This window comes from Chryseobacterium culicis, from assembly GCF_900108365.1.
Lineage (GTDB): Bacteria > Bacteroidota > Bacteroidia > Flavobacteriales > Weeksellaceae > Chryseobacterium > Chryseobacterium culicis.
In genome coordinates this window covers 1-57,671 of the sequence record NZ_FNWQ01000002.1, presented here as the reverse complement: position 1 = coordinate 57,671, position 57,671 = coordinate 1, and the positions used below count along the sequence as shown (strand labels likewise).

Annotated in this window: 45 protein-coding genes (1 of these 45 running past the window's edge); 25 read left to right on the top strand and 20 right to left on the bottom strand. The window is 32.2% G+C overall.

The window, feature by feature from the left end:
* On the bottom strand, window positions 1-575 hold the 5' portion of the coding sequence (locus tag BLW74_RS06575) for a cation:proton antiporter (protein ID WP_228424800.1). The gene continues 574 nt to the left of window position 1, outside the view; only the first 575 of its 1,149 coding nucleotides appear in the window; the start codon lies at window positions 573-575; its stop codon lies off the left edge, out of view.
* 754 nt (window positions 576-1,329) lie between these two features.
* Window positions 1,330-1,509 (bottom strand): hypothetical protein, encoded by a 180-nt coding sequence (locus tag BLW74_RS06565; RefSeq protein WP_089690817.1) that lies wholly within the window; start codon window positions 1,507-1,509, stop codon window positions 1,330-1,332.
* Between the two features lie 249 nt (window positions 1,510-1,758).
* Here BLW74_RS06565 and BLW74_RS06560 point away from each other — a divergent pair, with 249 nt between their 5' ends.
* A complete protein-coding gene (locus BLW74_RS06560; RefSeq protein ID WP_089690815.1) occupies window positions 1,759-2,103 on the top strand; it encodes a cupin domain-containing protein in 345 nt (114 codons plus the stop codon).
* A 1,202-nt stretch (window positions 2,104-3,305) separates the two neighbouring features.
* Entirely contained in the window at window positions 3,306-5,573 is a 2,268-nt protein-coding gene (locus BLW74_RS06550) for an nSTAND3 domain-containing NTPase (RefSeq protein WP_089690813.1), read from the top strand.
* Window positions 5,574-5,727: 154 nt separating this feature from the next.
* Here BLW74_RS06550 and BLW74_RS06545 read toward each other — a convergent pair whose 3' ends face one another.
* From BLW74_RS06545 to BLW74_RS06530, 4 genes are read right to left on the bottom strand one after another with little or no spacing between them, the layout of a single operon-like run.
* Complete coding sequence (locus BLW74_RS06545; RefSeq protein ID WP_089690811.1) at window positions 5,728-5,961, bottom strand: hypothetical protein; 234 nt, start codon at window positions 5,959-5,961, stop codon at window positions 5,728-5,730.
* Complete coding sequence (locus tag BLW74_RS06540) at window positions 5,948-7,195, bottom strand: Shedu immune nuclease family protein (RefSeq protein ID WP_089690809.1); 1,248 nt, start codon at window positions 7,193-7,195, stop codon at window positions 5,948-5,950. Before BLW74_RS06540 ends, BLW74_RS06545 begins: the two co-directional genes overlap by 14 nt.
* Window positions 7,196-7,200: 5 nt before the next feature.
* Window positions 7,201-9,219, bottom strand: coding sequence for a UvrD-helicase domain-containing protein (locus tag BLW74_RS06535; RefSeq protein ID WP_089690806.1), 2,019 nt, complete (start codon window positions 9,217-9,219; stop codon window positions 7,201-7,203).
* Complete coding sequence (locus BLW74_RS06530) at window positions 9,203-10,990, bottom strand: ATP-dependent nuclease (protein WP_089690804.1); 1,788 nt, start codon at window positions 10,988-10,990, stop codon at window positions 9,203-9,205. Before BLW74_RS06530 ends, BLW74_RS06535 begins: the two co-directional genes overlap by 17 nt.
* Before the next feature lie 446 nt (window positions 10,991-11,436).
* Between BLW74_RS06530 and BLW74_RS06525 the strand changes: the two genes are divergently transcribed.
* The 3 genes from BLW74_RS06525 to BLW74_RS06515 all read left to right on the top strand — a co-directional run bounded on the left by BLW74_RS06525 (window position 11,437) and on the right by BLW74_RS06515 (window position 16,374).
* Window positions 11,437-15,168, top strand: a complete 3,732-nt coding sequence (locus tag BLW74_RS06525) for an nSTAND3 domain-containing NTPase (protein ID WP_089690802.1) — start codon at window positions 11,437-11,439, stop codon at window positions 15,166-15,168.
* Between the two features lie 39 nt (window positions 15,169-15,207).
* A complete protein-coding gene (locus tag BLW74_RS06520) occupies window positions 15,208-15,687 on the top strand; it encodes a hypothetical protein (protein ID WP_089690800.1) in 480 nt (159 codons plus the stop codon).
* Between the two features lie 75 nt (window positions 15,688-15,762).
* Window positions 15,763-16,374, top strand: coding sequence for an HNH endonuclease (locus tag BLW74_RS06515; RefSeq protein WP_089690798.1), 612 nt, complete (start codon window positions 15,763-15,765; stop codon window positions 16,372-16,374).
* A gap of 11 nt (window positions 16,375-16,385) precedes the next feature.
* Here BLW74_RS06515 and BLW74_RS06510 read toward each other — a convergent pair whose 3' ends face one another.
* From BLW74_RS06510 to BLW74_RS06500, 3 genes are all read right to left on the bottom strand, one after another.
* The gene (locus BLW74_RS06510) at window positions 16,386-16,682 is read right to left on the bottom strand and encodes a helix-turn-helix domain-containing protein (RefSeq protein ID WP_089690796.1); all 297 of its coding nucleotides are present in this window, start codon (window positions 16,680-16,682) and stop codon (window positions 16,386-16,388) included.
* A 163-nt stretch (window positions 16,683-16,845) separates the two neighbouring features.
* The gene (locus BLW74_RS06505) at window positions 16,846-17,694 is read right to left on the bottom strand and encodes an RteC domain-containing protein (RefSeq protein ID WP_089690794.1); all 849 of its coding nucleotides are present in this window, start codon (window positions 17,692-17,694) and stop codon (window positions 16,846-16,848) included.
* 38 nt (window positions 17,695-17,732) lie between these two features.
* A complete protein-coding gene (locus tag BLW74_RS06500) occupies window positions 17,733-19,403 on the bottom strand; it encodes a helix-turn-helix domain-containing protein (protein ID WP_089690792.1) in 1,671 nt (556 codons plus the stop codon).
* Between the two features lie 295 nt (window positions 19,404-19,698).
* Here BLW74_RS06500 and BLW74_RS06495 point away from each other — a divergent pair, with 295 nt between their 5' ends.
* Genes BLW74_RS06495 through BLW74_RS06485 form a run of 4 tightly spaced genes read left to right on the top strand, consistent with a single transcriptional unit; the run spans window position 19,699 to window position 21,917 of the window.
* The gene (locus tag BLW74_RS06495) at window positions 19,699-19,926 is read left to right on the top strand and encodes a hypothetical protein (RefSeq protein ID WP_089690790.1); all 228 of its coding nucleotides are present in this window, start codon (window positions 19,699-19,701) and stop codon (window positions 19,924-19,926) included.
* Between the two features lie 7 nt (window positions 19,927-19,933).
* Window positions 19,934-20,101, top strand: coding sequence for a hypothetical protein (locus BLW74_RS22360; RefSeq protein WP_167358391.1), 168 nt, complete (start codon window positions 19,934-19,936; stop codon window positions 20,099-20,101).
* 7 nt (window positions 20,102-20,108) lie between these two features.
* Window positions 20,109-21,590, top strand: coding sequence for a MauE/DoxX family redox-associated membrane protein (locus BLW74_RS06490; protein ID WP_139265709.1), 1,482 nt, complete (start codon window positions 20,109-20,111; stop codon window positions 21,588-21,590).
* Window positions 21,591-21,638: 48 nt separating this feature from the next.
* On the top strand, window positions 21,639-21,917 hold the full coding sequence (locus BLW74_RS06485; protein WP_089690785.1) for a DUF6520 family protein: 279 nt from the start codon (window positions 21,639-21,641) through the stop codon (window positions 21,915-21,917).
* Window positions 21,918-21,946: 29 nt separating this feature from the next.
* On the opposite strand, the gene BLW74_RS06480 is transcribed toward BLW74_RS06485, so the two are convergent.
* Genes BLW74_RS06480 through BLW74_RS06470 form a run of 3 tightly spaced genes read right to left on the bottom strand, consistent with a single transcriptional unit; the run spans window position 21,947 to window position 28,798 of the window.
* Window positions 21,947-24,385 (bottom strand): alpha/beta hydrolase family protein, encoded by a 2,439-nt coding sequence (locus tag BLW74_RS06480; RefSeq protein ID WP_089690783.1) that lies wholly within the window; start codon window positions 24,383-24,385, stop codon window positions 21,947-21,949.
* Window positions 24,385-25,773, bottom strand: coding sequence for a RagB/SusD family nutrient uptake outer membrane protein (locus BLW74_RS06475; RefSeq protein WP_089690781.1), 1,389 nt, complete (start codon window positions 25,771-25,773; stop codon window positions 24,385-24,387). Before BLW74_RS06475 ends, BLW74_RS06480 begins: the two co-directional genes overlap by 1 nt.
* Window positions 25,774-25,783: 10 nt before the next feature.
* Window positions 25,784-28,798 (bottom strand): SusC/RagA family TonB-linked outer membrane protein, encoded by a 3,015-nt coding sequence (locus tag BLW74_RS06470; RefSeq protein WP_089690779.1) that lies wholly within the window; start codon window positions 28,796-28,798, stop codon window positions 25,784-25,786.
* A 635-nt stretch (window positions 28,799-29,433) separates the two neighbouring features.
* Between BLW74_RS06470 and BLW74_RS06465 the strand changes: the two genes are divergently transcribed.
* Window positions 29,434-29,748: a hypothetical protein gene (locus tag BLW74_RS06465; RefSeq protein WP_089690777.1), complete on the top strand. Its 315-nt coding sequence runs from the start codon at window positions 29,434-29,436 to the stop codon at window positions 29,746-29,748.
* Window positions 29,749-29,789: 41 nt separating this feature from the next.
* Here BLW74_RS06465 and BLW74_RS22355 read toward each other — a convergent pair whose 3' ends face one another.
* Window positions 29,790-29,960 (bottom strand): hypothetical protein, encoded by a 171-nt coding sequence (locus BLW74_RS22355; RefSeq protein ID WP_167358390.1) that lies wholly within the window; start codon window positions 29,958-29,960, stop codon window positions 29,790-29,792.
* Between the two features lie 172 nt (window positions 29,961-30,132).
* Here BLW74_RS22355 and BLW74_RS06460 point away from each other — a divergent pair, with 172 nt between their 5' ends.
* The 5 genes from BLW74_RS06460 to BLW74_RS06440 all read left to right on the top strand — a co-directional run bounded on the left by BLW74_RS06460 (window position 30,133) and on the right by BLW74_RS06440 (window position 38,176).
* The gene (locus tag BLW74_RS06460; RefSeq protein WP_089690775.1) at window positions 30,133-31,680 is read left to right on the top strand and encodes a type I restriction-modification system subunit M; all 1,548 of its coding nucleotides are present in this window, start codon (window positions 30,133-30,135) and stop codon (window positions 31,678-31,680) included.
* Complete coding sequence (locus BLW74_RS06455) at window positions 31,677-32,876, top strand: restriction endonuclease subunit S (RefSeq protein WP_089690773.1); 1,200 nt, start codon at window positions 31,677-31,679, stop codon at window positions 32,874-32,876. The genes BLW74_RS06460 and BLW74_RS06455 overlap by 4 nt, the downstream gene beginning before the upstream one ends.
* 9 nt (window positions 32,877-32,885) lie before the next feature.
* The gene (locus BLW74_RS06450; RefSeq protein WP_089690771.1) at window positions 32,886-34,109 is read left to right on the top strand and encodes an AAA family ATPase; all 1,224 of its coding nucleotides are present in this window, start codon (window positions 32,886-32,888) and stop codon (window positions 34,107-34,109) included.
* Window positions 34,096-37,203, top strand: a complete 3,108-nt coding sequence (locus BLW74_RS06445) for a type I restriction endonuclease subunit R (RefSeq protein ID WP_089690769.1) — start codon at window positions 34,096-34,098, stop codon at window positions 37,201-37,203. The genes BLW74_RS06450 and BLW74_RS06445 overlap by 14 nt, the downstream gene beginning before the upstream one ends.
* A 103-nt stretch (window positions 37,204-37,306) precedes the next feature.
* Window positions 37,307-38,176, top strand: a complete 870-nt coding sequence (locus tag BLW74_RS06440) for a hypothetical protein (protein WP_089690766.1) — start codon at window positions 37,307-37,309, stop codon at window positions 38,174-38,176.
* A gap of 58 nt (window positions 38,177-38,234) precedes the next feature.
* Here BLW74_RS06440 and BLW74_RS06435 read toward each other — a convergent pair whose 3' ends face one another.
* A complete protein-coding gene (locus tag BLW74_RS06435) occupies window positions 38,235-38,771 on the bottom strand; it encodes a hypothetical protein (RefSeq protein ID WP_089690764.1) in 537 nt (178 codons plus the stop codon).
* A gap of 217 nt (window positions 38,772-38,988) precedes the next feature.
* Here BLW74_RS06435 and BLW74_RS06430 point away from each other — a divergent pair, with 217 nt between their 5' ends.
* The 3 genes from BLW74_RS06430 to BLW74_RS06420 all read left to right on the top strand — a co-directional run bounded on the left by BLW74_RS06430 (window position 38,989) and on the right by BLW74_RS06420 (window position 40,375).
* Window positions 38,989-39,276, top strand: coding sequence for a hypothetical protein (locus tag BLW74_RS06430; protein WP_089690761.1), 288 nt, complete (start codon window positions 38,989-38,991; stop codon window positions 39,274-39,276).
* A gap of 24 nt (window positions 39,277-39,300) precedes the next feature.
* On the top strand, window positions 39,301-39,726 hold the full coding sequence (locus tag BLW74_RS06425; protein WP_089690759.1) for a hypothetical protein: 426 nt from the start codon (window positions 39,301-39,303) through the stop codon (window positions 39,724-39,726).
* 130 nt (window positions 39,727-39,856) lie between these two features.
* Window positions 39,857-40,375: a hypothetical protein gene (locus BLW74_RS06420; protein ID WP_089690758.1), complete on the top strand. Its 519-nt coding sequence runs from the start codon at window positions 39,857-39,859 to the stop codon at window positions 40,373-40,375.
* 170 nt (window positions 40,376-40,545) lie between these two features.
* On the opposite strand, the gene BLW74_RS06415 is transcribed toward BLW74_RS06420, so the two are convergent.
* The 3 genes from BLW74_RS06415 to dinB are packed head-to-tail and all read right to left on the bottom strand — an operon-like array spanning window position 40,546 to window position 45,396.
* Window positions 40,546-41,154: an alpha-ketoglutarate-dependent dioxygenase AlkB family protein gene (locus BLW74_RS06415; protein ID WP_089690756.1), complete on the bottom strand. Its 609-nt coding sequence runs from the start codon at window positions 41,152-41,154 to the stop codon at window positions 40,546-40,548.
* A gap of 21 nt (window positions 41,155-41,175) precedes the next feature.
* Window positions 41,176-44,229, bottom strand: coding sequence for a DNA polymerase III subunit alpha (locus BLW74_RS06410; RefSeq protein WP_089690754.1), 3,054 nt, complete (start codon window positions 44,227-44,229; stop codon window positions 41,176-41,178).
* Between the two features lie 18 nt (window positions 44,230-44,247).
* On the bottom strand, window positions 44,248-45,396 hold the full coding sequence (gene dinB / locus BLW74_RS06405; RefSeq protein WP_089690751.1) for a DNA polymerase IV: 1,149 nt from the start codon (window positions 45,394-45,396) through the stop codon (window positions 44,248-44,250).
* 61 nt (window positions 45,397-45,457) lie between these two features.
* Here dinB and BLW74_RS06400 point away from each other — a divergent pair, with 61 nt between their 5' ends.
* From BLW74_RS06400 to BLW74_RS06385, 3 genes are all read left to right on the top strand, one after another.
* Window positions 45,458-46,234 (top strand): XRE family transcriptional regulator, encoded by a 777-nt coding sequence (locus tag BLW74_RS06400; protein ID WP_089690749.1) that lies wholly within the window; start codon window positions 45,458-45,460, stop codon window positions 46,232-46,234.
* 525 nt (window positions 46,235-46,759) lie between these two features.
* Entirely contained in the window at window positions 46,760-48,163 is a 1,404-nt protein-coding gene (locus BLW74_RS06390; RefSeq protein WP_089690745.1) for a DUF3945 domain-containing protein, read from the top strand.
* A 26-nt stretch (window positions 48,164-48,189) separates the two neighbouring features.
* Window positions 48,190-50,265: a type IA DNA topoisomerase gene (locus BLW74_RS06385; RefSeq protein WP_089690744.1), complete on the top strand. Its 2,076-nt coding sequence runs from the start codon at window positions 48,190-48,192 to the stop codon at window positions 50,263-50,265.
* Between the two features lie 48 nt (window positions 50,266-50,313).
* On the opposite strand, the gene mobC is transcribed toward BLW74_RS06385, so the two are convergent.
* Window positions 50,314-52,311, bottom strand: coding sequence for a conjugal transfer protein MobC (mobC, locus tag BLW74_RS06380; RefSeq protein WP_089690742.1), 1,998 nt, complete (start codon window positions 52,309-52,311; stop codon window positions 50,314-50,316).
* A 176-nt stretch (window positions 52,312-52,487) separates the two neighbouring features.
* Here mobC and BLW74_RS06375 point away from each other — a divergent pair, with 176 nt between their 5' ends.
* On the top strand, window positions 52,488-53,495 hold the full coding sequence (locus tag BLW74_RS06375; protein ID WP_089690740.1) for a PDDEXK nuclease domain-containing protein: 1,008 nt from the start codon (window positions 52,488-52,490) through the stop codon (window positions 53,493-53,495).
* 14 nt (window positions 53,496-53,509) lie between these two features.
* Here BLW74_RS06375 and mobB read toward each other — a convergent pair whose 3' ends face one another.
* Window positions 53,510-54,793: a conjugal transfer protein MobB gene (gene mobB, locus BLW74_RS06370; RefSeq protein ID WP_089690739.1), complete on the bottom strand. Its 1,284-nt coding sequence runs from the start codon at window positions 54,791-54,793 to the stop codon at window positions 53,510-53,512.
* Complete coding sequence (gene mobA / locus BLW74_RS06365) at window positions 54,783-55,232, bottom strand: conjugal transfer protein MobA (protein WP_089690737.1); 450 nt, start codon at window positions 55,230-55,232, stop codon at window positions 54,783-54,785. The genes mobB and mobA overlap by 11 nt, the downstream gene beginning before the upstream one ends.
* A 584-nt stretch (window positions 55,233-55,816) precedes the next feature.
* On the opposite strand from mobA, the gene BLW74_RS06360 reads away from it, so the two are divergent.
* From BLW74_RS06360 to BLW74_RS06350, 3 genes are read left to right on the top strand one after another with little or no spacing between them, the layout of a single operon-like run.
* A complete protein-coding gene (locus BLW74_RS06360) occupies window positions 55,817-56,584 on the top strand; it encodes a ParA family protein (RefSeq protein WP_089690735.1) in 768 nt (255 codons plus the stop codon).
* Between the two features lie 10 nt (window positions 56,585-56,594).
* Complete coding sequence (locus tag BLW74_RS06355; protein WP_089692567.1) at window positions 56,595-56,996, top strand: DUF3408 domain-containing protein; 402 nt, start codon at window positions 56,595-56,597, stop codon at window positions 56,994-56,996.
* 3 nt (window positions 56,997-56,999) lie between these two features.
* The gene (locus tag BLW74_RS06350; protein ID WP_089690733.1) at window positions 57,000-57,581 is read left to right on the top strand and encodes a hypothetical protein; all 582 of its coding nucleotides are present in this window, start codon (window positions 57,000-57,002) and stop codon (window positions 57,579-57,581) included.
* Window positions 57,582-57,671: the final 90 nt, after the last annotated feature.

Below are 57,671 nucleotides of genomic sequence, written 5' to 3'. Positions count from 1 at the left end.
ATTTTTCGGAATATCAGAAAAATGCCGAGACATATGGCAATGGGAAGCATCATATTTAATATACTGAACTCTTTACTATTCCAGAATTTCAACACCGTAAGCACCGGCGCCAGAAGAAGATCCTGCAGCAGCAAAATATTGAGAATAATAATTCCAAAGGCAGTATGCAGCGTTCCGTGCTTCTTCAAAAACTCCACAACTACCGCAGTACTATTGAACATAAACAGAATGGCGATTAGGAGCACACTTTCCATCTTCAGATTTAACAGCTCACCCACAAAATACGCAAATATACCACTTAAGAGTATTTTCATCCCCTGAGCCAATAATGGCTTAATGATGAGACTCTTTTTGTTGGGAATATTGATTTCAACTCCGATAAAAAACATCAGCAGCAATATGCCTATTTCACCGATTGTTTCTATTTCTTCCGGTTTGTTGAATAGCTTTACCGCATAAGGTCCCAATAACACCCCGGCAACAATATAGGCAATAAGATAGGGCTGATTGAATTTCTTCAATAAAAACATCAGTCCCAAGATGGTCATACACAAAATACATACAGTCCAAAGCATAATTATAATGTTTAGATTTATATCATTTCGTTATTTAATACCAGCCATGATCCGTTGTCTTATCATCGAATCATGCTGAATTTCCTCAAAGGCTGACTGGCTGAAGAATATTACACTTAACATCATCCTTCTGGCCATCAGTCAATTCAGGGATATTGCTTTTAATCTGGAAAAAATTAAGATGGGTATCATCATTATTAAACAGGGTTTCTTTAGAAAAAAGACCCACATGTTCTGTACCGAACTCTGGTAAAAAATTTTCATTGATTATCATAACAAATTAATAATAATAAACTCTAACTTATTACACGATATGGTCATTGGCCATTTTCAAACCTGAATACAAAATCCAGACCAAGGCCGTAAAGATAATCACATAAAAAAAGGAGACGTTAAACAATTAACGTCTCCCTAAGCGGAGAGTGAGGGATTCGAACCTATGCTTTAAAACCTCTACCCTATCTATATTTTGATCTTTTTGAATAACAACTGCCATGATTCTGCCATAGTTTCAGTTATTATAAAACTTAATTTTTCAATAATTTAATCTTTACAAAAATAAAACTTTTTCACAATATCACAAATATCCTTTCAGGGACCTCAGCGGTGCATTTTTCGAAAAATTTTGTAGAAGATTTAAATAAACTTGCAGAAATATGTACATTAATACAATTTTAAAAAAGTAGATTATATCTGCAAGCCCCTTCATTAAAAAATTACCAGTTCTGAACAGTTGGACTGATAACAATATCATTTATAGAAACATTCCCATTTTGCTGTAAAGCAAAAAGTACAGCTCTTGCAAGTACATTGTTCCTTCCGCTTCCATACTGTGAATACACTGTTCTATCACAGAACAGCCGTCCAGTAAAAGGCTAGATTGAGGCACAGGGCCGTCAATCAATGTAGTGGGCATTTTTATAATTTTATTCATTTTTAATATTTCAGCAAATATAAGAACGAAAAGCCTTTCAAATTATCCTATTTAGCTCAAAATGTTTTTCTTACAGTATCAATTTGAAATTGGCTTTTAAAGAATTAAATATTGGTCTTAATAGAAAAGTACAAATGATTATATGGAGATAATTTTGCCCAAATAACTTTTATTATGAAAAAATTAGTCTCATTATTTCTAATCACCACCGCTTGAATAGTCTATGGTCATAAAGACAAGAAACATGATATGATTTTTATAACGAAAAATCATTTAAGTTCTAAATCACCCAAAGTTTCTTATTTAGATAAATCTGATTTAATTTATGGTAATCCTGAACACCGTAGCTGGATTTTAGATGAAGCAAAGAATGGGGCAAAATTTGGAATTTGGGAGTCGCAGACAGGAAAATGGAAGTTTTCTATCAATCATTGGGAATACTGTAGGATTTTAGAAGGTAAGTCTATCATTACCGATCAGAAAACAGGAAAGAGTTTTACTGTAAAAGCAGGAGATAGCTTTGTACTTCAGCCAGGGTTTTCAGGCATTTGGGAAGCTTTAGAAAAAACAAAAAAGGAATTTATTGCCCAATGAGATACCATAAATTCCAAAATCTTGTTTTCTTCTATAAAAACACCACCAATATTGATTATAAAACAGGAAGTCTTTCTTTAGGTTTAAATCATGCATTCTAAAAAAAAAGCAACAAAAAAATATTAGAAAAAATGAATTTTACTAATAGGAATGTTTCAGTAGAACAGACAATTATTATTTGAGCTAAAAATGGGATGTTGGTAAGCGATAATGAAGCTAAAATTATATTGGAATTACTATATTTAATAGCAAAAAATCAGAAGAAAGAAAAATCCAAAACCTTAAGGAGATTTCGAACACTTAATGATTGTAGATTACAAGCCTTTTATGGCACTTTCAGACTGTTTAACTCAAACAGACTAAGTATTTTGCGCTTAAAATATCAAACACAAAAAGTCAGGTTATAAGAATTTGATAAAGAGATATTTATGGCTGTAAAAAAGAGACAACTATTTTTTAGTTGTCTCCTTAAGTGACGTAGCGGTGCATTTTCCGAACACTTTTGTAGAAGATTTGGATAAACTTTGTGAATTTTCAAGGTTGATTATTTAGAAAGAAAAAATTTTAAATGACATTATTAAGTGTAATTAAAGTTGCGAATTAGCAATGTTTACGGTAAGAGGTTTATAAAAAATAAGTAGGTACCATTTTATACTTACATGGATTTTAACACATTTTTTGATAAAAAATCTAAAAATCTTTTTAAACTTATACTATCCACAATTTATACTGAGAGAGAAGTGTTTTAAGTTTATAACCGAAGCATCATTTTCCATACTTATTTCCTCCTCTAATTTATTTTTGTTCGGTTAATGAGATTAATATTTGAATTTAAATCTTTCCGTAATTGTTCAATCTATGTTTTAGAATATTTTTGGTTCATATACTAATATTTACATGCTGTAAAAATCGTGTTAAATGGATGGAGATGTTTAGAGTTTTCTTTTTTCTTGTTTGCAGTATTGCACAATTTGTCTTAAATTGAAAGCATCTTTATTAATTCAAGTAATTGAATTAAAATAATCAAACACGTAAAAATCTAAAGAAAGGTTTCAGCCTTAAAACGTTTATGATAACCTGATTAATTTAATTGAAAATAAATTTTACAGTAGAAGCAGATTTAACTTCGTGAACTTTATTGAAAACGTTTCTATGCAATGTACTCATTTGAATATTGATTTCATTTTTAACACACTACAAAAATGCCGGAATATAATTTTTTAAATTTATCACCTTCTGAGTTTGAGGATCTAACCAGAGACTTATTACAAAAACACCTTCAAGTAACGTTTGAATCATTTACATCTGGTCGTGATAACGGAATTGATTTAAGATATTCTCCGGAAGAAGCCAACGAAATTGTAGTACAATGTAAACGTTATAAAGATTTTAAATCATTAATTGCAAATTTAAAAAAGGAAGTTAGCAAAGTACGAATTATTAATCCTAAAAGATATATAATATCAACAAGCGTAGGACTAACACCAAATCAAAAAGATGAAATATTAAGTTTATTTTCTCCATTTATCATAAATACAAATGATATATTGGGTTGCAATGACCTTAATAACCTGTTGTCAATTTACAATGAAATAGAAACTCAACATTTCAAATTATGGTTGTCAAGCGCAAAGATATTAGAACGCATTCTTCATAGTAAAATACATAATCAATCTAATTTCGAAGAGGAAACAATTAAAGAAACGATAAATCTATATGTTGATAATAAAAGCTATTATAAAGCAATTGATATTATTAAAGATAAAAGGTATATAATCATTTCAGGTATTCCTGGAATTGGAAAAACGACCTTAGCAAGAATTTTGTCGTATTATTATCTAGCTAATGGTTTTGAAGAATTTATTTTTTTATCAGACTCTATAAATGAAGCATATCAAAGCTATAAAGAAGGAGTGAAGCAAATTTTTCTATTTGATGATTTTTTAGGCACTAATTTCATTGAAAATAAACTACTTACTAATGAGGAGCAAAGAATAGTCAAGTTTATTGAAAGAGTATCAAAATCAAAAGATAAGATAATAATATTTACGACTCGTGAATATATATTAGCACAAGCCAAACAAAAATATGATTCTTTCAACAATCCGTCACTTGAAGTTGCTAAGTGCATAATTGATTTATCTGAATATACGAAAATTGTAAAAGCTAAAATTTTATATAACCATATTTATTTTTCTAATTTACCTGTTGAATACATTGAAAATTTGCTATCAAATGCTACTTATAAAGCTATTATTGAACATTCTAGTTTCAATCCACGAATTATTCAAACTATCACTAAGGACGAGATATGGAAAAATTTAGAATCTTCAGAATTTTCTATGCATTTTATTGAATTTATTAAAAACCCTGAAGGCGTCTGGAAACATGTATACGAAAACCAAATTTCACCATTGTCCCAATGTATCTTAGCAAATTTACTTTCCGCAGGTACTCCAATTTCTTTAAAGGTTATACAATCAATAACACAAAATTTTGCTAAGAATCACTTTCAAAAGTATGGAATTACTTATAATGATATTGACTTTAAAAAATCCATAAGTGAACTCGAAAATACATTTATCAGAACAATGAGAGATACAGACAATCAAATTTTGGTTAAATATCAAAATCCATCTGTTCAAGATTTCTTGGTTTGTTATTTTAGAGATTTACCAGGCTACGTCTCAGATATAATTTCTTCAGCATCATACTTTAATCAACTATTTAAAGTTTTTTCATACTCCAAAAGCGATTATAATTACAGAAATAATAAAATTTTATTAGACGACACTCAAATAACTCTTGTTTTAAACAAACTGAATAATGAATTCGATGATTTAAATTCTACAACATCATCACGATATTCAGAAACTCATTTTTCAGATTATACTAAATTGAGTGAAATTATTAAACATTTTAATATTGAAAACTTTTCTCATTTAAAAAAACTAGTTATATCTAAGTTTAAAGAATTACTAAAACCAAAAGTTTTTGAACTTGACAGTTATGATATTAAAGCATTTATTGATTTAATTGAAGAACTTCAATATGAAATAGAATTTGACGTCACCAGTATCTTATATCATATTTCGGAAAGTATACTAGATATAAATGATTTTGAAGAATTTGAAAGACTTGAAATGACTTTTGGGGATAAATACTTAGATATTGTTTCTAATGATGAAAGGCATAGGCAAAGAATTAATACACTTTTAGAAATCGAGGTTGATCATGTTGAAGATGATTATCTTGAAGATAAACTCTACGAAATCGTTAAAATTGCAGAAAAATATAATATTCCTTATTTGAATCATAAGCAAAGAATTGAAGCAAAAATTGAAAGCAAAAAAGAATCTGAAGGTGAATATGATTGGAATTTGGAAAATAGTTTTATTGAACGTTCTGAAAGTGAGATTGAAAATAAAGCAATTAAAAATATTTTTGACAGTTTAAAATCTCAAGAATAAATATAGCCTAAGATTTAAGATACCTAAACTTTAAATAAAGATTTACTATTCTCAATAAACTATTCTCAATAAACTACTCTTTAGAGAAATCGTTGTAATCAGATTTTACATGAAGTGTAAAAAAATGACAAATACATTTTTTGATCTCTTTGCTTTAAAAGGAAAAATTACTGGAATAAAGTTTTATTTGGCCAAATGTAAGTTTTTTCGATAAGGGGTCCTTTTGGAAAATATCTCCTTCAAATTCGCAATAAATATCTTCATTTATGTCATCAAAAAAATTGCTAATCCAGGTTTCAAGAGTTTTTAGTGTTTGATAGTTATAGCCTCGTTGTGCTGCAAAGGCATTGGTATCTTTTGAAAATATAAATAACTTATGTAGTTCCATCTTTTAGTTCCATCTTTTGAATTTGTTCAATCGTAAATTGTAGTCGTTCTATTAAATTGTCATAAGTAATTATATCAACAATATTTTTATATTTCCTTTTTACTACCTCAAAATCATTTTTTTGCTGAGAAGATAAATTATTCTCCCTACCCATAATAATTAATCCATTTGGGTTCGCTATTTTAATATCAAAACCTTCGGGCAATTGGTTTTTGTATCTTTTACTTAAAAAAAGTTCTCCTTCCAGACTCCAGCGGTTCAGGTAATAGATGTATTTTTCAATTTGCATGACTGTTCCTGAAAGTTCTCTAAGAGGAATATAGTTTTCCCGGTAGACCCCTTTAGTCATAATAGCATTTTCAAAAGGTTTCTTTATTTCAATAACATCAATGTACCCGTTAGAATCTATTAAAAGAAGGTCAAGCTGTTTGTCTTTTATTCCATCTGCTAACCTCGCTTGGATCGGAACCGATTTAAAAGCGAAAATGTATTTTGGATAAAGCAATAAAATAATTTGCAATATTTCTTCCTGCCATTGATGTTCACTATACTGGCTTTCATCTTTCAACATTTCTCGCAATTTTTCAAGAATCGTTTGGTATTTTACAAGTTCTACATTGCGGAAAACTTCGGTCAAATCTGTACCATGCTTAGACAATTTTGTATTCAGATACTTCTGGTATATCTTTTCGGCATCCTTGACTCCGTCCAAATAATTTCTTAACAAGGAGGAGAGTCGGGCTTCAACATATTTACGCCTTTCATAAGAATTTGGAAAATGTTTTAAGAGTTTTTCAAATTCTTCTACGGGTACAGCGCTTGGATTATCCCCTCCCAAATAAAAGTTCTGAAGGGATATGTTTTTAATTACCTGGAAAACAGAAACGTCTGAATCTGCAACAAAAAAATTTGTCTTTAACGGAACATTCTTATCTATGTATATATCAAAGTTGTCGATAAGAACGCCCCTTCTTACTTTATAATAATCTCCCGTAAGTTCTGCAAATATGAAGAATATGGTTACTTCCATTTCGGGATCAACGTAATCATCTATTTCTGTTGTCTCCTCAAATTCGGTGCTATTCAGAATATCCACTTCTGTATAACGAAAGGTCTTTTTAAGTTTTACAAACCCTTTGGCTTTAATAGCATCTGTTATCCAATTAACAGAACCTGCATATTCAGGAGTGTAGCACAAAACCAGCCTAGTATCTTTTTTTAAAAAATTAATCATACCTGTTATCTATCATTTTGTACATTTATTATCTCCCATTCTTCTTTATTAATACCAGGGAGATATTTATCAAATCTATCTTTGTGAACAGCAATACATAGTAGATCTGTCGGTCTTGAAAATCCAACATATGCCATTTTTATTGAACTCCTATGATATACTCTTCTATCATCAAAGCTATTTCCCAAGAATTGATTTGTTAGTCTTTCAGATTCATAGTTACCTTGAAAATACGATTCTAAATATAAAGTAGCACAATGTGTTTGCCCCTTTACAGCGTGAACACTTGCAATTTCAATTTCAAGTCCTTCTTCTTTGTAATGATTCGAAATTTCTAATGTTTCTGTACTAACTTCAAATACCCCTGTAGTATCATTATTGATAAATGGTAGGCTTGTTGAAAGTGCAACTTCAGAAAATATTGCAAAGAAATTTGGGATGTATGCTCTAACCCCATCAAATACCTCACTTGTGTTTCCCTTAATTACCCCAATTGACCAGTTATAAATATTTAGATTTAGCTCTTCATATTTTTGATAATCTTTTTCTCTAATAAAATTAATTAATTTTTTCTTTGTGTATGGTCGCCCATCTGAAGTATTTATATTTTCTAAGCGCAAAATTTTGAGAAAAGCATTTAAAATATTCTTCCTTAAAGGTCCTAAAGTCTGCCTGCTCTTGTCATAAAATAGTAAGTAGCTTTTCAAACAATCATAATCTTGTTTAGGCTTGCTCTTTTCCTTTTTAAATCCTTTGTGATAGTCTTCCAATCGCAACTTACCAGCATCTTGACGACTAGCATCGTCATCTTTCCAGTCTGTGTTCCAACAAATGACCTTAACCGATTTTTCAGAGTTGGTAAAACTGCCCTGCTCTTTGTATGTTCTTACAATTTGTGCAAATTGAGGGATAAGGTTACCAATTGTTGCATTTTCAAATATCAAGATATGCGGCTTTATGACACATTCATTTAAACCAACAATATTAAAGTTAGCATCATTGTACAAGGCAAACTTTTTCACAACATCGGCGATTGGTTTACTAAGTCTTTGGCTACCGTTTAGTCGTAAAACGTCTGCCCTATCTTCCCAAATATCAGTTGCTTTAACCGAATTATATATAGCTTGATTTTTATCTCCAATTCGTTGGATTATTGAAATACTATTTCCTTCATCATAGAACACTTTTTCTAACAGATTATATTGATGTATATCCATGTCTTGCATTTCATCTACAAAAACAAGAGAGAAACGTTTTTGTAAAATAACTTTTATCAATGGAATCTTGCTGAGATAAACATCAGCTAAAAAATAAGCATCATCAAAATGTAAAGTGCCCTCCTTTTTCATAATTGAGGATTTAAACTTTACAAGCCATTCTCTTATTCTGTTTTTGTCAACATTTGAAAAGTCTTGCCAGTTTTTGCCTCTTTTCGGTTTTGTAATTGGTAATTCCTCCCCATTGATTGAACTGACTAATTTAATTTGAGCATTTTGATATACCAACCTAAATGAGAATTGGCAATTATTTCCAATTAGAAAATATTTTGCATTTTTTTGTTCTTGAGTTGTGAAACCTCTCAAATTAAATTTCAGATTTTTAGTTATTGTCTCTTCATAAATTTCATTATCTATCCTATTCGGTTTTTTCTTAAAGGTTGAAATGTAAAATGGAATGGCTAGAAACTCATCTACAAAACTTTGAATTGTTCCAATAAAATTTGGATAAGAAAAAAGTTTGGGACAATGCTTTTGTACTTTTCCTTTTATTTCATCTATGGCTGCGTTTGTATGAGATATTATAAGAATTCCTGAACCATCGGGAAAAGGAAGCTTTCGTTCTATAATAAGCAATTTTGCTAAAAGTGCTGTTGTTTTTCCGCTACCGGGAACGGCTTGTAAATCTATGGTACTAAGATTTCTGATAAACGCTTTTCGTTCATCATCAAATTCTTTTCCTTCAGGCAAAAGTATTCTTTCAGCATACTGAATATCGTCGTCGGTTATGTCAATTCCCTGTAGCATACTTAATGGCGTTTACAAGATAGTTTATGGCATCAATTTCCCCAATTTGAATTTCCCTTTCAGGTTTAATCAAATCTTCATCAATAGCATTTGCAATTTGATAAGCAATTTCAGTCTTTTTTAAACCTTTATTTATCAATTTTTTCGCAAGGGCTTTTTCAAAATCAGTCCAATCGGTACCTGTATGAATTGCTTTAACTACCGTTTGAAACAGTGTTGTTAAACTTGTTGATTTAAACAACGAATATTCTAATGTCCAGTTTGGAGCTACAAAGTATTGTACACTTTGCTCTGCTTGTCCAATTATACTTTCTATTTTTTGTTGTGTTTCCTGTTGAACAGTATCCATATCCCTTTTTATGTAATCATTTCCGTCTTTTTCATATTCGTTTACATCAGAATCAGTAATTACGGCCACAGGAATTGTCATAAATGGTTCTACATTACGAAGATAAATTTTCGAATAGTGTTCAAAGCCTATATGTCCAATGTTTACAATCGAAATACCCTTTTCTGTTAGATTAATTCCTATAGCTTTTGCTATACTTGGCAAGAGAATTTCTTCCGCCCAACCCTCTACTAAAATAACACCTTTTGCAAAAAATAAATTTGCCTTTGTAGTGTCAAGGAATTTTTCTAAAAACTTATAATTGTCTCCACTTAATTTGGTGTAAGGATCACCCATTGGAAAAGCATTGCCATTATTGCAAATTATTAAATTTTCCAGTTTTAGTTTGGATGCTAAATTTGGACTATGGGTTGTTAGAATTAATTGAATTGCTCCTTGTTTTTGAAGTGCCTCTATCACCTGCATCTGGGCTTGTGGATGAAGATGTGCTTCCAATTCCTCGACTAATCCTAAACGTAAGCCACTCCAATTTGATTTGTTCAAATGAAGTAATTCGGCTGCCATAAATAATCGGTTCAGCGTACCCAAACCTGGGTTGAGTTCATCTTTCAAAAACAAGGTTAGTTTTTCCAGAATGCTTTTTATGTCATTGGAAGTCGCATTAAACGCTGCTTCAAAATTATCGCCATAGAAGCCTTTAATATAGCTGTCAATCTTATCTTTTATTTGCTTTCCATCCTGTGGCTTGTTAATTTGTTCTTCGCCTGCTTCATTTGTGGTTTTGACTTCAAACTCGCCCTGAAAATAATCTTCTAAACTGGTCTTCAAACTGGAAAAAATATGTACCAACTCATTTGTATTTTCTCTCCCTTTAAATGCTTCATCACCTAAAAGAATTTGTGACAATCTTGAATTACGCTTGGCAACCAATTCATTTTCCGCATCTCGCAACGGCTTCAAATACGTTGTTTTTAGGTATTCTTTTGCTTCTGCCGTTAGCAGATAACCATCTTCATCAACACCAGCCCTTATATCGGCGGGCAATATTTTTCCATCTTGTTTTGTGACATCATAACTTAATCTTAAAAAGGGCGTTGAATTTTCTCCACTGCCTACCCAGCCCAGCCATTCTGTGAAATTTTTAGCTTCATCGGGTACTAAGCTTTCGAAAGTCAATTCTATTCTGAAATGGTTTGTACCATTATAAAAATCTTTATCCTCAACTCGTATATAGTCATAACTATGCGTTTTAAGTACAAGTTTTATGGCATCAATAATGGCCGTTTTACCACTATCATTTTCACCAATAATCACATTTAAACCCTTAGTAAGATTTAAATCCAGATTTGGAATTTCAGGATTTATATCCCCTTGTGAACCGAATTTTCTGAAATTCCACAGTTTTAAATTAGATAAGTACACGGTTATAGTATTAGTATAGTTTATATAATCCCTAAGATATAAATTAAATCCTTATGTCCCTCTCCACCAGAAACCTCTTATCAAAGCTATATTCCTCTATTTGAAGATTTAATATATCCTTTTATTTTAGCACATTTATAGTTGAGTTAACATCGATAACTTCTAAAAAGCTATACTTTCACCCATTTTCCAATAGGTCTCAAATCCCAAATAATAATTAATTTTTGATAATCTTTTAAAGATACAATTATTACAAATTTAAAAAATACGGTTTGCCATAATCTTCAGATTTTCTTTATTGATATTAAAATATCTTAATGATCTCTCTTAGGTTGCCTCACAAAAATATTTCTCTGCAAGCCAAACTATAGTATATTATTATCAAAATTTTTACGTTTGATTTTTAAATTTGCTAAATTCCCTCGCAATTATCAAATTTAAACCTAATGAGCAGGCTACAGTCGATCGAGAATGCATTAAAAGAAATCAACGAAACGGCATTTCAGGAACTTTGTGATAGTTTTCTTCTAAGAAAAAATCAAAAATATAGAGCTTTTTCGAGAACAGGAAGCCAGCAAGGTAAACAAAAAACAATAAAAGGAACACCCGATACATTAACACTTCTCCCACATGGAAAATATCTTTTTGTAGAATATTCCACAAATATTTCAGAAGGAGTCAACAAATTGATAAAAGATATTTCGAATTGTATCGATCATTCCAAAACTACAATTAGTCCTGAAAAAATAGAAGAAATTATTTTATGTGTAAACTTTAAACTGAAGACTAATGAAATTGAAAAGTTACACAAAGTTCTTGAACACACAAATATCAACCTTACGATTAACACTTTAGATTCCTTAGCCATGGAACTCCACTTGCAGCACAGAGATTTGGCTAGCCACTACCTTGGTATTACTTTAGATACTGGACAGATCGTATCAATGGATGTATTCATAAATGAATACAATAAAGCTTCTAAAAGTATTGCAACTCCTTTAGATAACCCATTCTTACATCGAGAATCAGAGCTGTACTCACTTAAAACCGATTTATTAAAGCATGACTTTATTATTTTAACTGGAGCTCCGGGCGTTGGTAAAACGAAATTAGTTTTAGAATGCATCAAGAATTTTGTTACTGAAAATAAGTCATATCAGTCTTTCTGTATTTCTTATAAGCATCATTCATTATTGGACGATTTAAATCAATATTTTAATGATGACAAAGATTACATACTTTTTGTAGATGATGCAAACCGAATTGATGCTTTCAACCAAATCTTAGGCTTTAACAGAGGAATAAGAAAGGGGAATTTAAAAATTATTTGCACAGTTCGCGATTACGCTTATGAAAGTCTTAAACTTCTATGTACTGACTTTTTACCTCACAAATTATATCTACAAAAATTAAGTGATGAACAAATCACAGGTATTATTAAAACTGAACCTTTTAATATTACGAACCATGATTATTTATACAATATCGTTAACATTGCTAATGGAAACCCAAGAATTGCAATAATGGCAACACAGTTGGCAGTTGCTAAGAAAGATATTAATGTGTTAAATGACATTTCTGGGTTGTTTGAAATGTATTTTAGCACGTTTATAAAAGACAATGGAGAGTTCTCGAATGATTTCAACATTAAATGTTTAGGTCTAATAGCTTTTTTTCACACAATCCCTTTTCATGATAGAGAAATAACAGAATCAATCCTCAACCATTTTGATATTGGTTATTCAGATTTTTTTCATGCCATAGAAAAACTTGACAGATTAGAACTCGTCGAAATCCAACATAATCATGTCAAAATAGCAGAACAAAATCTAGCAATCTATTTTTTTTATAGAACATTTATAAAAGACAAGCTATTATCTTTTGATATTCTTATTTACAACTACTTTGAATCTCATCAAAAAAGGTTTGATGAAAATGTAATATCTGCTAGGAATATGTTTAATCATAATGATATAAAGCAGAAATTGTATGATTCACTTGTAAAATACTGGAATAAAGTTAAAAACACTGAAGAGGAAAAAGCGATTAATTTTTTGTCCTCTTTTTGGTTTTTTCTTCAAAATCAGACCCTTGAATATATATACCTAACACTTCAACCTCTGCCTAATCTTGAACTGGATCAATATAATGTAAGCTATGAACCAAATGATTTTGTATACAATCAAAATAAAATAATAAAGCTTCTTGGTCATTTTTTTCTTAATACCGATTATCTTAAAGAATCTTTAGAATTAGGTTTCGAGTATGCTAAAAAGAAACCACAACACCTTCCAGAGTTTATTCACAAAATAGTAGAAGTAATTGGTTTTGATAGAGAGGATGAATCAATTGATTTTTTAAGGCAAATTATCCTTTTTGAACTCCTGATTGAAAAATTACAAAAAAATGAAACCATTTTTGCTGCAGCATTTTTTGAGTTGTCAAAAACATTCTTAAAAATTGAGTTTACATCTCACGGATTTCAAAAGGATATTGTTACAACTCGTATCTATAGTACACCTAATGATAAAAAAATACAAGACCTAAGAGAAAATATATGGATTACATTTAATCAATATTTCAGTTGCTATCCTAAGCAGGCCTTAAACTTACTATTAAGCTTTGGAGAGCCTTATCCAGGGATTTCTAAGGAATTAATGACTTTTGATATGCCTTTTGTCCTTCAAATTATTGAGCAACATTTGCAATCAGAATCATTTGTCGATTGTAGATATGTTCAAAATCAAGTTAGATTATGGAAAAAACATAAAATCAAGAATGATGCATTCAGTAGACTATTGAATAAATACACTAATGATATTTACAAAGCATATCTAAAATTAGACTGGGACAGAATTAGAGACAAAGAAAGATATGATTACGAAGATTATCGCGAATATGATCGATTAAAAGAAAAAGAAATTCGATCTTCATTTGTGTTTTGTAATGTAGCAGAAGTAACTAAGTTTTATAATACTTTCAAATATTTAAAAAATCAGGCAGCGAATGACTACGAATATAATAATTCTTTGGATCTTGTGATTGATGAAAACTACAAGCATAATAAAGAAATCGGCCTTGCTGTTTTAAAGGAAGTTATTAAAGACGATAACTCAGTAAATTACATACCAATAAAGATTTTTCAAAATAATCTTAAAAATGAAATTGAGAGCGTTTCCCTTTGGAATATAATTATCGACGAGAAATATCAACATCAAGCATCTTGGGAAGTATCTTACTTCTATTACTTAGATGATTCATTGATTAACAATTCATACATTAAAAAACTTATTAATAGTATTAGAAAGATAAATGAAAGAACTTATATCTACTTTGAATACTTGCACAAGTTTTTGAGAATAGACTCTACAATTTTCCATAAACTCATTAACATTATAACAGAAAGAAACGAGTTAGAAAAGATCGAAATTATAGTTAAAACAGACTTTCTTGAAGAAAGTCTGGAGTTACTAAATAATGATTTAGAATTAGTTAAAAAGCTATTTATTCAGCAAAGTAAAATTCATAGGCTTTATGATTATAATGGTAAAATATTTTTGAACATACTGCAAAAAGACACAAGCTTTCTTGCCGATTACACTGACTACTTTTATAAAGATGCTGATAACAAGAATTCAGGAAACAATAAAAAATTAAAGCTTATTTGGCAGATTAAAGATATTGAGTCCTCATTATCTAAGACCTTAGACCATTTCGCTTCTAAAGAAAGTTATCTTATTGCAGTTGGAACACATGATTGCAATGTGTTTTTTGAGAATATAGATATTCTGTATCGTGAAAGAGCTGCTACTTTTTTGAGAAAGTATTGTATTGATAACTATGAAAATCCCGACCGTATGAATCTGTTGATTAATATTGTCAGACATTCATTCAAAGAATTATTTGAGCACATAATCTTATTATTTCTAACCTTTACACAAGATGTAAAGTTATTTGAACAGATTTACTGGATAGGTAATGGAGGAACCGTAGTAAGAGGTGATGTCAGTTTTGGGGAGATTAACGCTGCTGAATGGAGAAATATATTATCTATTGTAGGCAAATCATCTCTAGGTATTTCTCTACTTCCTATTAAACGTCATATAAATGATAAAATCGATCACCATCTTGAATACGCAGAGTGGGAAAGAAAAAGAAGTTTTTTGGGGCGATATTAATAAGGAAATTATTCTAGATAAGAATTATTACTTTTGATTATGGCAGATTTAATGAAAGAATTCATAGTAAAAACGGTTGAAGATATAAAATTATTAGCACCTAAACCTTATTGGGCAGTCAATGAAAACAGTTCATCTATAAAAGCTTCAGACTTACTTCCGGAAGAAGGTATTTTTAAAATACATTTTGTAAGAACCGAGGAATTGATTAAAAATTCTAATTTTAGAGAGGTAGATATGACATCGTTGTTCCTTCCTGAGAATATTAAAAGTAATAATAATCAAAGAATATATAGAATCACACAACATTGGATCAATAAAGAATATCTTGATCCACCAAAAATACATTTCAACGCATTTGAGAAAAAAATTGAATTCGAAGACGGCCGTCATCGAGTTAAAACTTCTTATTTATTAGGATATGAAGTAATTCCTGTTGCTATACATTTCGAAGATGTTGACGCTGTTGGAAATCTAATTAAACTGTCCGACAGTGATGTTCTCAAACAGGGTATATAAAGAGAATAGGTCAAGTCTCAAAAGTATTAAAGAGATTATAGAAGGAATGGTAATAGATCAGCATATTTATTTAGAATGAATTGTAGGAGATGCAAAAATGGACTGCTTAAACATTATTATGAAACAGAGTTTCATGATATTTTTCAATGTAAAGAATGCCAATATCAAGAAATTGTTAGGTTTGATGAATGTTGTCGTGATCCGTTCAAAATTGTTGTAAATGACAATTCATTTTCTCCAAATTTTAGGCTTTATGATCAGTGTAAAAATTGTGGCGGAACCAAGAGAAATTTTCCTTTAAAATATACAAAAGACATCGAAATTCGTGGAGAATTTGACATGGATTATTATGATCAATGGAAAAATAATATAAGCCATGATAAGAATCTTGCCTATGAATCAGTGTCATATTCAAATTACTTATCTTCTCCCCGAGGAAAATATCATGAATATTTAGAATCACAAGAATGGAAAGTAAAAAGAAAACAGGTTTTTGATCGAGATAATAATCTTTGCCAAAGATGTAAAAAAGAATCAGCTTTACATGTTCATCATTTAACTTATGACAATATTTTTAAGGAAAAATTAGAAGATTTAATGTCGGTATGTCCGGAATGTCATTCTCAGATACACTATGAAGAGCTTATTTCAAAAATTGAAAATCTAAAAAATAATCGTAAAATTTAAAAACTCATTCGTCATTTGACTTTCCTTGAAGATTTAAAGCTGTTTCTAATTAATTGATGGACATCTGAAAGCTTATAGTAAAGCTTACCGCTGATGGTGTAGTATGATAACCTTTCTTCTGAACGGTATCGCTGGAGAGTCCTGGAACTGATTTTTAATAACTGTAGAACATCTTGATTATCTAATAATTGTTCTCCGTCAATACTCCGTAATCCATTTTGATTTTCTTTTACTTTTTCACTTAAGATATCGAATCTTGTCATAATTCTGTCCATCCATGAAAGAAATTCTGCTTTATCAATATTCATGATTTTTGTTTTATGGTTATAGCAAAGTTTAAAAAAAAATATAAGAATCTCTCGGTAGTTCTTCGTACTACCGAAAGATTTTCTCTGAGAGATAATAAATAGAGAGATTGTCTTTCTAAAAAAAATTTACTATGAAAAAATAAGTATCATTTTTATAACTTTTTTAATCGCCTTCTAACAGCTTATTACTTAAATTTTCGTTTAAAAGTTGCAAAAATTTAGTTTTATTTGTTTTTCGATTCCTGATCTCATGTAGAGTTTTGTAGAAATTTCCAAGATCAATATTTAGAGTTTTCTCGGTATACCGAACAATTTCAGAAAACTCAATGTTTCCACCATTAAAAGCATGCGAACTGTATAAAGCATAAAGAAGTTCAATCAATGAGGACTTTGAAGAAGACCATGATAAAAATAGTTTTTCTTCTGTTTCTTTAAAAGTATATCCATCAATATTTTTGATTGCTTCCAACAGATATTTTTCAAGTAAATCGTTGGCTATGATTTGTGACACGATATGATCATGAGAAGTCGCAAACTTTTCATCGTAGTCGTAAAGTCCTGCTTCAAGCTTTGTTTTAAGATCGAACTGATTCCTCACAAAGTACTTATCGTCAAGAAAAGTTGCTTTACGACGATAATATTCATAAAAATCAGTGTATTGATCATAAAAAGTTTTGAGCGTCAGAAGTTCACATTCAAAATATTCTTTAAGTACGGCTTTTCCGGCATTTGGAATAGCAACTTCTATTGAAAGTAATTTAGAATAATAAATGAACTTAGAAATAAATTGAGGTTTAATTATTTTAAAGAAATAAATTTCTTCTGCAAGGGCTTCAAATTTATACCCTGCTAATAAAGTTTTAATTTCCCTCACAGGAATATCAATTTCCATTAATGCTCTTTCGCACAAGTCGACTTTCTCATATTGAAACTGGGATTCGATCAGATTTAGTTTTTTTTCTAAAGAACTTAATTTTATTTTACATTCTTTAATAAATAAGTTGTTATCCATATTTTTTATTAAAAAATACGAATTAAATAGGAAGCTGGCTACTCTATACGATTCATCTGGATTTTTTCCACAAATTCAACTGGATTAACTCCTACAACTTCTATAAATATTTTAGAAAAATTAGATCTATTCGTAAATCCACATTCTTTCGCTAGGGTTTCTATTGAATACTTCCTCCATTCGTTATTTGATGTGAGCATTTGTTTAGCATACCCCACTCTTAAAAGATTAATATATGTATTGAAATTTGAACCTTTGTATTCATTAATAATACCAGATAAGTAGGTTGTATTTGTTTTTAATCTTTTAGCAAGTTGATTTTGTGTTAACCCCTTTTCTAAATAAAATTTATTTTCTTCCATGATTTCTAATTTATTCAAAATATCATTTACAACTTTATCCGTGAGCTTAGATAGCTTCTGTGGTAATTTATCTTTCTCATTAAGGCATAGTGGATCAGTTGATTGATCTTTTTTATTTCCACTATTTGGTTTTTTTTGTTTGAGTTGGTAATATTTAGCCCCTGAAAATAAAATACATGTCGTTATTGTAGCTCCGGCTATAATATAACCAAACAATGAGGATGATTCTAATTTTTCTTTTGAACGAATCAAATCCTCTGTGTCGTATCCCTTATAAATTTTTCCTGATAAATATTTAAAATCTGTGGATAGTATTTTATCAAAACTTAAAAGTTGTTTAGTGTAATAGAGTTCATCTTCAGCATTTTTTGTATCTCTACAATAATCTATAAGTAATTCATAAGCCTCCCTGACTCTCGGTAAAACAAATCTGTGTTCTACAAATATGGAATCTATTTTCTTCAAATTGGCATATCCTTCTTCTACTTGATTATTTCTCAGAAAAATTTTCCCTTTTAAAAAGTAAATTAGTGAAGTATTTGTAAAGTCCCTTTTTTTCTCTATTCCTATTAAAGCAATATTAAAATCGGACAATGCCATTTTATCATTTTTTTTAATAAAATTTAAGACTCCTCTTAGTTTATAAAAATAGCTTCTTTCTATATCAAAATTCAAGTCATTTGCAGATTCTCTCATCCCTTCTTCAATAAGTTCTGATGCATCATCTAATTTATTTTGATAGAATAAGCAGATAGCCATTTGATTGACGCTGTTTAAATAACCTTTTTTGGTATTGTATTTTAAATTAGGTAGGTTATCATTAAGTTTATAAACCTGATAATATGATCTACATTTTGAAAAAATTTGAAATGCTTCTTCATAATATCCTAAATAACTCTTTACCAATCCAATATGATATAAATTCTTATAATGTAAATATGAATTATTGGAATTTTTCAGATATCCCCATGCTCTAAGATATTCATCAAGGGCTTTTTGATATTTTCTGTAAGTAAAATAATAAACACTTCCTTTTGTCAAATATGCATTTCCAATAACATCAAGATTTTTTGATTGCTGAGCGGCCCATATTATACTGTCTGCATATAGAAGTTTTTTATTTTCTGAAAAGCTTGTTGCGTCTCGATAAGCCTGAGATAATTCCTTGAAATTACTTTCAGCTTTAGCCTGCTTAATATATAAGGCAACAAATTCCAATCCTCTCTCATCATTCTCTGCAAAATTATCATAAGCTGCTCTTAATTTCTCGAAATCAGTTGCCTTGAAAAAAACACAAAAAAACAGAAGAATGATTGACATTCTATTCAAGCCAAAAATAGTTTTCATAGTAAATTATTATTATCTGGTAATTATGACATAAAATTAAGCAAAATGAACAGAGCTTAAAGTAATTTCCAAAGGCAGGGAATTACAAAACATGATAGAAGAGATTTAATAACTGAATATCAACACCTTGCAATATTAAAACAGTCTGACCTGATTTATAAAAAAAGCATTTTCAGTTTATAAATCAGGTCTTTAAACTTTTTTTTTCGAAGGTTTAGCTTTCTAATTTCGCTTCAGAATTCTAACAGTAACACCTAACACCGGCCGGGATTAATCAACTTTTAAATCCCAAATCATGAACATTAAAACAATCTATATTCTAGCAAATATTTTATTAGTCATTACCGCACAGTCATGTCAATCAGAAGAAATTTTAGATCACAATGAAATTCCAAAACTTGCAACAGAGGAAAATCATTATACAATTTCTTCGAAATCAGACAGCACCAGTCAAGAGAAAGAAATAGAGATTACAGAAACCGATCCACCTAAAGATCGGGACAATTGGAAAGTATCTAATTAGTCAACTTATGGATAATAAAAAAGAAACAATTGTTGAGTCAGGCACAGAATGTCCTATTAGTGGCATGTGGAAAGTAATTGGTAAATACACTACAACCATGCTTATACTTCAAAAAAACAAGATGCCCAATTATGGGGGAATAAAAGTATCATGGATATTATTATATAAATGTTAACACTACTATGAAAAATATAACCAAACTAATAATCGAAACAACAGTATATTTTTTCATTTTACTCTTTATATATGCTAGCGTAAGTAAAATATTGGATTTTGAGAATTTTCAGGTTCAAATTGCTCAATCACCATTGCTTAGTTCATATGCTGGAACAATTTCATACCTGGTCATTATAGTAGAATTGATTATTGTTGTAGCACTTATTTTTCAAAAAAGCAAATTAATTGGACTTTACTCTTCGCTAGGTATTATGTCTGCTTTTACTGTTTATATTTATTTAATTCTTGAGTACAGTGAATTTGTACCTTGTTCCTGTGGAGGAATTCTTGAAAATATGAATTGGAGACAGCATTTGTATTTTAATATAGTTTGCGTATTGGTCTTGATTATTGCAATTATTTTAGTTGAAATTAATAGAAAAACTAAGATATTACATTATACTTCTTTAATTTCTGTAATCATCATTTTAAGTTCTCTTAGTGTATTGCTTTTATACCTTCAATCAGAAAAGCAGCTAAGAATAAATAATAATTTTACCCGTAGATATATACCGCATGCGATAGAAAATGAAATATCACTTGATCTCAATTATAACTCTTTTTACTTTGCCGGGCAGGATGATAGTAATATTTATTTAGGAAATACCACAGCTCCTTTAAATATTACCATTGTAAGAAAAGACCTTAAAGGTTTTTCAAAATTTAGAATTCCTTTAAACACAAAGACTCATCCCTTTAAAAGCCTTAAAGTGATTTGGCAATCTCCAAATTATTACATCTATGATGGGACTGTACCAATTATTTATAGAGGAAGCTTAGAGAAAACGGATTCTTTACGTATTGTAAGTTTTGATGAAATGTATTTTGATCAACTGCATGCAACTTCAGATAATTCTTTTTTATTTAGATCACAGAGTTCAAAATACAAAACCTTTATCATTGGAGATTATAAAAATCATCAAATGAATCTTCATTATGATCTTCTTGGAATAGGAAATACAGGTTACATAGAAAATGACGGCTTACTTATCTCCGATTTAGAAAACAAATCTTTTGTTTATGTATATTATTATAAAAATGAATTTGTTTCATTTAACAATACATTAGGGAAGCATAACAAATTTAGATTAATCAGCTTCAAAAAGGAGCAAAGTATGGAAACTGTTAAGCTGTCTGATGGAACTACGAAAATTAAAAATCCTTTACAGCAGTCTGTAAAAAATGCAGTCATTTCAGATAAGCTTTTATTTATTAATTCAAATTCCAAAGCAATTCATGACGGAATTTTGCAATGGAACAAAGCAAGCATCATTGATATTTATAAGACGGATCAGCAGTATTATTCCGGAAGTTTTTTAGTACTGGATCGCCATGGTGAAAAACTAAAGGATATGTTTATTGATGGTAAGTACTTATACATTTTAATTGGAAATGAAATTGTCAAGTATCATTTTGCGCAACCGATACTTGAACAGCTTCACAGGTAATGCCGAAAACCTGAATTAATTGTAGGCACATCTTAATACTTTATTATTATGAAAAATCTTAAAACCATTCTAGTTCCCGTAGCCATCTTGGTATTTGGTGTCGGAAGTGCTTTTGCTACTAATAAGGCAAAAACAGAAAAAAAAGTAAGCGAAACAGCTTATTACTTTGACGCATCAGCTCCTGATGAGAAATGTATCTTTGTAGGAGAAGTTGATTGCAACCCTACAAGCGGACCCGTTTGTACAGAGTTGATTGGTGGCTCCCCCAAAGTTATGCAGCAGTTCTTAAGTGAAACTGAATGCGGAGTAACATTACACAGAAATTAAAAAAGAAGGATGCCCACAGGCATCCTTTTTTAATTTATCCATTCTGCTTTTTTTTCTCCTTTCAAATAATAACCGAACCATTGCAGAACCTTATGATGAAGATCTTTAGCAGTATTTTTAGAAATAATCGTATGGCCCTCGTCTGGATAAACCAAGACCGTTGCATTTTTATTATTTCTTTTTAGTCCTATATAAAATTCCATGATTTGCCCCCATTCTATATTCAAATCCTTTTTTCCTGTCCACAAAAGCATTGGTTTTGATACGTTTTCTACATAATATATTGGATTATTTTTGAAATATAGATCTTTGTTTTTTACAAACGGAGTATTCATTTCGTACTGTCCATTTTCAAACTGCCAGTAAAAAGGGCTTACAAAATATTCATTTAATGAGAAATATGATCTAACAATATCGCTATTACCAGCACCTGAAACATAGGTTGCGAATCTATCTGAATGCGTAGCAATAAAATTGGTGATATATCCCCCATGCGAATGTCCAGTTAAGCCCATCCTATTAAAGTCAATCAACTGATTATTTTTCAAAGCGTCTATTGATTTATTAACACAATCCAATGCTGCAATTCCAGTTCCTTTTTTATCAAAAACAATATCCGGCATATAGACAAAATATCCTTTTTCAATAAGCTTCCTGATGCTGAACCCAACATCTACACTGTTTTCTAAAAAAAGAGGATATTCATTAATTTTATCGCTTTGAATTTGATAAACATGTACCACCATTGGATACTTCTTTCCTGCTTCAACCTCTAAAGGATAATATAAAATACCTTTGAGCTCAACACCTTCCATATTTTTGTATTTGATAGTTTCCACTTTCATTTTCGATTGATCCTTATCATCAGTATTAGATTGAAAAACTACCTTTTTAGGAGATGCTCTGCTTAAATCAATAATACGTTTGGGTTTATTGAAATTCTCTTCAGTAAATAAATAAGCATTTTTTGCCCTATCTGTCTTCTGATAAATCATTTTAGATGTCGTAAAATCAGTTATTTGATAATACTTGTCCGCATATTTTTCAAATATAGATTTCGTCAAACTCGCTTCATCATTCACTTCGAATATATAGTTAAGTTCGTTAAGAACTTTAGAATAAAATGAAAGCTCAAAAGGATAATTGGCAAAGTTTGATTTATTCTTAAAATCTAAAATTTTACAACTGCCTTTATTATTTGTGAACACTTGCTTAATCTTACTTACTTTATTATTATATTTCCATATACCTGTGGAGCCATCAAAGTAAACATTATTCTCATCTGTAAAATAAGCATTCTCAAAGTTTAGATTTTCTACATCTTTATATCTCATTGTATTCACATCCAACAACTTCCATTTTCGTCCATGCCTATAAATAAGATAGTTACCATCAGGAGAATAATTGACGTTTGATCTTATTGTATCAATATAATCATATTGATTACTCGATGCATTATAACGATACACTATAGCAGGTACTTTTTTAGCTGTATAGTCCTGTAATTCAGAAAAACTAAAAGCTAAGAAATAAGTCTTATTGCCAATATCCACTACCCTGTTTAACTTGTCCGTTCCCATTACCTTAACGTTTTTTTCTATTGGTGACCAGAGAAACTTTGTTGTTTCGGACTTTTTAAATTTCTCAATAAGGTTATTGTCAGATGTTAACCAAATTTCCGGTGTTTCAGCTGATTTTTTATCTTTAACTTTTTCGGCATTAATCACAATTCTGCCGTCGGATCTCTGGTATGCTGTTGCCGAATTAAACTGTAGTGGCTGAACTTCTGAAAACTTATATTCCAATTGATGCTTCGTATTATAATATATAATATCATTCAACTGGTTTCTCTGTTTTTTTAATATTAAAAATGAATTAACCTGTGCTCCCACAACGTTCGAAATCTGTTCTGGCGAGGAATAGAGTTTATTTTTCTTCCTTTCACTCCATTCTATGAGATGAAATTTATTGTTCTCCTTAATCTGCAGATAAATACGGTTGTTTACGTAAAAAACATTTATAACATTATTAATACGATCGATTATTTCTTCTCTACTTAAATCGTAAATCTGTACGTTGTCTGAGGTTTTTAGAACAAGTACATTTTCATGTTCTATTGTACCTATGCTTTCGCAAGCGGATAAAATCTTGTTCTTGCCATTGCGATAATCAAAAATTTCTGTTTGATTCTGATATTTTAAAATGAGCTTATCCTTGCTCCATTGATGATCTAAAACCTTTATTCTATAATATTTTTTGTCTGGATTTAATCGATTCATTATGAAAAGGCTGTCACTGTTGTTATCATACACTTTAAAAAACGCTATCCATTTCCCTTCTTTCGATGTACTTTTTAAATAAATATCATAGGCTTTATTTTGTTCGGTGTAGGGAATGGAATCTTTTTCCTTTTGTGTATATGCCCATTGATATATACACATTAATAGGAATATCATTAACTTTCCCATCAGTATCCAGGATTTTGCGGATTAAGATTAGGGTTAATGACCATTTCTTTTTCAGGAATTGGAAATGCACTATGAAAACTTTTCCAGTTTGGTTTAGATAAAGCAAGAATATCTATTTTTTTTAAACGCTTAAGATCAAAAAAACGATGTCCCATTTCAGCAAAAAACTCATGTCTGGACTCATCTAAAACTTTGTCAATCATTTCCTGTTTTGAAAGACCTATAGGTAAAGGATTCAATCCTGCTCTTTGTCTAATTTTATCCACTATTATTTTAGCTTCCTGTATTTTATTCTGATTCGCTAAACTCTCAGCATACAATAAATACACTTCTTCAATTCTAAATATTACTGAATTTTCAGTGGTATTGGAATTTGCGGGATTTCTATACTTCATGGGACGGAAATAGGTTTTTTGATTGATTACGATTGGAAGCATCCAAGCTGTTTTTCGTAGATCACCTAGTTCAAAGGAATTCACTAAAGCATCCGATAATGAAAAAGATGTTGGTAAGCTTGTCGTAAAATTATAGAGAAGATATTCTTTGGTAGCATCTGTTGAATTTGCAGGTTTTAGTTGCCATAAAATATGTTTTCCTGTTTTGGTAAAAACTTTACTCAAATCTGCCTCCCAGACATATAAAGGAGACTGCGTAATTTGAAAAAGCAGATTTTCTGCTTGATTCCATTTTTCCTGACTTAGAAATACCTTTGCTAATAGAAGTTCTGCCACCTTTCGATTGACATAGATTCTTTCCTGATTAGCATATTGATCGTTCAAACCAATTAATACAGTTTGAAGATCACTTTCAAGATTTGACATGAGGTGAAGCTTGCTTACTTTTTTTAACTGGCTATTGTATAGGTAATCCGTAGTATCAGTATAAGGTACTTCATCAAAAATTTGTGATAGGTTATAATACAGCAGAGAGCGTATGACAGTTGCCTCACCTATTAATCGGTCTTTATTTACTTGAGAAATTGAAGAAGATTCTTTAACCCCTTTGATAATTGAATTTGCGTAATAGATCTGTTTATAAGCTTTCGACCACAAATTATAAACAATGGTGTTGCTTGGAATTTGTACGTTGTTATATACATCGACTAACCCATTTTGAATATAAGGGGCGTAGCAGGTAAGATCGTCTGTATATGTTCCCAGAATAGCTGCTGAACCAGTAACATCCCCTGAAATCATTGAAGAGCTCCATAATTCGGCATATAAACCTGCTAAAGCCGCATTTGCAGATGATACATCTGAAAATACCTCAGAAGTTCCTATCTGATTTGTGGGTAGGTCTGTGTCAATAAATTTTTCACATGAAAAAAAGCAAGTCATCCCAACACCCAATGACAGACACTTAAATATATTTGTAATAATATTTTTCATTTTGTAAGATTTAAAAGTTAATTTGAGTTCCAATTGACCATGTTCTTAAGGGAGGCAAGAAGCCTGTTGTTACAAATTCCGGATCTAGTCCAAAATATTTTGTCCACGTTAAAACATTCTGCCCTTGAACATACAGAATAACCTCTGTGGTAGCAGCATTATTGAAAGGGATTCTATAATTAAGCTGAACGTTCTTCAGTCTAATAAATGATGCATCACCTACTGCTGCGGTACTTCGCATGAAATTGGCATGAGCGGCATTTTTTCCCGCATTAACTCCGGTGGAAAAAGGCATATAATACCCTGTTGGATTACCTTCAGACCATACGTTCGAAACTACCTGAGCCTGATTATTCATCGTTCCTGCAACAGGCATGTAACTATGATAATTATAATTTCGTTGTTTTGTAAATTGAAATAGAAACGATAAATCCCAATTCTTATATCTTAACCTGTTTGACCATCCGCCATAAAACTTAACCGCTAAATCTTCGATACTTTTATTATCATCGGGAGATGAAATTTTACCGTCTCCATTGACATCGGCAAATGAATAAAGCCCTGTATTGGGATTGATTCCTATAAAATTATAGAGTTTAACAATAGATGTACTAGAACCTATGACATATTGATTGGCATAGGTAGAGCCTTCAAGCCCCGGAAATGCCAATAAGCGGTTTCGAGGTATGGTCAGATTGAAGTCTGATTGCCATGAAAACGTTTTTGTTTTCATTGGGGAAGTTCTAAATTCAAACTCCCAACCTGTGTTTTCAACAGTCGCTGCCAAATTGGCCTGAACCGAGGTAAATCCTGTAGTTGCAGGCAAAGGCAATCCTACTAGCTGGTTATCTGATCTGTTTCTAAACCAAGAGATGTTAAGCCCTATTATATCTTTAAAAAATGAGGTTTCAAGTGCAAATTCAAGTTTCTTTGTTTTTTCCCAGCTAAAATTTCCATTGAACAATCTGGTGGGAACAAGTCCTACTACTCCATTATAAATGCTTGACGACGCGACAGAATATGTATCACGATATTGAGCGTCTCCAATATTATCACTGCCTGCTATTCCGTAGCTTCCTCTTATTTTACCAAAGCTCAGCCATTTTTTACTACTCAAAAAATTTTCTTTTGAAAAGAGCCATGCTGCTCCCACAGCTCCAAAATTTGCGAATCTGTTATTCGGTCCAAAGCGGCTGGAGCCGTCTCTTCTTGCTGTGAAATTAATAATATACTTATTATCCAGCTGATAATTTACCCTTCCAAAAACAGCAACATATTTGTAGTCTGTAGAAATAATATCAGAAAATATCTTTGTTTTTGCTGCATTGATATTCATCATAAGTGCATTACTTTCGAATCCGGAACCTTGAATAGAAGATTGTTTAGATTCAGATGAATTGATTGTAGTTCCTGCCAGTACATTTAATTTGTGTCTTCCCCATTTATAATCTGCTGTCAATTGAGGTTCTACATTATACGAAAATGAAGAAAAACTACTTGTAAAAGTACTTGACCCGTTGGCGCTTGTAAAATTGAAAGCAGGATTATACCTTGTATGAGGTCTTAAATTAAATTCCTCAAAATTCTGATAATTAAACCCAGAATTAATACTGAAACTTATATTGGGAAAAATCTGATAAGAAATATTCAGACTGTTATTAATCTGTTTTGTATCATTCTGATACGTAACAACCGAGGAAGCCATCGGATTGGTAAAAGTATTGTTTTGCCAGTTTAATGAACCATCTGCATTATATAATGCTGGAGCATTAGGACTTAAAAAGATGCTTGTAGTTGTTAAATCTTCATTGATCACATTATTAAATTGCTGTGAAAAATTGTTTGACAGCGCAATATTTAATTTTTTATCCTTTGATCTATGAGTGAACCCCATTGATAAGGTATTATTTTTATATTGATAGTCTGCAGGATAGACAGTTGTTTGCTCATTATGTGTGACATTAACACGATAAGTCCAGCCGTCTGAGCCTCCTGACAAACCTACACTCATATTAGAAGTTGTGGCAGTTTTACCAATCAGTGTTTTTTGCCAATCAGTGTAACGGTTTTCATCCCAAGCTCCATTTACATCATATGCCGTTGCTGGATATGCAGAAATATTATCATTTGTAAATGCTGATTTACGCATGGCAATATATTCTGAAGTATTCATCATTTTCAGATGAGATGCGACACTACTGAAAGCCAAACTTGAATTGATACTAATGGTAGATTTATTTTTACTTCCTTTTTTTGTAGTAATTAAAATGACTCCATTAGCTCCTCTGCTCCCATAAATTGCCGTTGCATCTGCATCCTTTAAAATTTCAAGACTTTCAATATCATTGGGATTTAGGCTATTTAATGGATTAATATTTCTGAAAGGAAGTATTTGTGACGAAAAAGTAGAGGTCACTGACGTAGACATGGGAACACCATCCAGAACATATAGCGGTTGATTTCCATCTACAGCACTATTGGATAATGTTCTTAAACTGTTTCTTCCTCTGATCTGCACATCATAGCCTCCGCCTGCAATACCCGAATTTTGGGTAATACTTACTCCCGCCATTCTTCCTTGTGCTGAAGATAGTACATTATTGACAGGTTGATTTCCGAGGTCTTTTGCAGTTACTTTGGCAATACTTCCTGTACTCTCCTTTTCCTTTACCTTATAATATCCTGCATTAATAGTAACTTCTTCAATCTCCTTTTCCTGCCCTCCTAATGTAATATTCATTACCTTACGATCTCCCAACACCACCATACGATCAGGATAATCCGGATGCCTGAACACAAGAACTGCTTCGGCTCCTGCAATTTGAATTTGGTAGTACCCTTTGTTATTTGTAATTGCGACGGACTCACTACCTTGTTGAAATACCGATACTCCCTGTAACGGCTTATTATTTTCTGTGACAGTACCTGAAATGGTACGCACCTGCCCTATTGCTACGCTAGAAGCGAGCAATGTGAAGCCAAAAGCCATTTGAAGATGACTCAGGCTGCAAAAGTTTTTTTTCATACTTTTGAATACGTTTAATTAAATTAAGCTCACGGCTCTTTCCTGCACAGTCTAATGCCAATAAACTATCATGCGGAAAGGGCTTTCTTTTTTCTATGGTTACTCTACACTTTCTGTTTCTTGTATGTTTTTTTAGATTCCTGATCGTAAATTTTATGCCCGGGAGGAAGCATTCTAGTAATAAAAACACTCCCTACCCAAAGCATATCATAAAAATTAATATGAATGAAATTTGTGTTCTCTGAAAGCTGCAAAGCCTCAATGGGTTGTACACCCCATTGTAACGTGTCGTAGATACTCTATATGGATAAGCAGCTTAGAAGTAGAATAAAGTAGAAAAGCAGAACAGCATTGGAAAATAAAACGGCATGGAACTCTACATTATCCGATTCGGGGTACTGGTATACCTTACACACAGATAAGAGAGCCCACGCCTAGGTCGTGAGCTTCCTGCTTATCGTCTCGTGTGTTAAAAATTACCAGTTTTCGAATCGAGATTCTAAGCAATAGCTTCTATTATTCTTTGAAGTATCGCAAAATTACATTATTTTTTTAATGTAATATTTCGCTAATATACAAATTTATTTACACATGTGTAATTGTGGGTAATAATTTTTATCAGTCCTTTTGTTTTTATGAGAAAACAAATCAAAATACCTGAATTGACAGAAGCTATATCCGAAGTCATTAAGGATCTGTATAAAGAAAAAGGCACTGCAGTTTTAGATGAAAACAATCAATACTTCAATGAAATAGGGAAAAATTTAGGTTTAGAAAGATACACATCAACTGAACATAATGTTACCTGTAGTAAACTGTTTGCAATATGTGATTTTTTTGAAATATCAATGTCAGAATTTTTCATAAAAGTTGAAGAAAAAAATCAACTTTTAAAATTTGATAAGCAACGTCAAGGCGAATTAGTAAAAAAAGCCTATAGAAACATGTAAAATAAACACAATAAAAATCCTAACTAAAGTTAGGATTTTTATTATTTACCAATTTCTTCATAATAACGTTCAGAACATTGTTTTAGAACTTCTTCTGTTTCTCTAAATTCTTTTTTGGCTTTGATATAGTCTTTATTCGTTTGATTTAGACCAATTGATAAAACGATAATTGCAATAGTTGAAAAAATGCTGTAGATTTTTAATGCTTTCATATTTGTGGTTTCTGTAAAGATAAAACAATCTGTAAAATTAATATTTTGAAAATGACTCCATTGAACCTGGAACAAAAAATGTTGTGATTAACTTCATTCCGTATCTTTAATTCTATGCGTATATTTGACTAGTTTTATAACTTTAAAATATAATAAATTTACATTTATATAAATGACTAGTACAATTCAAAAACAGGAATTACTCAATAAAATATGGAAAATCGCCAATGAGGTACGTGGCGCAGTAGACGGATGGGATTTTAAACAATTTGTTCTAGGTACACTTTTCTATCGATATATAAGTGAAAATTTCAGCAGTTACATTGAGGCAGGTGATGAGAGTATTAATTATGCAGCTTTACCAGACAGCGTAATTACGCCTGAGATTAAAGACGATGCCATTAAAACCAAAGGCTATTTTATTTATCCAAGTCAGCTTTTTGAGAATGTGGCTAAAAATGCCAATACAAATCCAAATTTAAATACGGAATTAAAGGATATCTTCAATTCAATCGAAAGTTCCGCAAATGGCTACCCTTCAGAACAGGATATTAAAGGGCTGTTTGCCGATTTTGATACCACTAGTTCACGTTTAGGAAATACTGTTGCCAATAAAAACAGTCGTTTAGCAGCCGTTTTAAAAGGCGTTGAAGAATTGAATTTCGGAAACTTTGAAGACAGTCAAATAGACCTTTTTGGAGATGCGTATGAAATTCTAATTTCTAATTATGCTGCTAATGCAGGAAAATCGGGAGGGGAATTCTTTACACCTCAGACCGTTTCCAAACTTATTGCACAGCTAGCCATGCACAAACAAACTTCAGTAAATAAAATTTACGATCCGGCAGCAGGCTCTGGTTCTTTATTGTTACAGGCAAAAAAACACTTTGATAGCCATATTATTGAAGAAGGTTTCTTTGGGCAAGAGATAAATCATACCACCTACAACTTGGCACGTATGAACATGTTTTTGCATAATATCAATTATGACAAGTTTAATATTGCACTTGGAAATACTCTTTTAGAACCTCATTTTGGTGATGACAAGCCATTTGATGCCATTGTTTCCAATCCTCCGTATTCGGTGAACTGGATTGGTTCTGATGATCCAACTTTAATAAATGATGACCGCTTTGCTCCAGCTGGCGTGTTAGCCCCTAAATCAAAAGCTGATTTTGCATTTGTACTGCATGCTTTAAGTTATCTTTCAAGTAAAGGTAGAGCTGCTATTGTTTGCTTTCCCGGCATTTTCTACCGTGGCGGCGCCGAACAGAAAATCAGAAAATATCTGATAGATAATAATTTTGTAGAAACCGTAATTGCATTAGCTCCTAATTTGTTCTATGGTACTTCCATAGCTGTAAATATTTTGGTTCTTGCAAAAAACAAAACAGAAAATAAAACACAATTTATCGATGCTACTGGTGAGAACTTTTTTAAAAAGGTGACCAACAACAATGTATTGAATGACATTCACATTGATAAAATCATGGAACTCTTCGACACAAAAGATAATGATCCACATATAGCTGTAAATATTGACAATAACAAAATTGCCGAAAACGATTATAATCTTTCAGTAAGCAGTTATGTAGAAGCTAAAGACACTCGCCAAAAAATTAACATTGTTGAGCTGAATGCAGAAGTTAATAAGATCGTTGATAATATTACAAAACTTCGTACTGAAATTGCTAACATTATTAAAGAGATTGAAGCATGAGTGTTTTAGATAAATTATTGGATGGTGTGCAAGTAGAATGGAAAATGCTGGGGGAAGCTCTTGTAAGAACGACAGGGACGAATATTACGGCTGGTCGAATGAAAGAACTGCACAAAGATAATGCTCCCTTAAAAATATTTGCAGGGGGAAAAACGGTGGCATTTTTTAATTATTCTGATATTCCCGAAAAAGATATTAATAAAGAACCTTCAATAATAGTAAAATCTCGTGGAGTAATTGAATTTGAATATTATGACATGCCATTTTCGCATAAAAACGAAATGTGGTCTTATCATTCTAAAAATAATAACATCAGTATTAAGTTTATCTTTTATTATTTGAAAATAAATGAACCATATTTTCAAAATATTGGAAATAGAATGCAAATGCCTCAAATATCAGTACCTCATACAGATAAATTCCAAATTCCAATTCCACCGCTTGAAATTCAACAAAAGATAGTTGCTATCCTTGATACATTTACCGAACTTACAGCTAAGCTTACAGCCAATCTCACAGCTGAGCTTACAGCGCTTAAACAGCAGTATACTTATTATCGTGAGCAATTGTTGAGCTTTGAGGATGGAGAAGTGGAATGCAAAACGTTGGGGGAGGTTGGTGAACTTGTTCGTGGTAATGGGCTACCTAAAGCTGACTTTACAGAAGCTGGCGTTCCGGCAATACATTACGGACAAATTTACACCCATTATGATACTTATACTACCAAGACAATATCTTTTGTTTCGCCAAAAACTGCTGAGAAATTAAAAAAAGTAAATAAAGGTGACGTAATTATTACAAATACCAGTGAAAATTTAGATGATGTCGGAAAAGCAGTTGTCTATTTAGGAGAAGAAACTGCGGTGACAGGAGGGCACGCAACTATTTTTAAACCTGGGACTACAATAATAGGAAAGTTTCTTGCTTACTACACTCAAACAGAGATGTTTGCAAAAAAGAAAGCTAAGTACGCTAAAGGAGCTAAAGTTATTGATGTTTCAGCTAATGATTTAGCAAAAATCGTTTTTCCTATTCCATCCCTTAAAGAACAAGCTCGCATTGTTTCCATTCTTGATAAATTTGATACGCTTACCACATCCATCAGAAAAGACTTAACTAAAGAAAATGAATTGAGAAAGCAGCAATATGAATATTATAGAGATCTATTGCTAACCTTTCCTAAAAAAGTGAACTAAGCGAATAATATGGGACAAACAATAACCGAGATAGCTCAATCTTTAAAGGATGCCAATAAGAAAGTGCAACTGATTTATGCTTTTAATGGCACTGGTAAAACACGTTTATCACGTGAATTCAAAGAGTTAATAGCACCCAAAAATCCAAAGACTGAGGAAGAAGAAGAATCTGGAATTAAAATAATGTATTATAATGCTTTTACTGAAGACCTTTTCTATTGGGATAATGATTTGGATTACGACGTTGATAGAAAATTGAAAATCCAGCCTAATGGATATACCGATTGGGTACTTCTAGAACAAGGACAGGAAACAAATATTACTACTCATTTCCAACGCTATACGAATGATAAATTAACACCGAAATTTAATGAACAGTACACAATTAAGGATGAGGAAAACGATAAAGATATAATTGTACCCGCTTATTCTGAAGTACGTTTTTCATTTGAACGAGGAGATGACTCAGGATCAGATTTTGTGAAAATTTCAAAAGGTGAAGAAAGCTGTTTTATTTGGAGTGTTTTTTACAGTTTACTAGAGCAAACAATTAATGTATTAAACGTTGCAGAAGAGGATGACCGAGAGACTGACCAATTTAACCATTTGCAATATGTATTTATTGACGACCCTGTAAGTTCATTAGATGATACCCACCTAATTGAATTGGCGGTAAATATTGCTGAATTAATAAAGTCAAGTCAGTCAGACCTTAAATTTGTTATTACAACACATAATCCATTATTTTATAATATTTTATTCAATGAGTTTAATAATTCAGATTCAAGATATAGCTACAAGCCAAAGTATTGCATAAAAAAACGTTTAGAAAAGTTAGAAGATGGAACTTTTGATATTCATATTCAATCAAAAGATTCCCCATTCTCTTATCATCTTTTTCTATTAGAAGAACTTGAGAAAGTCAGAATATCTGGTAATATTCAAAAATATCATTTTAACTTTCTTCGTAATATTTTGGAAAAAACATCTACTTTTTTAGGTTACTATGAGTGGAAAAAACTTTTACCAGAGGATGCAAATGGTGCTCGAGAAGGTTATTATAAAAGGATTCTTGATTTATCTAGCCATAGTAAGTTCTCAGGCGAAGAAACTTCTGCATTAACAACTCAAGAGAAGGATGTTTTCAAACATTTAGTTAAAGAAATTAAAAAACTTTACAAATTTAAACTCAATAATGATCAAGAAATAACCGAAGAAAATGTCACAGTATAATACCATAGCAGAATCAAATAATTTTATTGTTTTAGATAAGTACACCAAGTATTCGTCAATCAATTATACACCTACAGGTTATCAAACCGAATCAGCTTTAGAAAGTGAATTTATACAAGATCTCATCAACCAAGGTTTTGAGAATCCTACCGAAATTAAATCTTCAGAAGCCATGTTAGCTAATGTTAGAGTGCAACTACAAGCACTCAACAATATGCAATTTACAGATATTGAATGGAAGCGTTTTGTAGAAGAATATCTAGATAATCCCAGCGATACTCTGATTGATAAAACACGTAAAATACACGATAATTATATCTACGATTTTGTGTTTGATGATGGGCATATCCAAAATATTTATTTGGTTGATAAAAAAAACATCATCCGTAACAAAGTTCAAGTTATTAAACAGTTCGAGCAAAAAGGGACGTATGCCAACCGTTACGATGTTACCATTTTAGTTAATGGATTGCCTTTGGTACAGGTAGAACTTAAAAAGCGCGGGGTTGCCATTCGCAAGGCTTTTAATCAGGTACATCGTTACAGTAAAGAAAGTTTCAATAGCGAAAATTCTCTTTTTAAGTATTTACAGCTGTTTGTAATTTCCAACGGGACTGACACCCGATATTTTGCCAATACAGTACAACGTAATAAAAACAGTTTCGACTTTACTATGAACTGGGCAAAGGCCGATAATTCTTTAATTAAAGATCTTAAAGATTTTACGGCTACTTTCTTTCAAAAAAATACGCTGTTAAACGTGTTATTAACCTATTCGGTTTTTGATATCAGCAATACATTACTCATCATGAGACCTTATCAGATAGCAGCTACCGAAAGAATGTTGTGGAAGATAGAGAGTTCTTACAATGCTAAAAAATGGTCTAATACAGAAAGTGGTGGATATATTTGGCATACTACAGGGTCAGGGAAAACTTTAACCAGTTTTAAAGCGGCTCGTTTGGCTACAGAACTCGAATTTATTGATAAAGTATTTTTCGTAGTAGACCGTAAGGATCTCGATTTTCAAACCATGAAAGAATACCAACGCTTTTCTCCGGACAGTGTTAATGGTTCTGACAGCACAGCTGGTTTAAAAAGAAACATAGAAAAAGAGGATAACAAAATTATTGTTACCACAATCCAGAAGCTGAACAACCTGATGAAAACGGAAGGTGATTTGGCAATTTATCAAAAGCAGGTAGTCTTTATTTTTGATGAAGCCCACCGCTCACAGTTTGGCGAAGCACAAAAAAATCTCAATAAAAAGTTTAAAAAGTTCTATCAGTTTGGTTTTACTGGAACTCCCATATTTCCGGAAAATGCTTTGGGTGCAGAAACAACAGCAAGTGTATTCGGTCGAGAGTTGCATTCATACGTAATTACCGATGCTATCAGAGACGAGAAGGTCCTTAAATTTAAGGTAGACTATAACAATGTACGCCCAAAATTTAGAGGAATAGAAACTGAACAAGATGAGAAAAAATTAAGTGCTTCAGAAAATACCAAAGCCTTATTGCATCCAGTTAGAATCAAAGAAATTTCCCTATATATTTTACAGAATTTTAGAATTAAAACCCATAGGACACAAGGTGGTAATAAAGGTTTTAATGCTATGTTTGCTGTGAGTAGCGTAGATGCAGCAAAATGTTATTATGAAGAGTTAAACAAATTGCAAAAAGACAGTGACAAGCCTTTAAAAATAGCAACTATTTTTTCTTTCGCGGCCAATGAAGAGCAAAATGCAGTGGGAGAAATTCCTGATGAAAATTTTGAGCCAACAGCTATGAATCAAAGTGCCAAAGAGTTTTTGGCTAAAGCTATCAATGACTATAATGCTATGTTCAAAATGAATTTTAGTGTGGAGAGTAAAGGTTTTCAAGACTATTATCGTGACCTTGCTAAAAGAGTTAAAAGCAAAGAAATTGATTTAATAATTGTTGTCGGAATGTTTCTTACCGGTTTTGATGCTCCTACGCTTAACACCCTTTTTGTAGATAAAAATTTACGGTACCATGGTTTAATGCAGGCTTTTTCCCGTACAAACCGTATTTATGATGCTACCAAAACCTTTGGAAATATTGTTACGTTTAGAGACTTAGAACAACCAACCATTGATGCCATTACTTTGTTTGGTGATAAAAACACTAAAAATATAGTACTTGAAAAAAGCTATAAAGAATATCTAGAAGGCTTTACAGATGTGGCTACAGGTGATGCTCGCAGAGGTTTTGTAGACGTTGTAAATGATTTGACTGCCAAATTTTCTGATCCAGACGAAATCGTTACCGAGAAAGATAAGAAAGAGTTTACCAAACTATTCGGGGAATACCTTCGTGTAGAAAACATCTTGCAAAACTACGATGAATTTACCCATCTAAAAGCTTTACAGCAAATTGATCTAAACGATTCGCAAGCTGTGGAAATTTTTAAGGAAAACTATTTCGTAACAGATGAAGACATTGCTTTAATGAAGGATATTACATTATTGCCAGACAGAACCGTTCAGGACTATCGCTCAACATATAACGATATCCGTGATTGGTTCAGAAGAGAAAAGCAAGGCAAAGAAGCCGAGGAATCTAAGATAGATTGGGATGATGTAGTTTTTGAAATCGATTTATTAAAATCACAGGAAATAAACTTAGATTACATTCTTGAATTGATTTTTGAACATAATAAGAAAACCAAAGATAAAGGAGTTTTAGTTGAAGAAGTCCGTCGTATTATTAGAGCCAGTATTGGAAATAGGGCAAAAGAAAGTTTGGTAGTTGATTTTATCAACGAAACTGACCTTGATACCATTCCTGATAAAGCTAATATTATTGATAGTTTTTTTGCTTACGCGCAAAACAAACAAAAAGAAGAAGTTTCAGAATTAATTACAGATGAAAATCTAAACGAAGAAGCTGCTAAAAGATATTTAGCAACATCATTAAAAAAGGAATTCGCTACAGAAAATGGAACGGAACTAAATGCTATTCTGCCTAAGATGAGTCCTCTAAATCCATTGTATCTAACAAAGAAACAAAGCGTTTTTAAAAAGATTATTGATTTTGTAGAAAAATTCAAGGGTATTGGTGGGCAGTTATAAGCACTTTTCTAGATTTTGAACTGGATAAAATATGTTATCACAAATTTTTAAATTACTTACCTTTGAACTATAACTAATAACTATTAATATTAATACTAATTCTATGTCAGATGTTAAAAACATGCCACTTCATGAAAGAAGAATTATTATGATAGCTTCTGACGAGACTAAATTAAAACAAAGAACACTTGATTGGTCCAAAATTTTTATAAATGAAGAGGATCTGTCTTTTTATAAATCATTAATAAATCATAAAAAAGATTCTAATGATTCAAGAAGTATAATACAAAAATTTAAAGATAAATTTCATGATGAAGTTAAGGACGGTTTTGCATATTACTTCAAGGAAAAAAGATTGCCTTTAGTTATTTGTAAAATAGATGATGTAATTAATAATTTTAAATTTCCTCCACAACATCCAAAGAATGGATTTGCATATGCATGCAATGATATAGAGCCAGATTTATATCTTCCTTTATCTATGTTTCATTCCTACATGTATCAATCTAAACTATCAGCATTTAATGAATTATGCGCAGCTTTAGGTGCAAGAACCTGTCGAGTTATATCCGTAGAGGAAAATGGCAAAATCATTACCAATAATGCAGAGCTTAATAAAATACCAACTAAATTAGGATTAATTTCTTCTAAATTAAATCTAAAAATAAATAAAAAAACTAATAGGGAATCTATTATATATTTAGAATTACCTAAGCCAAATAAAATAAAATCATATGAAAGTTTATGGTTAGATTCTGAACCGACCTGGAAATCTCTTCAAAAAATCAGATTAAGTAATGATCTTCTTAAATATACAGTCGATCTTAATTACACTGATGAAATGGGAGTTGACACCAAATTAGCGGCATCAATAAATTCTGTTGGTGGTAACATTGGTGGTGTATTTACTGGAATCACAAAGGTTATGTACAAGTTTGAGGTGGAGTTTTGGCCAAAGGATCAAATCTTGTAAAAAATAATTATACGAGAATCTTAATTTTTAAATAATCAATTGTATTAGTAGTGTAAGATTAGTTTTTTTTAGCTGAGACTTTAGGTGAAAAGTCAAGTTTAAATTCTCTTCCTAAACCCTTCTTTACATACATATAAATATCACTAATCTTTGCAAGAAAACAATAGTCTTCAAGCTGAGTTATTTTGCTAACGCTTAAATTTGATTTTAGAGAGAATTCTTTTTTTGAACATAGGCGCTTTGCTTTAAGTTTTAGACCGATAATAAATAATTGGTATTGATATCCAAATATTTCTTCGCTTAAATTTAACTCTTTTAGCAAATCCTCTTTTAAGTTTTTCCAATCATTTTTAGCTTTCTCATCAGGCTTGTTAAAAACATCTTCTGGTATTGAAAAAAGAAACCTACTATAATGTTTGTAAAATGGTGTCCTTAATTGTTTATCAAAACCTAAATTTTGATGATCTGGATATGTACCAAAATTCGTATCATAGTCATAATCCTCACAAAGATATATACTCGCTTCTAACATGAATAGCATTCTCATTTGTTTATTAACATCTAATGATCTTAAATATTCTAAAAACTCGTCCATTGAAAAATTGTAATATGGGTTCATATATTCTTATAAAAAACTATCACTTGAAAAATACAACACTCTCACTATATTAAAGTGTTTACTCGTTATTTTATTTGCCATGAAATTAAAAATTATTTTTGTAAAAGGGGTAATTGATAAAATAATTGTGTAATCTGTTCTATTTGGTATATTTGAAAAATTTATTCATCTTTAAAAAATTTCACATGTGTGCATGATGAAAACAAACGTAAATAAAAGCTTTACCATGGAATATGATTATATAATTGTTCAAAGTGTTCTAACAAACGAAAGGGGAAAACATGGTCCTATACACATCAAACCTCTTCCGGGACAAGATCCTTATGATGAAAATATGTATGTGCAATGTTCAAAAACCATGTCAAATGATTATCCAGTTGGAACAAAATTTAGAATAAAAGCTAAAATTGTTTATCCTGAAAATAAACGACCATTTATATCTACGCATTATACTTGGGCGTTTGACATTGTTGAAGATTAGTAATTGTAATGTAAGTTTTTTGATATGGATAATCTTTTAAAATCATTTAAGTTTGAATCTGAGAATATTATATTGTTTTTAGATTTAAAAAAGGAGATTTCTGATACAGCTATAAAAATGATAATCAGAGCTCGAATAGAAAATAACAATCCTGAAGTTACTATGACTGAATCTGTTAATGGTTCGTCTCATGATATACATCTGAAATATAAAACAGGCTCTTTTTTGTATATTGGATCAAATGATTGGAAAGGTGTTCGCTGGGATAAGTCTAAAAACGAATCTAAGTACATAATTTATCGAAGCATTAGTGAAATGAAGGAAGCTTACGTAAAGCAAAGAGAGTTTATTACTCTTATCTCAAACTATTTTTATGATTCGATAAAAAAATTTAAAAACCTAAAGCTTCTTTTTGAAACTCCACTGGAGGATATATATTCAGATGAATGAAATCAGTTATAGAATTTTTAGATTAAATAGTATTTTTGGAAAAATGTTTTTTTAAAGTAAATTGTATTTTTAGTTTTACTAGACTTTCACTAAAATATCTAAAACTCATATACTAATTATCATTTGTACAATGAAATCATCAGATATAACAGCCATACTTACCACACTAATTTCAATTTGCGCCCTTGTTGTAGCAACACTTAGTTATCGAAGAGATCGTAATAAATCAAATCAAGATTTTCTGTTTCAAGAAAAAGTTCTTGCATACAAAGAATTGATTTTTCATGTCAATTTTATATTCGAATCATTTTTTGACATAATGGATGAAATGCTAGATCACGACGGTTCAGTTACAAAATGGGAAAAATTTTTGAATAAAGAATCAGAATATTATGATGATCTAGTTGCTGATCTTTATAAATCAATATTCAGAGCTCTGCCAATGATTCCGAGCGACATTTACAAAGAGCTTATAAAATTCGGTCAGGATTCAACACAATTTATAGATTCTGCATTTGATAAAAATAAAGATCTTACAATAGAAGCGCATGAAAAGCTTGACAAAAATTTAAGAAACATTATTAATCTTGTAAGAAAAGATTTAAATGTAGATCAATTGAATATTTCTTTATCAAATAGATTAAAATAAAAAGAGAGGTGGGGCAAATAAGTTAGGACTTGATGCTTCACTCCATTTTTTAGAAAACGGTTTTAATTTCCAGATTCGTTTGTTGTGATGTCGATGAATTAAAATTAGATTGTCAACCATTATAAGTCATTAAAATGTAACCTTGACTAAAAACGGTCAGGTTATTTTATTTATATTTCTTTCACAAAACGAAAAGTCAAATTAATCCGCTCCTTCATCGGCAATGTAGATTTAGCAATCCGATGTTCCCAATGTTCCTGCAAATCTCCTTTCATGATGAGCAATGAACCGTGTGGAAGCGGAAGACTGTATTTACTCTGATGATGCTCCTTTTTTCTAAAATCAAAATTTCTGGTTTGTCCCAGACTGATGGATGCAATCACAGGTCGTTTCCCATAACGGCTTTCTTTATCTCTGTGCCAAGCAACAGAATCGTTGTGATCTCTGTAGAGATTAAGTAAAACCCCATTAAACTGACAGCCAAACTCTTTCTCAATTTTTTGTTTTAAAGAAAACAATTCGGGAGTCCACGGATTCGTAGGTTTTTTATTTTCTTTTAATGTAGCATATTTTGAATCCCCGTACCATGCCGTTAATCGTGGGGTGAGCACGGTTTTATCATACATCTTCTGAATACTTTGTTCCCATGGAGCCGTATATAATAATATATCTTTAAGCAGGTCTGCTTCTTCCTTATTTAGAAAGTTTTCTCTGTAATCCAAGAGATCTTTCGGAAATTCATAGAATTCTTCTGTGTTAAATAAACTCAACTGATTCATTTTTGTATCTTAATAATAGGGTTATTGTATCTTGTGTCTTATCAATCCGATCTCATGGGCCTGAGGGTAGGGTTTTCTATGGGTCATGCTGACATCTTCCTTAATCTGACGATGTATATCATATTGTTTTTCCTTATCATAGGAATATCGGGGATCGGGAATCATCGGCATTTTTGCCATTTTGTGAATGGTGATGGTAGGAAAATGGAAATCTACTTCTACAGTCCCCAAGAGTAAATAGCATCCTCCCCCCTGAAAATCGTATTGCTTCAGACTATCAGGAAAATGAGCAGTATCAAAATACTCTCCATTGATATCGATCCAGGTTCCGAAATACATGGTTCCTTTTTTTGTGGGAACATGCTTTCTGGAAATAAGGTAGGCCAACATTTTCACCTGCCGTTTGTGAAATTTCAATAGATCTTTGACAAAAACGGAACCTCTGTATTTGGTCTGCAGTAAATCAAAAGGACTGCATGAAACCGGAAATCCGATGAGTTCTATTTCATCAAAAGCATCTTCAAACTGTTCTCTTTTCAATTGAGGTAACTTAAATTCTTGAACCGGTTCTTCAATGAGCATGAGTCCTCTGTTTTCGGGTTTAAAGTTGACCAGTAAAATTCTCGCTTCTACGAGGAGCTCATTTTTAGGTTTTCCTGTGAACCTGAAAGCTCCTATAAAAATGAGAATCTGTACGGTTTCAATACCTATAGGAATACGTTTTATAAAATCTTCCAATGATCTATAGTCACCATTCCTTTCCCGTTCCTCTACAATTCCATGGGCAATTCTTGTTTCGAGACCTTCTAATACCATCAGACCTAAATAAATATCTTTTCCTTTGAGTATAGTTTGAAACTCACTGGTATTCACACAGGGAACCTGAATATTTCCGCCCGACATTTTTGCTTCATGAATATAGACTTCTGTACGGTAAAACCCTCCCTGATTATTAATTACCGAAACCATAAATTCTAAGGGATAATATACTTTGAGATACAAACTCTGATAACTTTCTACAGCATAGGAAGCAGAATGTGCTTTACAGAAAGAATATCCTGCAAAGGATTCTATCTGTCGGTATGCTTCAGCCGTTAATGTTTCTGAATGCCCCAACTTTTTGCAGGATTCAAAAAAATTGTTTTTCACTTCTCTAAGCTTTTCGATTGAACGACCTTTACCACTCATGGCTCTTCGGAGAATATCTCCATCAGCCAGAGACAAACCACCAAAATATTGAGCAATCTTAATCACGTCTTCCTGATAGACCATAATGCCGTAGGTTTCTTTCAGGTGTTCTTCGAATACTGAATGGAAGTATTCGAATTGATCGGGATGGTTATGCCTGAAAATATACTCGCGCATCATTCCGCTTTGTGCCACCCCGGGTCTGATAATAGAAGATGCAGCTACAAGGATTCTGTAATTATCGCACTTTAATCTTCTTAAAAGCCCTCGCATTGCCGGAGACTCAATATAAAAACAGCCTATGGTTTTTCCGATAGCCAGATATTCATTGGCTTTCCCTTCATCTTTGGACAAAGTGGTATCCCTGATATCGACACTTATCCCTCTTGTCTTTTTGATCAGCTCTACGGTATCATTGATCGTTCCTAATCCTCTTTGGGAAAGAATATCAAATTTTTCGAGTCCGATGTCTTCGGCGACATTCATATCAAATTGCACAATCGGAAACCCTTTAGGAGGCATTTCTAGAGCAGTATAATGAGTAATCGGTTCTTCAGAGATCAAAATTCCACAGGAATGCATGCTTCGTTGATTGGGAAATTTTTCTAACAACTTGCCGTATTGATGCACCAGTTGTACTACCTCATTCTGGTCATGTTGCATCATCGGTCTCTTCGCTAACTCATCCAGCTCTTCTTTAGGCAGACCAAATACTTTTCCCACTTCTCTGAAAATGGATTTGTACTTAAACTCCACATTGGTTCCACAGAAAGCCACATGATCTTTCCCGTACCGGTCAAAAATATATTCCAGTATGGTATCCCGATTCTGCCAGCTCCAGTCGATATCAAAATCCGGCGGAGACTTCCGGTTAAGGTTTAAAAACCTTTCAAAATACAGATCCAACTCCAACGGGCAGATGTCCGTGATCCCTAAGCAATAGCTTACAATAGAATTGGCTCCACTTCCCCGCCCTACATGCATAAAGCCCATGCTGTTGCTGTAACGGATGATATCCCAGGTAATCAAAAAATAAGAACAGAAATTGAGTTCGTCGATTACCTTAAGCTCTTTTTCCACTCTTTTTTGAGCTATTTCATGTCGGTTGCCATATCGCTTTTCCAAGCCTGAATATGCCAACCTTCGGAGTAGCTTTACATCATCGGCTTTTGATTTTGTATAAAACTGCTTATTCTTGACCTGTTTAAAATCAAATTCAAAACTACATTGCTCCAACACATCTTTTGTTCTCTGAATAATTTCAGGATATCTTTCGAATGCTTTTGCAATAGCCTGCTCATTTACAAAATATTCAGATTTTCTACAGACCTCTCTTTTAGTGAGCTTTGATAATAAGGTATTGTTATCAATTGCTCGGAGAATTTTATGAAGTTCATATTCTTCATTGGTACTGAAAGTAACAGGATGTAAAACAAGCATCTTCGATAGTAGTTTCTGATATTCAGGTCTGATCATAAAATTCAGTTCTTCTATTCTTATGCCTATGAATTCATTTTCCTTAAGTTTAGTAGGGATATTGCTCATAGGATAGATTACAAAAACGTTTTTAAATTCCGGTGCTGTTTCTGAGAGTTCTTTGTCATCACAATTATGATCGGTAATGAGTTTATTAACTTCCCCAATTCCTGAAAATTCTTTTGCAACAGCAATGTACAGCAGTTTTCCTTCCTTTCTAACCTCAACTCCGGCCACGGGCTTAATACCACTCCTCTCGCACTCCATTTTAAAATCATAAATCCCCGTAACGGTATTGATATCCGTTAACACCAATTCTTTAATTCCTAAATCGGAAGACTGCTTTACCATTTCTTTTATGGATAACGTCCCATAACGAAGGCTGTGGAAAGAATGACAATTTAAAAACACTGCTAAAAATTTAAAGTTCTACTTTTCAAAATCAAAACCTGAAGCTCTGCCTACAGCATCACTTCCAAACCTGTTTTTCAGGTAATCCATCGTTTGATACAAACTCATCTGCTCTTCGGTATCTTCAAACAGGTTCATTTGATGATTGCCATGAACAAGCCCGGTAAATCGCAATCCGACCAAACGAAGCCTCATTCTTCTTGTATACACTTTATTAAAAAGCTCCAAAGCTACTCTGGATAAGATATGGTCAGCAGAAGTATAAGAAACTTTGCATTGCTTGGTTTCGGTATCGAAGTTGGCATAACGGATCTTTACGACTACCGTAGACGTTAACCATTTTTCTTTTCTTAACTGATAGGCTAATTGTTCGGCCATTCCTGAGATGAGCCTTTTTAGTTCTGCAACATCCATGGTATCGTTGGTAAACGTTCTTTCTGTAGAAATTGACTTCCTTTCGGAATAAGGCACTACTGGATTTTCATCGATACCATTGGCTTTTTTCCAAAGCTCCTTTCCATTTAATCCAATCATCTGCTGCAAGACGAGAACAGGCATCTCGGATAAGGTGTGGATAGTACGGATTCCGATTCTTGATAACAACTGAAATGTTTTATCGCCCACCATCGGAATTTTTTTAATGGATAACGGGTTTAAAAACGGTTTAATTTCTAAATCTTTAATTTCCAATCTTCCTACAGGTTTTGCTTCTCCGGTTCCTATTTTAGAAACCGTTTTATTAGCTGATAAAGCAAAGCTTATGGGAAGTCCTGTTTCTTTGGTTACGGTTGTCGCAATTTCCTTTGTCCATTGATAACATCCAAAGAACTTATCCATTCCTGAAAGATCGAGATAAAACTCATCAATACTTGCCTTTTCCATCAACGGAACTTTTTCCTGAATAATCTGAGTAACGGTATGTGATAAATTGGAATATAGTTCGTGATCTCCGCGAATTACTTTTGCATCAGGACATAGACGTAAGGCCATTCTAATTGGCATAGCAGAGCGCACTCCAAATTTTCTTGCTTCATAGGAGCATGATGCTACTACTCCACGGTCTCCACCTCCTATGATGAGGGGAATCCCGTTAAGCTGAGAGTTATTGCGTCTCTCACAGGATACAAAGAATGTATCCAAATCCATATGTACAATTGCTCGGTTCACGTCACAAAATTAGATACTAATTGTATCATTTTTACTATATTTGCAGATACAATTTGTATCAATGTCAATTTTTTCAGATAACATCAGGTTTTTAAGAACTCAGAAAAATTTATCCCAACAGGAGCTTGCGGATCAAATTTTGATGAGCAGGGTTCGTTATTCCAAATATGAAGATGGTCGTTCTGAGGCTCCTTATGAGCTTCTCATCAGGATTTCAAAATATTTCAATTTGAGTATTGATCTGCTCCTCACAGTAGATATTAGAAAGTATCCTTTGGAAGACGTATTAAAGCTTCCGGATAACAGAATTGTTTTACCAGTCGTAGTTGACCAATTGGGGAATAACAGCATTGAAATTGTTCCGCAAAAAACTTCTATGGGCTATCTGTCAGGGTACAGTGATCCTGAATATATTGAAAGCTTACAGAGGATTTCTTTACCTTTCTTAACCAATGGTAAATACAGAGCATTCCCGGCTAAAGGAGATTCTATGCCACCATTTAAAGATGGTTCCTATATTGTTGGAAAATATCTTGAAAAAATTGATGATCTGAAACCAAATAAAAGTTATGTTTTTGTTACGTTAAATGACGGGATTTCTTATAAAAGGTTTGCTTCCAGAAATAAGAAATCAATTACTGTAGCTGCTGATAACTCATTCTATAAACCTTATGACATTCCATTGGGAGAAATCGTTGAAATATGGCAGTATGCTTCAGGAATTTTCCCAGAAGACTTTGAACCTGACCGTCTTGAAAATTACAATCTAAAAGAAATGTTTCTTGAAATCCGAAAAGATATTCAGGGACTCGATGAAAAGATTTCAAAAAAAAACTAAAAACTTAAACCTATTATGATCATATCTTATTACGATTTCCAGAACTTACCTGACCGTCAAGCTCAGTATGATTTTGTTATTACTCATGGACGTTTAATAAGCGAAAGAACAACTTCTCAATCAAAATATGTTTTGTATGAAGTTTCAAATTTTTCAGTAGAGCTTATTTACGATATTTTTAATAATAAAATTATAGACATAAATGTTTTTGAAAATAAGACTTCTCATCTGAATGGATATTAAAAACTTTCTGGCAAAAAATAAAAATCCTGTTCTATTATTCATGGAACAGGATTAAAACACAAATGATGAAAAAAAAATATCTCTTACTAGAGACACTATAAAGTTAAGTATTTTTAGATAATAAGAGATAATAAAGAGCTATCAAAAAATCATATAAGCTCTTTTAAAATATCCTGATAATGATATCACTGACAATCTAAGCCAAATTTCTCCACTCACTTCCATCTTCAATTTATGTTACTCTAATCTTTTACATTCGATGTTAAATAAACATTTAGCATCATGGAAAATATTACTAATACTCAAAATCCAGATCCTTCTTTAATCAATATTCTATTGGTTTTAAATCCAAAAACCAATAAGATTGAAGCAGTCAAAACAGTTGACAATAAAGGGGATTTGAAGACAGTACCCAATACAGAAAAGTATCAAAATCAATTTTTAAAAATTGATAAGCAAGGGGATTTATTCTCTAATTTTTTCTCCAACTTTTTAAGTCAACTCAAAAACCCGACCCTATTCAATTTCTTTAAATCTCCACTTAAAGAGTCTGAAAATATAGGAAAACAGATCCAACACCATCTTAAAAACCCCAGTACTGAAGGGGAAGAATTTCTAAATACCTACAAAATATTAACATCAAATACCAATACTATGAGTACTACTCCATTATCGGAAAAAGAATATCAGTATTCTGCTGATCAAATTGACTGGAACATGATGTCAAAATTTGGCTTAACCAAGGAAAAACTAGAAAAAGCAAATGCCTTAGATCCTATGTTAAAAGGATTTAAAACCAATGGTCTTGTTCCCGTTACCATTAATCTTGGGACTGCACTTACTAAAATGGATGCACGTCTTTCACTAAACACTAATGATGCAGGAGACGTCGTCATCAATATCCATGGAATAAGAAAAGAACCTAATTTAAACTTTAAATTCCTTGGACATGAATTCAGTCTTGAGGATAAAAAAAATCTAATGGAAAATGGCAACATGGGACGTGTTGTAGACCTTATTAACCCAAAGACTGATGAAATCATACCTTCTCTTATTAGCAGAGACCGATTAACCAATGAACTTGTGGCTTACAAAGTTGAGAATATCAAAATTCCCGATGAAATTAAAGGTATCAAATTAAATGAAGAACAAAAGCAAATGCTGATAGAAGGCAAACCTTTATATCTGGAAGGAATGATTTCTACTAAAGGCGAACCTTTTAATGCATATCTTCAGTTTAATGCCGATAAGAAATATGTTGAATTTCTTTTTGATAACAACCAAAAGCATCAACAAACCCAAAATAATCCACGGAGTGAGGTTCCAAGAGCTTTCAGGGGAAAAGAGCTCAGTGAAGAACAGTACAGTCAATTTAAGTCAGGCCAAACAATCTATATTGACGGTCTGCTTGATAAAAAGGATCAGCCTTATCATGGCTATATCACTCTTAATCAAGAAACAGGAAAAATTGATTTTTCCTTTCAAAATCCTAATAAATTGAAAGAGCAGCCAAAACCTACAGAGACCCATAAGACACAAACAGCTGTCAACTCGGAAGGCAAAACCAATGAAGCTACTAAAAATCTTAAAACACCTTTACAAAAAGCACAACAATCTCCAAAAGATAAAAAACAAAAAGATCAACAGGAGAAGCCTCAACCTCATTCTAAAGGGCGTAAAATGTAATACTAACTTCAAAAAATAATATCAAAATGAAAGTAGTATTAGCAGAAAAGCCCAGTGTAGCGAGAGAAATTGCCAATTTACTGGGAGTATCAGAAAAAAAAGATGGTTATCTGGCAGGTAATGGATATAATGTCACCTGGGCTTTTGGACATCTCATAGCTCTTGGAATGCCAGAAGATTACGGTATATCAGGTTTTGATAAAAAAGCTCTCCCCTTCTTACCAAATCCTTTTATCCTGACTTTAAGAAAAGTAAAAAAAGGTAAGGAATTGGTTATTGATAAAAGAGCAGATCACCAATTAAGAGTTATTGAAAGGTTATTTAAAGAATGTGAAAGCATTATTGTTGCTACTGATGCAGGGCGGGAAGGTGAACTTATATTCCGTTATATCTATGAATATCTTAACTGCAAAAAAACTTTTCAAAGATTATGGATCAGCTCATTAACAGAAAAAGCCATTCAAGAAGGGTTTAAAAATTTAAAACCAGGGAATTACTATGATGGTTTATATGCGGCAGCCCAATGCAGAAGCAGAGCCGACTGGTTACTGGGAATCAACTCAACACAGGCATTAAGTACTGCAACAGGTGATGGTATATATTCATTGGGGAGAGTTCAGACTCCGACATTAGCAATCATTTGTAAACGGTATCAGGAAAATCAAAATTTCACATCCCAGAAATACTGGCAGATTGAATTATTGCATCATAAAGATTTTATGGAGTTTAAAAGTCTAAGTGTTACCAAGTTTACTGAAAAAAAACAGGCTGAAGATCTTGTTAAACTAATCGAAAGAAACCATATACAGTCTGCTATCACTGCTATTGATACAAAAACAGTGACTGAACAGTCTCCTTTGTTATTTGATCTTACTGGATTGCAGAAAGAAGCCAACAAAAGATTCAACTTTACAGCAGAAGAAACGTTGAATATTGCTCAAAGTCTATATGAAAAAAAATTCATCACCTATCCACGTATAGGAAGTCAATATATTCCGGAGGACGTCTGGCCAGAAATACCTGACCTGATAAGAGCATTGCATGAAAACGAACAATACAAGCCATTTACGAGCATTCTTACTTGGGGAAACTTCAATAAAAAAATAGTTAATTATCTAAAGGTTACAGATCATCATGGTTTACTGACTACTGAAAAGGTTCCATCTGCTCTGTCAGGGCAAGAAAAAGCAATCTATGAACTGATTGCTTTTCGATTGCTTGAATCAGTTTCACAACCCTGTATCAAGGAAATTACTACTATTACTTTGAAAATACTTCATTACGATTTTGCAGCCAAAGGATCTAAGGTATTGCAAAAAGGTTGGCGAAGTATCTATGGAAGTTTTTCAGATGATCTTGAAAAAGTACAAGAATTCCCTGAGTTAAAAAAAGGAATGGAAGTAAAGATTAAAACGATCAATGTATTGGATGAAAAAACTCAGGCTCCTGCACTTTATACTGAAGCAAGTTTACTGTCTGCCATGGAAAATGCCGGAAAAGAAATTGAAAATGAAGAGCAGAAAAAAGTTTTAAAAAATTTAGGTATAGGTACTCCGGCTACACGAGCTTCTATCATTGAAATATTACTTGACAGAGGTTACATTCTCAGAAAGCAGAAATCACTCATTCCCACTGAAAAAGGTCTTCGAGTATATGAACTGGTAAAAGATAGAAAAATTGCAGATGTATCTTTGAATGCTGAATGGGAATTGGATTTTCAACGTATTGAAAATAAAGAATTGGATGCTACTGCTTTTCAAAAACAAATTGAAGTTTATACTCAATCTGTCACAGAAGAATTCTTACAACATCATGTAGAGAGAAGTGATCTTCCAAAGCTAGTATGCCCTAAATGTAAAGTACAGCACTTGATTATTCATCATACAATAATAAAATGTCCTGATGAAAATTGCAATTGGTTACAATTTAGAAATATTTGTGAAATACAATTGAGCCTTCCTGATATTGAAAGTCTTGTTAAAAAAGGTAAGACTTCTCTCATTAGAGGGATGAAAAGTAAATCTGGTAATCAATTCAACGCCTACATTGCTTTAAACGAAGATCATACAACCTCTTTTACATTTGAACACAAAAACAAATAATTTTTTAAAATCGCATTAAAAAGACTGTCTCCATATGAAACAGTCTTTTTAATTTTGTATTAAATACTCCAAATCAGGATCATTTTTAATTCTTTCCATCTCATTTTGGATTATCAAAATAATATCATGTTTAATCTGTTTATAATTACGATCAATAATCTCTTTCATATTATCATTACCCTGCAAATCTGTAAAAAATAAGATCTCCGGGATTTTCTGATACTCTTTTGTATCTTCTAAAACTTTTTCGTTATCAACAACGATTTCAGCATGAAACATTTTTTGTTCAATACGTTCATCAAAATTATCAGATACTGCCCCTACAAACATACCTTGCGTCAAGGTCGAAATTTTTGAAGCCGGTATCAGACTGTCCAGCTGAGTAGATATAGAAGTAGATTTATCGTTTCTGTTAATGGTCATGCTCTGTCTCTTTTGTAAAACCTTTCCAAAACGCTCTGAAAGGCTTTTTGCCGTCTCTCCTACTACCTGTCCACTAAAAATATTACCCACGGTGTTCTGAATCACCTTACTTTCTTTATCACCATAATCTCTTGTTAACTGAGAGAAATCTTGAAATCCTAAACATACCGCTACTTTATTACTTCTTGCTGTTGCAATCAGATTATCCAGCCCTCTGAAATAAATGGTAGGAAGTTCATCAATAATAACTGAACTTTTCAGCTGTCCTTTTTTATTAATCAGCTTTACGATACGGGAATTATATAATCCCAATGCAGCCGAATAAATATTTTGTCTGTCCGGATTATTTCCAACACATAAAATTTTAGGTTGTTTTGGATTATTAATATCCAATGAAAAGTCATCACCTGTCATCACCCAATACAGTTGTGGGGAAATCATTCTGGATAAGGGAATTTTAGCTGAAGCTATTTGTCCCTGGAGTTGATCCTGTGCTCCACCCTGCCATGCATCCATAAACGGAGACAGGTAATTTTCAAGATCAGGATAAGAAGTTAAAATGGTAAAAACATCTGAATATTTTTTATTCAGTAGTTCAATAGCATGAGGAAAAGTACAATATTTACCGTCTTCATAAATTTTTAAAAACCAAATTATCGCTGCCAACAAAATAATTGGTGACTCTACGAAAAAGTCTCCTTGTTTCTGTATCCAACTGCGGTTTAGATTTAGCATTATGGTGTAGGCGGCTTCATAAGCATCAGATATATCTGTCATGAAATTAGGATCTAAGGGATTACAACGATGACTTTTCCTCGGATCATCAAAATTAATTACGTAAAACTTTGGTTTAACCTTATACTTATCGTAATGTTTTAATAAATGATTATAAGCAATCGTTGAAAGATCATCAAACTTAAAATCATAGATGTACATGGAAAAGCCTTTCTCAATCTGCTGCTTAATAAAATTGTTTACAATAGCATATGACTTTCCGGATCCCGGTGTTCCTAAAACAATAGTGGCTCTGAAAGGGTTAACAATATTAATCCATCCTTGATTCCATTTTCCGTTGTAATAAAACTTAGTGGGTAAATTGATGGAATATTCATTTTCCATTAACTTCGTTTCCTGCATAAAGCTTTCATTCTCATTATTGAACACATCTTCCATTAAGTTATTGGTCAATAGTCTGTTCATCCATAACCCGCCCACCATGAGAAAAATGTATCCGCCAGAAATTGAAATGAAGTAAAGAACTGTTCCTAGAAACCAATTCAGTTTCAATAAAGGAAAATTGAAAAAATACAACAGAAAACCAATGATTAATACTTTAGTAATTTTTGCCCATGTAATTTTCTCATCTTTCACTCCTTTGGTTCCAAGACAGCTTAAAGCCAATAATACCAAGGCAAAAACTTTGGTATATACAGGATAGGAAAACAATCCGGTAGTCTTTTGAAAATTAGTCAGTATTGTATTGACAATTTCCAATGTCCAACCTTGTTCTACAAAAGCGTGATAACAGTACCAGTATAGATGCATAAGTACCATTACAATGCTTACAGCTCTCATAAATCCCATGATTTTAGCAAGCCCTCTTAAGTCGTCTTCACCCTGCATATGATATAATTTTAAGTTTAGGAATGAATGTAGAAGTCATCAGTTCATGAAAATATCAGAGGCTGTTATTGGCATCATTTGTCCTTCATTGGCATTGTTTACAATATAATTTAGACGCTTTGGGATGACCTGCTCTTTATTGAAAATATTTACATTTGTCATTACAACAAATCAAGATGAATACGCTACAATCAAATTATAATAATCTCCTTAACAGCATTGGTTCTACTATAGAAACGGCAAGGCAAAATGCCGTGCGAGCCATCAACAGTGAACTGGTGAAATCCAATTGGGAAATTGGCAGGCACATTGTGGAGTATGAACAACATGGTGAAGAACGAGCTGAATACGGAAGTAATTTATTAGCAGTACTATCCAAAGATTTGAAACAGCGATATGGCAAAGGATTTGGCAGGCGTAATATACTTGATATGCGTCGTTTTTATCTGGCTTATCCAAAATGGCAGGCGGTGCCTGCCAAATTAAGCTGGACCCATATCATCACATTGTTAGCTATTTCAGATGAAAATTCCAGAAAATTCTATGAAAAACAGGCAGAAATCGAAAACTGGGGTTACAGAGAACTTGACCGTCAGATCAAGTCTTCGCTGTATGAACGCCTTGCTTTGAGTAAAGATAAAAAAGGAGTCCTGAAGCTTTCTGAACACGGACATATTGTTACCGATGTAGAAGAAGCTGTAAAAGATCCTTATATTCTTGATTTTTTAAAAATTTCACAAGAAAATATGGTTACTGAAAAAGCATTGGAACAGAAAATCATTGACAATCTTCAAATGTTCCTTCTTGAATTAGGAAAAGGATTTACGTTTGTTGGCAGACAATACAAAATATCGTTAGGGAAAAGGCATTTTTATATTGATTTGGTATTTTATCACCGCATTCTAAAATGTTTTATTCTTATTGATTTAAAAATCAAGGAGGTCGAGCATCATGATATTGGTCAAATGAACCTTTACCTTAACTACTTCAAATCAGAAGAGAATGTAGTGGACGACAATGAACCTATAGGAATTATTCTTTCTGCAGAAAAAGATGAAGTCTTGGTAGAATATGCTACGGGGGGAATTTCTAATAAAATATTTGTTTCAAAATACCAGTTATACTTACCAGACAAAAAAGAATTGCAGCGAAAAGTGCAGGCTCTAATAGCAAAAGAAGGATAGATTTATTTACCATTTTATCGTTTTCTTCTCTTTTTTCGCTTCATCATTTGTTGTGCAAAAATTTCGTCTTCGTGATCTTCCCCCTGCACCATTGGTAAAAATCCAGGCAATGAATTTTCATCGTTATAGATGTTATTATTATTTTCACCACTCAAAAACCCAAATAAAGAATGGATTTCAGCAGAGAAGAACTTATCTGTCGGAACAGATTGAGATTCCTGCTGTTTTAAATCGGAAGTTTTTCTATGGGTTTGTTGATTCTTCCAAAGATCATTAAATATGTTGGCTGAATACCGTTTTCCGAGACTTGATCCATTCCAGACGGTTCTGGAATTATGGTCTATAAATGTAATGCCATATATTCTTCCAGTTTCATTTCTTCGTATCACAGTATTAATACCTTTGGATTTCACTTTCTCAATAAAAGCCCTTTCATTATTACTGGATTTCAAAACATCATCAATAATTGCTTTTATATCAGATTTATTAGAGGAGTTTAGCCCAAATTCTTTACTTTTCAAAAAGTGTGATTCCAAGGCGTTCAGTCCCGCCATTTTACCCATAATTGAAGCTTTAATGGGATTCCCAATTTTTTGCTTATTTTTGTCTAATGCAAAATAGACTAAACCTCGCTGTGGTTTTCCATGCAATTCACCCTCAATTTTTTCAGCATTAATATTAAAAAGTGAAAGCAAAGCGTTGTACTCTCCCAGTGTTTTAAATGAATAATAATCAGCTATATTTCGAATTACAGAAGCTATTTGATTTTTACTATTACCTGCCTGATAATCAACAAGACTAAAAATCAGTTTATTTTCAGATTCTTTTCGCTGTGTTGCTGGTAGCAAATTATAACTTCTTTCCAGCTTTCTACATATCTCCATTGATCTTTTTTTCTCAAATTTATCTGAGATTTTTTTACCATATTCATCCACACCTACTGAAACTATGTGAATGTGTGTGCGGTCAATATCAGTATGTTTAAATACAATATAGGGTTGTTTTCCATAGCCCATTTCATTCATGTAATCTTCTGCCATCTTTACAAAATCCGTATCGCTTACTCTATCATTCGGATCGGGATTAAGTGATATGTGCAGTGTGTGTTTTTCCGTGTTTCTATTGGCCGCTAAATAAGGTTCAAAAGATTCAATTAGCTTTGGAATTGTATATTTATTGTCTGGAGTTTCAATCATATTATTGGTAAATAATATTTTTGCATTTCCCTGCTCAACTTTAAGATGATTGTAAGCCAATGCACCATATAACTTGCTGCTTCGTCCAATTTTAGCGATCATTTTCTTTCAATTTTCTATTATAAGCTAAGTTAAATTCATTTACCAATTCGGTGATTTTTCGACATAAAATAGTAAGTTCAATAGTTTGTTTTTCCAATCGATATAAAAATGCAGCAGCTTTTTTTTCGGTAAAATGAGTATATAATAATTTGACCACCTGATTATAATTAACACCGACTGCTCTGAATTGAGAATAAAAGGAAGTAAGTCTCATATAAAAATCAACAGATCCTTTGTCAATCTTTACTGTTTTAATCTCTTTGGAAAATAGTACAGAAATAATAAATCGAGCTTTATTATCGATTCCCGAAGCTTCAAAAAGAGACAAAAATTTGCTATTCTCATCATCATTCAAACGAAAAACATAACGATGAATAGAGGGATCAACCTTAGGTTTTCTTCCTCCTTTATTTCTATTGTTTTTTTTCTGATTATCCATTAGAATTCTATTTTAACAGTTATAAACCTCGACTTTGGAGAGTGTTTTAAAGCTCCCGGCAGGGCAAGTTGTTTTGAGGCACAAAAAACAGTTATGAGGCACTCAAAACACAACTTGCCGTGTTCAGGTGAACACTATAAACATAGCAGATAAAACTGCTTGAGCAGTTTACATTACATTTTAGATTACCTGGCAAAAACCGGGGGTCTCTCCTATTTATCCATACTGCAATTTAGATCCTATTTGCCCTCACTTCACAACTTCCATAATTTCCAAATAGCGCCATAAACTACCTGAGAGTGCCTACAGAAAACATTGATTTCAAAAGGTATTTTATTTACGGTATTATTTAAAACAAGCGATAAAAAAAGCAAGAAATAAAAATGTAAAGTTTTAAAAATGTAAAAGCATTTTTAAATATTTAAAAACAATAGTACTACTTACAAAACCTGAGTTCATAAAGACATTTAACAATATTTCAAAGTATACAAATAAGTTTATAACAGGTAAAAAAACATACCTACAAAGAAATAACAAACATATAAAAACAAGCAATAAAGAAAATAACTATAAAATTTCACAAAATGGAAACAATAAAGAAAACATTGAAAATAAGTTTTTCTACACAAAAAGGTGGTGTTGGAAAATCAACTATCACAACCCTCCTGGCGAGTATGCTTCACTACCGTTTAGGGTATAATATACTGGTTATAGATTGTGATTTTCCACAATATAGTTTAAGTAATATGAGAGAGCGCGATAAAAAGACAATCATGGTGAATGATTATTACAAAAAGGTAGCAATGAAGCAGTTTCAACACCTTAACAAAAAAGCATATCCTATTATTAGGTCAAAAGCAGATACAGCACTGGAATCAGCGTCAGATTATTTACAACAAACGACTATTGTTCCTGATGTTATATTTTTTGATCTTCCCGGAACTGCTAACACAAAGGGTGTCCTCACTACATTAAAAGCTATGGACTTTATCTTTGCTCCTTTAACTGCTGACCGCTTGGTTGTAGAAAGCACTTTAGGATTTACTAAAGCTTTTTTAGGATTACCACAAACAGAAAATGACAGCAGACAGCAATCCCTCTGGTTGTTTTGGAATCAGACTGATGGACGTGAAAAAACAGGATTATATGACATTTATGAAAAGGTAATTATAGAACTCCAGCTTAACATCATGAATACTAGGATCATGGACAGCAAAAAATTCCGTAAAGAATCTGATGATCTGAATAACAGTATTTTCAGATCCAGCTTGCTACCGGCAGAATCACAGCTTCTAAAATCTACAAAAATGAATCTGTTTATTGAAGAGTTTCTACAAATCATACAATTATAAAAGGAAAATGATGGCTACAAATAAAGAAAGTACAGAGCATGAAAACCCTCATGTAGATGAAGATTATTTGATGCAGGTCATCAGCGGTGAAGAACCTGCAACATTAAAAGCAACAGATCAAAAAAAGGAACCATCTCTTCAAAAATCTAAGGAAAAATCAAAAATTAATTCTACCAAAAAAGCAACTTATGAAGATACATTCTTGATCAATCGATTGCCTTCAGGTCGTAATGGCAAAGTGGTCTACATAAGACCTGAATACCATGAAAGACTTTTAAGAATTGTTCAGATTACAAGAGAAGACCGAACGACGCTATACTCATACATTGATAATATTCTGGAACAACATTTCTTGGATTATGGAAATGACATCACAGAATATTTTAACCAACATTTTAAACCAATACTGTAAATTATGGAAATCATCATTGTTGTATGTTTAGTCATCATAATCCTGTTACTTCTGCATGATAAAATTATTATTAAGCAAGCTCCAAGCTCTTCGAAAGAGGATAAGAGAGCTCCATACAAAACGCACAACATTATGGGAGAAACTAAAACATTTCCAAGTCACGAGCTGCCAATCGCTCCCATTGAAAGGCAAAAAATAGAATTGGAAATTGATCCATCTAATTTAGACATAGAATATGATGTCAACGAAAACATCTATGTTCAAAACCTACAGAAAGAACCGGAAAAAAATCTTAATAGCGAGCCTGATTTTATTGAAGAGGAAGAAGAATGGAAAAAATATAGAATTATTGAGGAGGACAATGGTTTTGCTCAAGGGGTTGTCTTCGAGGAACTAAGTACTACCAAGATGATCTTACAACAAGAAGTCTGTGATGCATCTGAAAAGAAAACAGCAGTAGCTGTAGTTCAGAAAATATATGGAACCGATTTATACACCTTACTAGAAAATTCTATTGAAAATGCTTCCCATAAAATAGCTGAGCTATTGGATAAAAATTTTGATTCTGAATACAATAACGTGTAATAGCCACGACTTTATCTGACAGTTAGGGTTTAAAAATAATTGTCAGTTATCCAATACTGTCCTTACTTCCAAAAGTAAGGATTTTTTGTT

Excerpts from the sequence above, each read along its gene's own strand:
- BLW74_RS06565 (WP_089690817.1), bottom strand. The coding sequence starts at position 1,509 with ATGAATAAAATTATAAAAATGCCCACTACATTGATTGACGGCCCTGTG.
- BLW74_RS06560 (WP_089690815.1), top strand. The coding sequence starts at position 1,759 with ATGATTTTTATAACGAAAAATCATTTAAGTTCTAAATCACCCAAAGTT.
- BLW74_RS06550 (WP_089690813.1), top strand. The coding sequence starts at position 3,306 with ATGCCGGAATATAATTTTTTAAATTTATCACCTTCTGAGTTTGAGGAT.
- BLW74_RS06545 (WP_089690811.1), bottom strand. The coding sequence starts at position 5,961 with ATGGAACTACATAAGTTATTTATATTTTCAAAAGATACCAATGCCTTT.
- BLW74_RS06540 (WP_089690809.1), bottom strand. The coding sequence starts at position 7,195 with ATGATTAATTTTTTAAAAAAAGATACTAGGCTGGTTTTGTGCTACACT.
- BLW74_RS06535 (WP_089690806.1), bottom strand. The coding sequence starts at position 9,219 with ATGCTACAGGGAATTGACATAACCGACGACGATATTCAGTATGCTGAA.
- BLW74_RS06525 (WP_089690802.1), top strand. The coding sequence starts at position 11,437 with ATGAGCAGGCTACAGTCGATCGAGAATGCATTAAAAGAAATCAACGAA.
- BLW74_RS06520 (WP_089690800.1), top strand. The coding sequence starts at position 15,208 with ATGGCAGATTTAATGAAAGAATTCATAGTAAAAACGGTTGAAGATATA.
- BLW74_RS06515 (WP_089690798.1), top strand. The coding sequence starts at position 15,763 with ATGAATTGTAGGAGATGCAAAAATGGACTGCTTAAACATTATTATGAA.
- BLW74_RS06510 (WP_089690796.1), bottom strand. The coding sequence starts at position 16,682 with ATGAATATTGATAAAGCAGAATTTCTTTCATGGATGGACAGAATTATG.
- BLW74_RS06505 (WP_089690794.1), bottom strand. The coding sequence starts at position 17,694 with ATGGATAACAACTTATTTATTAAAGAATGTAAAATAAAATTAAGTTCT.
- BLW74_RS06500 (WP_089690792.1), bottom strand. The coding sequence starts at position 19,403 with ATGAAAACTATTTTTGGCTTGAATAGAATGTCAATCATTCTTCTGTTT.
- BLW74_RS06495 (WP_089690790.1), top strand. The coding sequence starts at position 19,699 with ATGAACATTAAAACAATCTATATTCTAGCAAATATTTTATTAGTCATT.
- BLW74_RS22360 (WP_167358391.1), top strand. The coding sequence starts at position 19,934 with ATGGATAATAAAAAAGAAACAATTGTTGAGTCAGGCACAGAATGTCCT.
- BLW74_RS06490 (WP_139265709.1), top strand. The coding sequence starts at position 20,109 with ATGAAAAATATAACCAAACTAATAATCGAAACAACAGTATATTTTTTC.
- BLW74_RS06485 (WP_089690785.1), top strand. The coding sequence starts at position 21,639 with ATGAAAAATCTTAAAACCATTCTAGTTCCCGTAGCCATCTTGGTATTT.
- BLW74_RS06480 (WP_089690783.1), bottom strand. The coding sequence starts at position 24,385 with ATGGGAAAGTTAATGATATTCCTATTAATGTGTATATATCAATGGGCA.
- BLW74_RS06475 (WP_089690781.1), bottom strand. The coding sequence starts at position 25,773 with ATGAAAAATATTATTACAAATATATTTAAGTGTCTGTCATTGGGTGTT.
- BLW74_RS06470 (WP_089690779.1), bottom strand. The coding sequence starts at position 28,798 with ATGAAAAAAAACTTTTGCAGCCTGAGTCATCTTCAAATGGCTTTTGGC.
- BLW74_RS06465 (WP_089690777.1), top strand. The coding sequence starts at position 29,434 with ATGAGAAAACAAATCAAAATACCTGAATTGACAGAAGCTATATCCGAA.
- BLW74_RS22355 (WP_167358390.1), bottom strand. The coding sequence starts at position 29,960 with ATGAAAGCATTAAAAATCTACAGCATTTTTTCAACTATTGCAATTATC.
- BLW74_RS06460 (WP_089690775.1), top strand. The coding sequence starts at position 30,133 with ATGACTAGTACAATTCAAAAACAGGAATTACTCAATAAAATATGGAAA.
- BLW74_RS06455 (WP_089690773.1), top strand. The coding sequence starts at position 31,677 with ATGAGTGTTTTAGATAAATTATTGGATGGTGTGCAAGTAGAATGGAAA.
- BLW74_RS06450 (WP_089690771.1), top strand. The coding sequence starts at position 32,886 with ATGGGACAAACAATAACCGAGATAGCTCAATCTTTAAAGGATGCCAAT.
- BLW74_RS06445 (WP_089690769.1), top strand. The coding sequence starts at position 34,096 with ATGTCACAGTATAATACCATAGCAGAATCAAATAATTTTATTGTTTTA.
- BLW74_RS06440 (WP_089690766.1), top strand. The coding sequence starts at position 37,307 with ATGTCAGATGTTAAAAACATGCCACTTCATGAAAGAAGAATTATTATG.
- BLW74_RS06435 (WP_089690764.1), bottom strand. The coding sequence starts at position 38,771 with ATGGACGAGTTTTTAGAATATTTAAGATCATTAGATGTTAATAAACAA.
- BLW74_RS06430 (WP_089690761.1), top strand. The coding sequence starts at position 38,989 with ATGATGAAAACAAACGTAAATAAAAGCTTTACCATGGAATATGATTAT.
- BLW74_RS06425 (WP_089690759.1), top strand. The coding sequence starts at position 39,301 with ATGGATAATCTTTTAAAATCATTTAAGTTTGAATCTGAGAATATTATA.
- BLW74_RS06420 (WP_089690758.1), top strand. The coding sequence starts at position 39,857 with ATGAAATCATCAGATATAACAGCCATACTTACCACACTAATTTCAATT.
- BLW74_RS06415 (WP_089690756.1), bottom strand. The coding sequence starts at position 41,154 with ATGAATCAGTTGAGTTTATTTAACACAGAAGAATTCTATGAATTTCCG.
- BLW74_RS06400 (WP_089690749.1), top strand. The coding sequence starts at position 45,458 with ATGTCAATTTTTTCAGATAACATCAGGTTTTTAAGAACTCAGAAAAAT.
- BLW74_RS06390 (WP_089690745.1), top strand. The coding sequence starts at position 46,760 with ATGGAAAATATTACTAATACTCAAAATCCAGATCCTTCTTTAATCAAT.
- BLW74_RS06385 (WP_089690744.1), top strand. The coding sequence starts at position 48,190 with ATGAAAGTAGTATTAGCAGAAAAGCCCAGTGTAGCGAGAGAAATTGCC.
- mobC (WP_089690742.1), bottom strand. The coding sequence starts at position 52,311 with ATGCAGGGTGAAGACGACTTAAGAGGGCTTGCTAAAATCATGGGATTT.
- BLW74_RS06375 (WP_089690740.1), top strand. The coding sequence starts at position 52,488 with ATGAATACGCTACAATCAAATTATAATAATCTCCTTAACAGCATTGGT.
- mobB (WP_089690739.1), bottom strand. The coding sequence starts at position 54,793 with ATGATCGCTAAAATTGGACGAAGCAGCAAGTTATATGGTGCATTGGCT.
- mobA (WP_089690737.1), bottom strand. The coding sequence starts at position 55,232 with ATGGATAATCAGAAAAAAAACAATAGAAATAAAGGAGGAAGAAAACCT.
- BLW74_RS06360 (WP_089690735.1), top strand. The coding sequence starts at position 55,817 with ATGGAAACAATAAAGAAAACATTGAAAATAAGTTTTTCTACACAAAAA.
- BLW74_RS06355 (WP_089692567.1), top strand. The coding sequence starts at position 56,595 with ATGGCTACAAATAAAGAAAGTACAGAGCATGAAAACCCTCATGTAGAT.
- BLW74_RS06350 (WP_089690733.1), top strand. The coding sequence starts at position 57,000 with ATGGAAATCATCATTGTTGTATGTTTAGTCATCATAATCCTGTTACTT.